This window comes from Pseudovibrio sp. SCP20 (genome assembly GCF_057774105.1).
Genome location: NZ_JBYMDH010000002.1, coordinates 573278 through 630221, shown reverse-complemented (window position 1 = coordinate 630221; position 56944 = coordinate 573278). Strand labels below are relative to the sequence as shown.

Genomic DNA, 56944 nt, shown 5'->3' with positions numbered 1-56944 from the left:
CATATTGATTATGCTCTCTGTTTATCTGGCAAGCACATCCTGATTTTTTTGGTTTGAAACGGTAGAAAATGGTCACCCTCAATAAGATCTATACAAAAACTGGCGATGACGGCACCACTGCTCTGGGCAGCGGCGAGCGCAGACAAAAGCATGACCTGCGCATCGAAGCCTATGGAACCGTTGACGAAACCAACTCTATTGTCGGCATTGTTCGCCTGCATGCATCTAAAGAAATGCCCGTACTGGACGAACTGCTTGGCCGCATTCAGAACGACCTGTTCGATCTCGGCGCCGATCTGGCAACCCCGGATACCGGCGAAGACCTCGGATACGAGCCGCTGCGCATTACAGAAAATCAGGTCAGCGCTCTGGAAGACGCGATTGACCAGATGAATGTTGAGCTTACCCCATTGAAATCATTCGTCTTACCGGGTGGAACACCACTGGCGACGTACTTGCATCAGGCCAGAACAGTGTCTCGCCGTGCAGAGCGCCTCGTTGCCGCACTCTACCAAAAAGAGAAGGTCAACAAGCAAGCCCTGCAATACCTCAACCGCCTCTCTGACCTCTTCTTTGTTGCGTCTCGCTACGCAAATCTGAAGGGTGAAGGCGATGTTTTGTGGGTGGCAGGCAAAAACAGATAGCGATTTTTTGATTAAGAAATCGACCAAAGGTGCTTGACGAATAGGTAAACTATCAACACTTATGGACAACTATCTTCACCTTAAGGCCACTAGGCCTTATACATTGGTTGAAACCCAATACCTATTTACCCTAGGCGATCGTTGACAGCCCCAAAATAGCTCATTACGGTCGCCGCAATTGCAATGCAATATGCATTCCCTTTTGGCTCTGGTAGCCCGGCGGAAAGAGTGTCTGAACAACTAGGTTACGACGCAAACTCCCCTGTTTTTCTAGTGGAGGTTCTAGGAACATGAAAATTCTCGTGCCCGTAAAACGGGTCGTTGACTATAACGTAAAAGTTCGCGTGAAGGCGGACGGCTCTGGCGTTGAACTGGCAAACGTCAAAATGTCCATGAACCCATTCGACGAAATCGCCGTTGAAGAGGCACTCCGACTAAAAGAAGCCGGCAAAGCAACTGAGATCATTGTTGTTTCCATCGGCCCTAAGCAGGCAACTGAAACCATCCGCACCGGCCTCGCAATGGGCGCCGACCGCGGTATTCTGGTTCAGACCGACGACACCGTTGAGCCGCTTGCTGTTGCAAAAGTTCTCAAAGGCATCGTTGAGGAAGAAGAGCCAGGTCTCGTCATCCTTGGCAAGCAGGCCATCGATGATGACTGCAACCAGACTGGTCAGATGCTTGCTGCACTTCTGGGCTGGGCACAGGGCACCTTTGCATCCAAGGTTGACCTCGGCGACAACACTGTAGACGTCACCCGCGAAATCGATGGCGGCCTGCAGACTGTTAAGCTGAACATGCCAGCTATTGTTACCACCGATCTGCGTCTGAACGAGCCTCGCTACGCTTCTCTGCCAAACATCATGAAGGCAAAGAAGAAGCCAATTGCTGAGAAAACTCTCGCTGACTTCGGTGTAGACGCAACCCCTCGCCTTAAGGTTCTGAATACTGCTGAACCTGAAGCACGTAAGGCAGGTGTCAAAGTAGGTTCCGTTGAAGAGCTGGTCGACAAGCTCAAAAACGAAGCTGGCGTTCTCTAAGACAGGTCAAAGGAGTTAGTAATATGACCACGCTTCTTGTGGCTGAACATTCAAATTCTGCATTGAACGAAGCAACCGCTAAAGCGCTGACTGCAGCTGCTGAAATGGGCGGCGACGTTCACATCCTCGTTGCTGGTAAAGACTGTGGCGCAGCAGCTGAAGCTGCTTCCAAACTGTCCGGCGTCGCTAAAGTTCTCGTCGCTGACGATGCAGCTTACGAACACCAGCTTGCTGAACCAGTTGGTGATCTGATTGTTGCTCTCGCAGGTGATTACGACGCCATCGTTTCTGCTGCGACAACCAACGGTAAGAACACTCTGCCACGCGTTGCTGCAAAGCTCGACGTTATGCAGATCTCTGACATCATCGCTGTTGAATCTGCGGACACTTTCAAGCGTCCAATCTACGCAGGCAACGCAATCCAGACCGTACAATCTGCAGATGCAAAGAAGGTTCTGACTGTTCGTACAGCATCCTTCGCAGCAACTGCTGAAGGTGGTTCCGCACCAGTTGAAGCTGCCGCAGCTTCTGCTGATCCGGCAATCTCCTCCTTCGTTGGTGAAGAAATCGCTGCTTCCGATCGTCCTGAACTGGCTGGCGCTAAGATCATCATCTCCGGTGGTCGTGCTCTCGGTTCTGAAGAGAAATTCAACGAAGTCATCACCCCAGTTGCTGACAAGCTTGGCGCAGCAATCGGCGCATCCCGCGCTGCTGTTGATGCTGGCTATGCACCAAACGATTGGCAGGTTGGTCAGACTGGTAAGGTTGTGGCACCTGATCTTTACATTGCCTGTGGCATCTCCGGTGCAATTCAGCACCTTGCAGGTATGAAAGATTCCAAGATCATCGTCGCGATCAACAAAGACGAAGAAGCACCAATCTTCCAGGTTGCTGATTATGGACTGGTCGCAGACTTGTTCGAGGCTCTTCCTGAACTGGAAAAAGCCCTCTAATCATATTTGATTAGCTTTTCAGGAACCCCGGGATGTTAATATTTCATTCTGGGGTTCTTGCTGTTTGAAGCAAGACTTGCGATGTATGTTGTTACGAGAACGTCAAAGCACGTTTAGAGAGTGCTTGTAAGAATTTGGATCTGACAATGGTGGTCGAAGTAAAGAAAGTCGGTGTAATTGGCGCCGGTCAAATGGGCAATGGCATCGCACACGTTAGTGCTTTGGCTGGTTATGATGTAATCCTTCACGATATCGATCAGGATCGTATCGACAATGGTCTTGCCAGCATCAACGGCAATATGGCCCGTCAGATCTCTAAGGGTACCATCACCGAAGAAGAGCGTGACCTTGCTCTTACCCGCATCAAAACCTCTGAAGATGTCTCCGCTCTCGGCGATGCAGACCTCGTGGTTGAAGCGGTGAGCGAGAACGAACAGATCAAGCGCAAGGTTTACCAGAGCGTTTGTCCGGTTCTGAAACCAGATGCTATCCTTGGTTCAAACACCTCTTCCATTTCCATCACACGTCTTGCATCCGCAACAGACCGTCCGGAAAAGTTCATCGGCATTCACTTCATGAACCCGGTTCCAGTGATGGAACTCGTCGAACTCGTGCGTGGTATTGCAACTAGCGATGAAACCTTTGAAATTTCCAAGGGCTATACCCTTGGCCTGAACAAGACCATTGCGGTTTCAGAAGACTTCCCAGCATTCATGGTGAACCGTATTCTGCTGCCAATGATCAACGAAGCAATCTACACCCTCTATGAAGGTGTTGGCTCTGTTGAAGCAATCGACACTGCAATGCGTCTGGGTGCAAATCACCCAATGGGTCCACTTCAGCTGGCTGACTTTATTGGCCTCGACACCTGCCTCTCCATCATGCAGGTGCTCTACGAAGGCCTGGCAGACACCAAATACCGCCCATGCCCGCTTCTGGTGAAGTACGTTGAGGCTGGTTGGCTCGGTCGCAAAACCCAGCGTGGTTTCTACGACTACCGCGGTGAAGTGCCGGTCCCAACCCGCTAAGAGCACACAACAGAAACACAAAAGCCCGCCAAATGAGCGGGCTTTTTTATTAGGTCAAATCAGTCGTTTATTTAAACGTACCGCTGAACCCACCAATAGAAAGTGGATTGTCCATCATCGCAGTCTGGTCCGGCGTATCTGCAGCCACACCACCGGTGAAGGCATCAAACATCTTCTTCACAAAGCCTTCAGACAAGCCCTTGGTGATGAACACAAGACGCGTCCTCTGATCCGCATCAGGCCACTCAGCAAGCCGTGCTGGCGGATGAAACACGTGCTGCACCCCATGGATCACCAGAGGCTGCTCCGGATGCTCTACGGTCTTTATAATCCCCTTAACGCGCAACAACTTAGGGCCATGCGCCGAACGAAGCAGATCCAGAAACATCTCCAGCGCCGCGTTCGAAACAGCACGATCCGTTTCCAGCGTAAACGCACGCACATCCTTACCATGGCGGTTCGGATCATGATGGTGGTCATGATCGTGCCCGTCACCATGATGATGGTGATGACCGTGAGAGCTATGCTCTTCCTTATAAGCCTCTTCTTTCAACCACTTCTGCACATCAGGGATCTTGGTCTCAGGATTGTAAAGACCACAATTGATGAGGGCTGCTGCAGTCGCAGATCCGTCTTGCGCATTCAGCACAGTTGCACCCGGATTCAGATGCTTCAGCTCTGCCATCAGCCCGTCAGACGGCTCTTCCAAATCAGTCTTAGTCAGAACAATACGATCCGCAACAGCAACCTGCTTCACCGCCTCTTCGTGAGAGTGAATGGTATCAAGACCATTGACCGAATCCACAAGCGTCACCACTCCATCAAGGCGATATCGCATAACGAGATAAGGATGTAGCATCACAGTATGAAGCACGGGTGCAGGATCAGCCAGACCGGTGGTTTCAATAATCACACGGTCGATCTTTTTCATCCGGCCATTATCAATACGGCGCAAGATATCTTCCAGCGTGTTGATCAGATCACCACGAATAGTGCAGCACAAACAACCGGATGAGAGCTCGATAATGCCATCATCAATGGTGTCGACCAGCAGATGATCCAGTCCAATCTCACCAAACTCATTAATGATAACAGCAGTATTCTCCAGAACTGGCTCTTTGAGAATGCGGTTAAGAAGCGTTGTTTTGCCTGCTCCCAAAAAACCGGTAATGACGCTCATCGGGATTGGTGTTGGCGGACTCCGCCTCTCTTGGGTACTAGCCATAATTCTGCACTGCCTGTAGCTACGGTTACTGCGTTTTACCGAAGACAGGCGTATTAGCATAGAGCCCACCCGGGCTGCCAAACAAATCTCGTTTAGAGCTGGACTTTAATGGCTGCAGCGAAGCCCCCTTACCCACTGGCACATTGAGAACAGGCTGTTGAATACCGCCAATTGGCTGTCTCTCCAAACTCCCCCTTGATCCTGGCTTTGGTGTCGGCATCGGCACTGCATTGCCCATTTTCTTAAGCGCAACAACAGGATGCTCATTACCAACACGAACGGTCACCGGTTCATAGGACTTCAGCTGAGGCCCCAAGATCTCTTCAAAAACCAAACCCCAGTTCACCTTCTTTTTGGAAAGGCGAATGGATTTTCCTTTCGGACTCGCGCTGCCAGCGTCCGCATAAGCCATCATGCTTGCAGAACCACGATTACTGCCAAATCGATCCACCAACTGCTGAGCCGTCGGTTTGGCGTTACGCTTGCAGTACCTATCTTTAGGCGGGACCTGTTTGCCGCTCCCCCTGAAGACTCCAATGTTCGTTCCAACGGTCTTCTTAAAACCGGCATCAATCAGCTTCTTGGCAAAAGCAGACCGTTCCAGACTGGAAGCAGCCCCTAAAACAATCGCAATAACAGTCCTGCCATTCCGCGTGGCCGAGGTCGCAACATTGAAGCCGGAGTTACAGATATAGCCGGTTTTCATACCGTTCGCGCCAGCTGTACGCAGCAGAAAATCTCTGTTCCCAGACCGAAACGTTCTGCGACCAAAGCGAATTCCTGGATGGCTCATGTAAGAGCGATACTGCGGAAACTTGTTCCAAAGCTCTCGCGCAAGAATAGCCATATCTCGCGCAGTGGTAACCTGACGATTGTCCGGCAAGCCATGCGGATTCACAAAGTTGGTGTGCGACATGCCCATACGGCGCGCATTAGCATTCATCATGGTAATGAAGTTTTCTTCAGTCCCCCCAACCCGCTCAGCCACAGCGACGGCAATATCATTGGCAGACTTCACGAGGATCATCTTCAACGCATTATCAAGCGTGATTGTAGTCCCTACTTTAAAGCCCATCTTACTCGGCGGCTGATTGAGTGCATTTTGAGAGACCATCACCATATCGCTCATCGCCATATCCCCTCGGGAGATATGCTGAAAAGCCACATAAGCGGTCATCATTTTGGTGAGAGAAGCAGGATACCAGCGATCAAAAGCAGCATTATGATCAAGCACTTGACCATTATCAGCATCCATCAGCAACCAGGCAGCGATATCAGCACGAGCCGTTGAGAGCAATGAGCCCAGAGCTACCGCGAAAACAGCAAAAAATCGAACCTTCTGCGCAATCCAATAAACTGAAAAATTCACGATATTGTCGCTCCACGCCTACCATTATCTGCAGCAAGCACCCTTTGCATCGCTGACGCCAATAGCTTCGTTGTCAGTTTAATTCCATGAACAGCCCAAGCTATCGATGGGCAACACCGTAACGGTAAACAATAAAAACTATGTCACCAGACACCGGGAATAGAATTAGGTGTCTCTCCTGAAATATTGGGGGTGACATTATCAGCTAAAGACCGCCATTTCCAAACATTTCAGAGGAGTTTCTTCTGATGGTTATTTTATAAAATCAGGCTATCAAAGAGACACTGTAGCAATCACCCCTTCAGTTGTGAGGGGTAACTTATGCAGAGCGCAAGGAAAGCCATAACTTTCAGCCTAACTGTCAATCAACTATCCAGATTAACTGCTTCTCCGTTCAAATCATCCGCTCTTATCCTCAAGTCTCAAACAACAAGGCTTCCCTTTTCGTCAAAGCCCGCCGATGATCAGGGAAATGAGGAGGATTTCATGTACAAAGTTATCGGACACCCGCAATCAAGAACCATGCGGGTTTTGTGGCTCTTGGAGGAGCTGGATCTGCCTTACGAGGTCGTTCCAAGTAAACCGCACCATGAAAATGTTTATGCCGTAAATCCTTCAGGCAAAATTCCTGCCCTGATCGTCGGCGATGAAATCATTTACGATTCAACCGCCATTTGCACATATCTGGCAGACAAGCATGCAAACCTCTCCTTCCCAGCTGGAACTCTGGAACGCGCTCAGCAAGACAGTTTCACAAACTTTGCACTGGATGAGATGGATTCAATCCTCTGGATGGCTGCAAAACACTCATTCATTCACCCAGAAGATCAGCGTGTTCCCGACATCAAACCAGCCTGTCGTTTCGAATGGGCAAGGTCGATGAAATACCTGGAAGCACGCCTGAATGGAAACACATGGGCGATGAGAGATACCTTCACCATTGCCGACATCATCATTGGACATTGCGCATTCTGGGCCAAAGTTTCCAAATTCGAGTGGCCTGAAGGCGCAGTAAGCGACTATTTTTCAAGAGTTTTGGCCCGACCCGCTCTGGCAAAAGCCAACGAAAAGGCACTAGCTCAACTCTGATGATCGTAAAACAGAGGGTGGAGCTCACCACCCTCTCCCAAAGCATTCAAAGGCTAATTCATTTCACCTGCCCTTGATGCCTCCCAATATTTTCAATACATTTCCCAGATAAGAAATACTAAATCATGTGCACACCATATCTTATACAGGGTGTATTGATATGATTGAAGGAATTTACTTACCGGGTGTGCTTGCCGCTGGAATCGCCTCATATATTTTCGGTTCTATTTGGTACTATGTACTTTCATACTCATGGATGAAAGCTGTCGGCATCTCTGAAGAAGACGTTCAGATGTCGCCGTCTACCTACGTCGTCACATTTCTCTGCGAAATGATCATGGCCTTCGTACTGGCCGGAATTCTCGTTTATTCAGGATCTGTCACCATCATCAGCGGCATCACTGCAGCCATCGTGATTTGGGGCGGGTTTGTTCTGACTGGCCTTATCGTCAATCACAAGTTTCAACGCGCTTCATGGATGCTGACCTTTATTGACGCTGGCCATTGGCTTGGCGTTCTCATGGTTCAAGGCGCTGTTTACGCTCTGATTTCCGGATAAAACAACACTTCGACCAATCGCCTATTGCTGAATTTTCGTAGGTCAAACGAACCTAGAGAGAACGGGACCTACGAAAGTTCGAAGCATAAACGCTAGACGCCCCAACGGCAGCTGCCCATAATACGCCACAGGAGTTGGGTATGTGATTACCCGTGGAGGAAATGGGGAGATTGACCATGACTGGTGATGTGTATCCAGTACCGGCTGAGATTGCCGAAAACGCCCTGCTCAACAACGAGCAGTACTTGGAGATGTACAACAAGTCCGTTGAAGACCCCGACGGATTCTGGGGAGAACACGGAAAGCGGATTGATTGGATCAAGCCCTACAAAACCGTCAAAAACACCTCCTACGACTATCACAATGTTTCCATCAAATGGTTTGAAGACGGCACGCTGAACGTAGCAGCAAACTGTATTGACCGTCATCTGGCAGAACGCGGCGATCAGCCTGCAATCATCTGGGAGGGTGATGAGCCGGATCAAAGCAAAACCATCACCTATAAGCAGCTTTCTGAAGCCGTAAACCGCTTCGCAAACGTCTTGCTGGCCAATGGCGTCAAAAAAGGTGATCGCGTCACCGTCTACATGCCAATGATCCCTGAAGCAGCCTACGCAATGCTCGCCTGTGCCCGTATCGGCGCCGTGCATTCCGTTGTGTTTGGCGGCTTCTCACCAGACAGCCTCGCAGGCCGTATTGAAGACTGTTCCTCTCGCTTCGTGATCACCGCAGATGAAGGCGTTCGCGGTGGCAGAACCGTGCCGCTTAAAGAAAACACCGACCGCGCGATCGAGAAATGCGGCAACGTCGACAAAGTGTTCGTCGTGAAACGCACCGGTGGCAACATCAACATGACTGAAGGCCGTGACCTTTGGTACCACGATGAGATCGAGAAAGTCTCCGCAGACTGCCCACCAGCAGAAATGAATGCTGAAGACCCACTCTTCATCCTCTATACTTCTGGCTCCACAGGTCAGCCAAAAGGCGTCATGCATACCTCAGGCGGTTACCTTGTCTACGCATCCATGACACATCAGTACGTCTTCGACTATCATCCAGGCGAAGTCTACTGGTGTACAGCGGACGTCGGCTGGGTCACAGGCCACAGCTACATCCTCTACGGCCCACTCGCAAACGGCGCCACAACGCTGATGTTTGAAGGTGTGCCAACCTACCCAACCGCAGGACGCTTCTGGGAAGTTTGTGACAAGCATAACGTCAACATCTTCTACACTGCCCCAACTGCCATTCGCGCACTGATGGGTGCAGGCGATGAGCACGTCACCAATACATCCCGCAAATCACTCCGCATTCTTGGCTCCGTCGGTGAACCAATCAATCCGGAAGCATGGATGTGGTACCACAACGTGGTTGGCGAACAGCGCTGCCCAATCGTGGACACATGGTGGCAGACAGAAACCGGCGGCATCCTGATCACGCCACTGCCGGGCGCAACAGATCTCAAACCAGGCTCTGCAACCCGCCCATTCTTTGGCATCCAGCCTGCAATCGTTGATGCAGAAGGCAACTTCCAGGAAGGCGCCACTGAGGGCAACCTCGTCATCACAGACAGCTGGCCGGGCCAGATGCGCACGGTTTACGGAGACCACGAGCGCTTCGTGCAGACCTACTTCGCAACCTATAAAGGCCTGTACTTCACTGGTGATGGCTGCCGCCGTGACGAAGACGGTTATTACTGGATCACAGGCCGCGTGGATGACGTAATCAACGTTTCCGGCCACCGCATGGGCACAGCAGAAGTTGAAAGCGCTCTCGTCGCCCACCCAGACGTCTCAGAAGCAGCTGTAGTGGGTTACCCACACGACGTGAAGGGTCAGGGCATCTATGCTTATGTAACCCTCATGGAAGGCCTTGAACCTTCTGAAGAACTGAAGAAGAAACTGGTGAAGCATGTGCGCGCCGAGATCGGACCAATTGCATCCCCTGACCTCATTCAGTTCGCCCCTGGCCTGCCGAAGACCCGCAGCGGCAAAATCATGCGCCGCATCCTCCGCAAAATCGCAGAGGACAGCTTCGAAAACCTCGGCGACACCTCAACCCTCGCCGATCCAACCGTAGTAGGCGACCTAATCGACAACCGCCAAAACCGGGCTGAAACGGTATAGGTTAGATTAGTCAAATGATGAACTGAAGACACAAAACCCCGCCGATTTGGCGGGGTTTTTCGTTGCTGATGAGCATTAAATTTACTGAGACAAATAAATACTTTTAATATCGTTCGCGATACTGGAAAACGCCTGAATTAGAGCAGATTGATTGGTTGCATGGTAAAATGTCTCAGAATTAGATGCACATTCCTCCATGATTTTCTTACCTTTGTAATCGCTCCCAAAGAATACAGTATAAATCACGATATCTTCTTTTTTCATATTCTTACATAAGTTGGAAGCAGTCTTAAAAGGTACACCACTCAAACTTGAGCTGTAATCATACTCCCATTTAACTTTACTTGCTATTTTCTTATGATCATCGGCATCTAACTTGCCGCTATCCATAGGATCTTGCGAGTTCTGCACATCACTTTTGTTTTTGATTAACTTCTTATGTTCTGCATCTGCCTTGGAGTAATCAGCAGCATAGTATGCATTAAAAGAACCATCAGTCATCAAAACAGCATACTTTCTGACGCCGTTATTGTCATAAAAGTCCGGCTTGCTTTCAGTAGGCCAGAAACCTCTCCACTCGGGAGATAAAGTATACCATCCCCACGCAATGCCTATTTGACCGGCAGTTGCACTACTCGCTCTAAGCGCATTGATCGAACTCTCAATTTTCGTTCGGTCATTTGTCAAAGGAACCATTTGAGCATTAGGGCACCAGCTATAATTGGTCCCAATATAGTCGACACGCTCATCATCATCTTCGTCTTCGTAATCGTGGTTTTCACCGCTATAAGCTAGATCACGCACACGAGCATGAACACAACCGTACTGACTTTTTTCGAACGTTGCTTTTCTTGCCAAAGTTTTATCAAGCTTTACGCCCACATTGTAAGGCACATACGATATTCGAACCCGACTTTGTAATCGCGTATTGTCGTCTGGCAATAACGTATTCAGCATATCCTTGGAAGCAGTTTTAAGACTTCCTATAGAACCTGACATTGACCCAGTAACATCAACAACGACAGCTACTTCAACCTTTGTTTTTGGGAAGCGAGCCGTAGAACTACTGGTGACTGTTAACTCACCAAAATCGCCAGATTCAGAGTTCAATAGCTTTAGAACGGGCAAGAAGCTTGTTTTCACTGTTGCTGTTGCCGTTGCAGCTACTGTATCTCCTTTAGGATCATATGTAACAACCGGCTTGGTATGTACTACATCGCCACCAACTGAGTTTTTAAGGTTCTCTTCAAAGTACTGATCAATCAGACTATCAACTGTATTCGAACTCAGTTCTGTAGTTGAAAGTTTGTTTGCCACTGCAAGAACAGCTGCATCCAAAGCCTGGTTAACTGCCCTTCGGGTGTTGAACCCCAAACCAAAGTCAATTGCCATTCCAGCAAAAACGATAAGCAGCACCATGAGAAATGCTACAAGCACTGCAACCACTCCATCTTCGGAACGATTGAACTTCTTGAATAGATCGGAGAATTGCTTGAAGTAACCCATCGTGATGCCCACCATCGACGCCCATGTAATTATGCCTAGCATAATCTAAGGGAGGTATCGCGGGTATTAATCACTCAACTTTATCGAAAGTTTTGAGGCAGATGGCTAACAAAACATTAACCGCAATCACGGCTCCAGTTCGCTGTCCCAGTAAAGGAAATCCAGCCAGCTTTCGTGGAGGTAGTTTGGCGGGAAGAGGCGACCGTTGTTATGCAAGTCGTGAACGCGTGGGATGAACGGCATTTGCATGGGACGCATGTTCATTTCCTGCCAGGATTTATTTGCTTTTCGCAAGTTACAGGGCGAACAAGCTGTTATGACGTTACCCCATGTCGTCAGCCCCCCTTTACTACGCGGAATAAGGTGATCAAACGTCAGATCTCTCTCAGAACCGCAATACTGGCACTGAAACTTATCTCTCAGGAACACGTTAAACCGCGTAAAGGCCGGGTTTCTCTCAGTTTCAACAAATGACTTGAGTGCCACAACACTTGGAAGCTGGAACTCGAAGCTTGGGCTGCGGACAACCTGATCATACTCTGAAACGATATTCACCCGATCCAAAAACACAGCCTTCACCGCCTCCTGCCATCCCCAGAGTGACAGGGGATAGTAAGAGAGAGGTCGATAATCTGCATTCAATACAAGCGCCGGGAAAGCGCCTTCTGAAACGACTGCGTTCACAACATTCTCCGGAGTTTCGTCTGGCTTAGAGTACCAAACGGAAATCATCTTGAGATGCTGTGATATTGTAGGCCCCAAATGACAGCTATGTGAAGTCTGACACTGCCTCTTACCCTAAGGAAATCAAAACACGGCACCTAGCCGCTCAGACAGATCATAACCAAATCAGCGTCTTAGCTCGGCAAACTCCATCAGGCTGCAACCGATCCTGCAAATAAAAAAAGCGGGAATAGTCGCCTACTCCCGCTTCTCTTTGAATTCTTAGCAGTGATTACTTCCAGTCACGCACATCAACAAAGTGACCTGCGATCGCCGCTGCGGCAGCCATGCCTGGAGAAACGAGGTGCGTACGGCCCTTGAAGCCCTGACGGCCTTCGAAGTTACGGTTGGATGTAGAAGCACAACGCTCACCCGGCTTCAGCTTGTCAGCATTCATCGCCAGACACATGGAGCAGCCCGGCTCACGCCATTCAAAGCCTGCGTCCTTGAAGATCTCATCCAGACCTTCCGCTTCCGCCTGCGCTTTCACCAGACCGGAACCCGGAACAATCATTGCGCTCACGGTGTCAGCAACCTTCTTGCCCTTAACAACCGCTGCTGCTTCGCGCAGGTCTTCGATGCGGCCATTGGTACAGGAGCCAACAAACACACGATCAATCTTGATATCGGTGATCTTCTGACCCGCTTCAACGCCCATGTACTCAAGAGCACGCTCTTTGGAAGCACGACGGGTTTCGTCTTCAATGTCAGCTGGGTTAGGAACAACACCAGTCACTGAAGCAACGTCTTCAGGAGAAGAACCCCAAGTCACGATTGGAGGCAGGTTCGCTGCATCCAGAACGATTTCCTTATCGAACTCAGCATTCTCATCAGTGAACAGAGTTTCCCAGTAAGAAACAGCCTGCTCCCATGCAGCGCCTTTTGGAGACTTCGGACGCCCCTTCAGGTACTCGTAGGTCTTCTCGTCCGGAGCAATCAGACCAGCGCGTGCGCCAGCTTCGATAGACATGTTACAAACGGTCATACGACCTTCCATGGAAAGGCCACGGATTGCTTCACCAGCATATTCGATGACGTAGCCAGTACCACCAGCTGTGCCCAGTTCACCGATGATCGCCAGAACGATATCCTTCGCGGTAACACCTTCAGGCAGCTGACCATTTACGGTCACACGCAGGTTTTTCGCCTTCTTCTGGATCAGCGTCTGAGTTGCCAGAACGTGCTCCACCTCAGAAGTACCGATACCGTGTGCCAGAGAACCGAATGCACCGTGTGTAGACGTATGACTGTCACCACAAACGATGGTCATGCCTGGCAGTGTAAAGCCCTGCTCCGGGCCAACGATGTGCACAACGCCCTGACGTTGGTCGAGCTCGGAGTAGTACTCAACGCCAAACTCAGCAGCATTGTCTGCCAGCGTCTGAACCTGCAGCGCGCTCTCAGGATCATCAATGCCCTTGGAACGGTCAGTGGTTGGAACATTGTGGTCAACAACAGCCAGCGTACGCTTAGGGTGACGAACCTGACGGCCAGCCATGCGCAAGCCTTCAAACGCCTGCGGGCTTGTAACTTCGTGTACCAGGTGGCGGTCAATGTAAAGCAGGCAAGTTCCGTCTTCTTGCGTGCTGACCACGTGGTGGTCCCAGATCTTATCATAAAGAGTTTTGGCCTGCGACATTGCGCTTGTCTCCTGGAAACGACTAATCCTTGTTTTTCTCGCAGTTCTGATCGCACCTACCAAGCGCTCAAGATCCGAGAAAACAGGATCATTCACTTTTTACCTGCAGCTCTCTGCGGCCGCATAAATCTTGAAAATGCAAAGGCGTCACAACAGAAGCCCCCGCTATACTGGCTCTATTAATCCTCTCAGATCGCCAAAATATCAAGCTTCTTTGCCTTGAGATTCTCTCAAGACCAGGAGGTAATCATAGCAAATTGAAGGCCTTCAAAGGGTCCGCTACATCGCCGCAATACATTGCGATTTAAGCATATATTTCTATGAGCAAAAGTTCAGGTGGGCACATAAATCGAATGGGAAGTCCGGAACATCCCAAACCGCTACTCACAATGAGAGTGCTTCCATTTTCCTCAAAAGCGCCCTTCGCGTACTTCCGGTCCAGACGCGATGGTATTGTCAAAGCACCAATAAACGGCAAGCGAACCTGCCCCCCATGCGTATGGCCGCTCAATGTCAAATCTACGGATTTCTTAGCTTCAAGGAAGATATCCGGCTCATGAGCCAGCAAAAACCTCGGGGCCATGTCATCTTCAACCTGACTTAAGGCCACCTCAAGATCATCACGTCGGCCTTTGCCATGCAGCTGGCAGGCTTCTCCATACTGATCATCCAGTCCGATAATCCAGACATGGGAGTTCCCACGTGTCGACACGCGCTGTGCCTTATTCTCAAGAACAGTCACACCGGAGGCTTCCAGCGCCTCTCTGGCTTCTTCACCACCTTCCAGCCAATCATGATTGCCCAGCACACCAAACACGCCCAGAGGGGCCTTTAAATGCTCCATAGGCTGTGCCCAGTCAGTAGCTGCAGCCAACGGTTTTGCAAAAGGAGGGTGCATAGCGGTGTGAAAATCACCCAAAAGCGTAATGAGATCAGGCTCCAGACTGTTCGCACGCTCAACGATGCGCTTAATTCGCTCTGGCCGCATCCATGGCCAGCAGGCATGTAGGTCAGTCAGCACAACAACCCGCAGAGGTTTCTGGCCAAGAGCATCAGGAGAGACAACAACTTTATGCCGCGAGATTTTGGGAGGGAGCCAAGGTTCAACGAAAACGGCATAGATACCGAGTAACACGACGAAAAGGATGATGAGTGCAATCACCATTCTGTTTCAAATCCCCTGCTCAGCCATCAACCAAAACCAGCTTAACTCATGTAGATTAATTGTATTCTGACAGGCACCTCGCCTGCCTCCCCAAAAACTACGTGAAGTTCTCTGCAGGCAGTTGGTGGAAGACTATTAGAAACACCAATAGCACCACATGGCATCCCATGCAGTGGTGGAGCTGGAGTTCCCGAGTTAATCGGGATGAGCAAGGCGGCAGGCAATACCTGCGCTACTTATTGAAACTAATTCTTCGGCATTAGCTACTCGCCTTGCCCGGACGTTTTTGCAGGAGGCTAAAGCCAAGCTCCAAAAGACACTTGGAAGCGTTGCAGCTGTTGGAAAGCCTCAACGCTCAGTGTTGGCGCCCGTTGGTTTGGCCGGACATCCGCTATCCCTCAACACTGTTGGCGAAAGGGGAACCTCCACGGACCCGCCTGAAGATGCGTTAAGTCTTCAGATAGCCCCGCCCTGCCCACACCGTACCAACGGACGCTCCGGCAGCTGCCCGAATGTGCAGGCATGGCTTAAGTATGGGCATGGTTTCGAGCGACGGGGATAAGTTTTTTGCGACCCGCCACCATTGCCCTCTGTGTCATCCCGGCCATCGAGCCGGGATCCATACCCCCTAGCCTTGCTAATTAACTGAGGCCTCAGCCAATCACTGGTATTGGGGTTATGGATCCCGGGTCTACGCAGCGCTTCGCCCGGGATGACACCGCAAGCGACTGAACCCAAGACCAATCAAACAACAAAACCCAAGAGCAACAGAGCAAAAAGATCCAGCCCAAAACGCAAAAAACCCCGCCGATTTCTCAGCGGGGTTTTTGAAACCAGTAAGGTCCGAGAGTAAATCTTACTCTTCAGCACCTTTAGCTTCAGCAGCCTTTTCAGCAGCTTTTGCAGCTTTTGCTTCAGCAGCAGCAGCACGAGCTTCTTCGTTAAGGCGCTTTGCGCGTACGTTGGTTGCTTCAACGATACGTGCGGATTTACCGCGACGCTCACGCAGATAGTAAAGCTTCGCACGACGGACTTTACCGCGACGTACAACTTCCACACCTTCAACCATTGGGCTGTAGATTGGGAATACACGCTCTACACCTTCGCCGTAAGAGATCTTACGAACGGTGAAGCTTTCGTTGATGCCGCCGCCGGAGCGTGCGATGCAAACGCCTTCATAAGCCTGCACACGAGTACGAGTACCTTCAGTAACGCGTACGAGAACACGTACGGTGTCACCTGGAGAGAACTCAGGAAGCGTACGCTTCTCTTCGATGCGCGCCATTTCTTCGGCGTTGAGCTGCTCAATGATATTCATGGCAGTTTCTTCCATTATACAATTGGTCAGAGCGTCCCTAATGGTCCAGCCACCGGTACGTATTCACCAAACCTTGGCATTATGCCGGGAAGTGAAGTGGAACTAAGACCCTAACGGTAAACGTCAGACAGAATCCACTCCAGTCGGCGCGGGTTTAGCCGATTTTTCTATGTTTGTCATGAAAAAAGTGTAGAAAACAGCCTATCCACGGCTATTTTTTAAGTATTCCTGCCAGAGGTCTGGGCGACGTTCTTCAGTAATCTTTTCAGAGATCTCCAAACGCCACTGATCAATCAGTTTATGATTGCCGCTTTTAAGAACAGCAGGAATCTCTCGGCCCTCAAAATCTACCGGGCGCGTGTAATGCGGATGTTCCAATAAGCCATTCTCAAAGCTTTCGGTTTCACCGCTCTCTTTATTGCCCATCACACCTGGGATCAGGCGCACAATACTGTCCAGAACCACATGTGCAGCAACTTCACCGCCAGAAAGGATGTAGTCGCCAATGGAAACTTCTTCGAGCTGACGGCCTTCAATCACACGCTCGTCCACACCCTCAAAGCGACCGCAGACGATAATGACACCCGGTCCATCAGCCAACTCTCGCGCTTTTGCCTGAGTAAACGGCTTGCCACGTGGGCTCATGAGCAGACGTGGACGGGTATCACCCTCTTCCGTCACATCATCTATCGCTTTGCCAAGAATATCTGGACGCAGAACCATGCCGGCTCCGCCGCCTGCCGGTGTATCATCAACGGAGCGATGTTTATCGGTGGCATAGTCACGAATGTTCTTCGCATCCAGAGACCAATCCCCACGCTCCATCGCACGCCCGGACATGCTCATACCCAGATTTCCCGGAAACATCTCAGGGTACAACGTCAAAATGGATGCACGAAAGCTCATGGTGGTCCTGTTTTATTGGTTGTCTCGACACGTTTGCATTAACGCAAGTCTGCTCTGAAAAAAAGCTCGTCAATAAAAATGACTTCAAAAACAACCAATCCAACTCCGACCACAAATGAAATAACGGTCAATTTACGTAACCACTTAAGACGTAATCGAAATATATCATCAGATGGTGCTTTGATGAGGCGATAGATTGCAAACCCAAATAGTATAAACGCCGCCCAAATTGCAACGGATTTGAGAAACTCAAAGATAGCAATCAATACCCACCTCAGCACTCACAACCTAAGCTGCGTACTCCCCAATCAGAAATACTACACCTACCCCAGCTGCAATAATCGCTAATGCATAGACCCAAAAACGAAAGGCCGAGCGGAGAGAAAACATCAACTCTTCCCTGCTCTTAGCTGCAAAAAGGCGAATAAAAAACACGCCACTCATAAGTAAGAAAAAGGCCGCGACGAAGAACCCAAGCGTGATCAATAGATTAAGCATTACCTGACCTAAACTACATGAGTATACGGTCAATGATGCTAAGGCGCAGGCATTAGGTCAACTGGGTAAAAAAGAGACTTAGCTCTTTGCTTGCAGATCTTGTTCTGAACCGTCTTCCGGCTCTTTCTCACCTTCCTCGTAAAAGCCTTCTGGAGCATGAACTTCCACGAAGCCTTCTTCAAGGTTGATGACAGGAACAACTGCTTTGGTGAACGGGAACAGAAGAGATTTGCCACTCTTAGGTGCGATTTCGATGAGATCGCCAGCACCAAAGTCCAGAAGAGCCAGAACTGTACCAATCTGCTCTTTGTTCTCATCAAGTGCCTTCAGGCCGATAAGGTCAGAGTGGTAGAATTCATCCTCATCTTCCGTTTCAGGAAGACGCTCGCGAGGAATGTAAAGCTTCAACCCATTCAGAGCTTCAGCTTCGTTGCGGTCATTCACGCCTTCAAACTTGGTCACCACCACGTTTTTCTGCACGCGTGCCCGCTTCACTTTAAATTTGCGACTGCCGTCTTCGCTTTCCAGCTTGCCGTAATCGCCAAAAGAAAGCGGGTCATCACCAAATGGTTTGACCCGCACTTCTCCACGTATGCCGTGAGCAGCCCCGATCTGAGCCATTAGAATGCGGTCTTCAGGCTTGTTTGCCATAGCCGGCGTCTCCTTATCAGATCGGGTATGCTTATCTTATTCGGAAGCTTCTGCTGCTTCTGCCGCTGCTTCTTCAGCTGCTGCTTTTGCTTCAGCTTCTGCAGCAAGTTTCTCGTCAAGACGCTCCTGAGCTTTCTTGCCGAGTTTTGCTTTGTTAGGGTTGTTGCGTGGCTCACGCTTCAGCAGGCCAGCAGCGTCCAGGAAGCGGTGTACGCGGTCGGTTGGCTTCGCGCCGTGACCGAGCCAGTGCTTGATGCGCTCTTCGTTCAGCTCAACGCGGTTTTCAGCGTCTTTTGGCAGCATTGGGTTGTAGCGACCTACAACTTCAATGAAACGGCCGTCACGTGGGGAACGAACGTCTGCGATAACGATGCGGTAGAAAGGACGCTTTTTAGCACCACCGCGTGCCAGGCGAATTTTTGTAGCCATTGTTTAGTTACTCCTAGGTATTCAGTCTGTGCTGTGTTCAGCAGCAATAGCTTCATGATGCCGAATGACTTCCTTCACGATGAAGTTCAGGAACTTTTCAGCAAAGTCAGGATCAAGATTGGCTTCTGCCGCTAAGCGACGCAGACGCTCAATCTGAAGTTTTTCACGGGCCGGGTCAGCCGGTGGAAGACCATGGGTCGCTTTCAGCTCCCCAACAGCCTGTGTGCAGCGAAACCGTTCAGCCAACATGTGCACCAGAGCAGCGTCAATGTTGTCGATGCTGGAACGAAGTCCACCAAGGATCACCTTGGCTTCTTCTGTCTTATCGATCTCACTCAATTACTTTTTCCCCTTGCCAAGCCCTGGCAAACCAGGCGCTCCACCAAGACCGGGCAATTTAGGGCCGCCAGTACCTGGCAATCCCCCGGGAAGCCCACCACCCGGTAATCCTTTAGGCAATTCCATGCCACCTGGCAGCTGACCAGACTTAGCCATCTGCTCCAGCGCTTTAGGGTCAATGTTCGGCATTCCGCCGCCCATGCCTGGCATGCCGCCACCCATGGCGCCCATCATCTTGCCAAGCATACCCTTGCCTTTGCCCTTACCCATGGCCTTCATCATGTCGGCCATCTGGCGGTGCATTTTCAAAAGCTTATTAACTTCAGCAACCTGTACACCAGAACCTGCAGCAATACGCTTCTTGCGGCTTGCTTTCAGCAGATCCGGCTTCGCGCGTTCCTGCGCAGTCATGGAAGAGATGATCGCCATCTGGCGCTTGAACATGTTCTCATCAAGGTTGGCCGCAGCAAGCTGCTTCTTCATTTTGCCAACACCGGGAAGCATGCCCATCATGCCGGACATTCCGCCCATCTTTTCCATCTGCTTCAGCTGTTCAGAAAGATCGTTCAGGTCAAAGTGACCCTTCTGCATCTTCCGAGCCATCTCTGCGGCTTTTTCCGCATCAATCGCTTCAGCAGCCTTTTCAACGAGGGAGACAATGTCACCCATGCCGAGGATGCGATCAGCAATACGCTTTGGATGGAAGTCTTCAAGCGCGTCAGATTTTTCACCGGTACCAATCAGCTTGATCGGCTTGCCGGTCACAGCACGCATGGAAAGAGCCGCACCACCGCGACCATCACCATCCATACGGGTCAGCATGATACCTGTGATGGAGCAACGTTCATCAAAGCTCTTCGCCAGATTAACAGCGTCCTGACCAGTCAGAGCATCGGCAACAAGCAGAACTTCATGCGGGTTGGAAACAGCTTTAATCTGCTCCATCTCCACCATGAGAGGCTCATCAATGTGGCCGCGACCTGCGGTATCGAGCATGACAACGTCATAGCCGCCCAGCTTCGCTGCGTTCAGCGCGCGCTTGGCGATATCAACTGGCTGCTGCCCTTCAATGATAGGAAGTGTGTCGATTTCGTTCTGTTCACCCAGAACTTTCAGCTGCTCCTGCGCTGCCGGACGGCGCGTATCAAGAGAAGCCATCAAAACTTTGCGTTTGTCACGCTGTGTCAGACGACGTGCAATCTTGCCGGTTGCAGTGGTTTTACCTGCACCCTGCAGACCAACCATCATGATACAGACCGGAGCCGGGGCATTCAGGTCAATTGGATGAGATTCCTCACCCAGCATCTCCACCAGCTGGTCATGAACGATCTTGACGACCATCTGACCCGGCTTAATGGACTTAACAACCTCTGCACCAACAGCGCGATGCTTCACCTTATCGGTGAAAGAACGCACGATCGGCAACGCCACATCAGCCTCGATGAGCGCGCGGCGGACTTCGCGCAGCGCTTCACTAACATCGGATTCAGAAAGCGCACCACGTTTTGTGAGCTTATCTAGAATACCGCCTAGGCGATCTGACAGATTATCGAACATGTCGTTCCTTTAAAATCTCGTTTCGGCACAAGCACCTAAAGAAAACTCCTCGGTGCTGTACACTCGTTCCTCAATGAATTTGGTGTCACCGCAGTCAATTTGCCATGCCAAACCAAGTGCACATAGCAAAAAATCACCCGAGGGCGCATCGCGCTGTCGGGTGTTGACCTCTGGGATCTCTTTATACCTTTTCGGGTCCCAGTCAGTGGCTCCAGAATTCAAATCGAAGGAGTTAACTCGGGTATCTACGAGAAAGCAGGTGCCGAGTCAAGCAAAACTGCCATTTCCTAGAGATTGTATAAGCTTGGATAAAAAGGAAAACTGACAGACACACTCCGTTTCCGGTCAGGCTGGCACTCAATCAGCGAAAAAAGAGGCGATGTAACGATGCTGTTCCGAAATAAGTATCTGTTTTTGTTGTCTCTTATCATCCTGATCGCCGGGTTTCTGGTCTACTGGGCCAACACCTACATTTCTCCCTCCATAACCTTCAATCCAAGCGACATTGGTGAAGACCCGGAAGCCTACATCGCGCGGGTGGAAAGCCGGTTTAAAGATATTAAGCCGGGTCTGGAGAAGCAAATCATCTGGCAGAACCCGGATACCAAAGCAAAAACGGACTATGCCGTCGTCTACATTCACGGCTTCTCAGCCAGCAAAGACGAAATCAGACCTGTCCCGGATCTGGTCGCCAGCTCCATTCAGGCCAACCTTTACTACACACGCCTGCCCGGCCACGCTCGCACCCCGGCAGCAATGGGAGAGCCCGGAGTTGATGACTACTTCAATGCGCTGGCAGAAGCTCTGGCAATCGCAAAGGCCATTGGCAACAAAGTCATCATCATCAGCACCTCCTTTGGCGGCACATTATCCGCCTGGACAGATCTGACAGACCACGCTCTTAAGGAAGACATTGAAGCCATCGTGCTGGTCTCTCCGGTCTTTGAGCTGGCAGCGGCTGGAACCTCCCTGCTCACATATCCACTCGCAGAGTTCTATACGCCCATCATTGTGGGCAAGTACCGAGTTGCTGATCCCAATGCCAACTTTGAAGAAATCTACGCATGGACCAACGCCTACCCATCAACCGCCCTGCTTCCGCTGGCTGAAACAGTCAAACTGGTTGGCAGCCTGGATGCTGCAAACGCAACCATTCCCACTATGTTCATCTACGATATTCGCGATGAAACCTCATATGAGAAAGCCACAGCCAGATTCTTTGATAACTGGGGCGCCCCAAAGCATCGCCTTCTCATCACAGAATCTTCGGGCAACCATCATGTCATCGCAGGTGACATCACCAATCCCGAAAACAACCTGCTGGTTTCCAACGGTATCATCGAATGGCTGGGCTCTCTGGGCGTGCCAACCATCTACTCGCAGTAACACCTTCAAAGTGCTCTGATTTGATATTTCAACCCAAGCTGGAATATGCTGGTGCCGTTAAGGAACAAAGGCACCCCATATGCTATTTCGTTATTTTATTTTTGTAGTGCTGATTTTGCTTGTAGGTGGCACAATTGCCTTCATGGTAGGCCCAAGAGAACCACGCGATACAGAGATCACCTTCAAGCCCGAAATTATGGGTGACGATCTCGAACTGTATCTGTCAGACAACGAAGCCAAATTTCAGGATATCCGCGCTGACACCGCCAAAGAAATCATCTGGTTCAATGGCGAGAAGAACAGCAAAACGCCGCTTTCAATCATTTACATCCATGGCTTTTCCGCCAGCAAACACGAGATCCGCCCGGTTCCAGATCGTGTTGCCAATGAGATGGGTGCCAATCTCTTCTACACCCGCCTGACCGGACATGGACGCTCCGGCGATGCAATGGCAGAAGCCACATTGAACGACTGGATCAATGATCTGGCAGAGGCTATTGAGATTGGACGCCGCATTGGCGAAAAGACAATCATCATGTCCACCTCAACAGGTGGCTCACTGGCAGCATGGCTGGCTATGCAGGACCATCCGCTGAAAGAGGACATCGCCGCGATGGTGTTCGTCTCGCCAAACTTCGGCGTCAAAGCAGCCGGCGGCTTCCTGCTCGATATGCCCTATGCGCGGCACTATGTGCCTTTGATCATTGGTAAAACCCGTTCATCCTCCAAAGCGCCTTCCAAGGAAGAGCAGATGGGCTGGACCATCAGCTATCCAAGCGTAGCCCTGCTGCCAATGGCAACCGCAATCTCTGTTCTGCAAGAGCAAGACCCAGCAAAGGCCAGCGTCCCTGCTCTGTTCATCTACAGTGAGAAAGATGAGACCATCGACGCAGCGCTGACCAATGTCGCCTATGACAAATGGGGCGCCCCAAAACAGCGCCTCCTCATCGAAAGCTCAGGGGATGACAACAACCACGTCATCGCAGGCGATATCATCAGCCCGCAAAACAACGACCTCGTGGTCTCAACCACAGTCCAGTGGCTGAGCGACCAACTGCTCTAAGCCAAAAAGCAAAACGGGCGAGAAATCCCTCGCCCGTTCCAAAACTCAAAACTCTCAGAAAAACTTACTGCGAATAGTCGCGCGCACCAAACACGGCGGAGCCAACACGCACATGCGTTGCGCCATGCTGTACGGCGATTGGATAATCCGAGGACATGCCCATAGAGAGCTTCTCAAGGCCGTTTCGCTTTGCGATTTTCTCAAGCAACGCGAAATGCATGCCTGGCGCTTCATCAACAGGTGGAATGCACATCAGGCCTTCAATCTCCAGCCCATACTCATCACGGCATTTCGCGATAAACGCATCCGCTTCCTTTGGAGGAATGCCAGCCTTCTGGTCTTCTTCCCCGGTATTAACCTGAATGAACAGCTTTGGCGTCTTGCCTTGCTTATCCATCTCAGCTTTCAGCGCTTTAGCGATTTTATCGCGATCCACAGTATGGATCACGTCAAAGGTCTGAATAGCTTCTTTGGCCTTGTTGGATTGCAGCGGGCCAATCAGATGCAGCTCAACACCTTCAAACTCTTCACGAAGTCCTGGCCATTTGCCCATAGCTTCCTGCACACGGTTTTCACCAAACACGCGCTGTCCAGCTTCCAGAACCGGCTTAATCGCTGAAGCTTCAAAGGTTTTTGAAACTGCAATCAAAGTCACAGAACCATTCGGACGCTCAGCATCCTTCTCTGCTTTCCCGATGTTTTCCTTGACCTCTTTAAGGCGAAGTGTAGCAGCGTCGCTCATTCCTAACTCCAGCGAAAAATCCATATTCGAGACATGAAATGCGCTCCCTAAGGTCCAAAAGCAAGAGTAGTTGCACTTCATTGAGAAATTTCTGACAAATCTTCTCGGTTTTTCCTCTGTCTACCGCTTGACCAAACTGGCAATTTCTGGTGACAGTCCGAGCAAACCTAATTTGCTTGTTCAAGGCAAAAATCAAACACACGGCGGAATAAATGGCTACGGATAGGTATAATGCACGCGCTACGGAAGCGCGCTGGCAAAAAGTATGGGACGAAAAGAAGATCTTCGAGACGGACAACGATGATCCGCGCGAGAAGTACTACGTACTAGAGATGTTCCCTTACCCATCCGGTCGTCTACACATGGGGCACGTCCGCAACTATTCCATGGGTGACGTGGTTGCACGTTTCAAACGCGCACGCGGCTTCAACGTTCTGCACCCAATGGGCTGGGATGCATTCGGCATGCCTGCGGAAAACGCAGCGGCTGAAAAGAAGGTGCACCCAAAGGGCTGGACTTACGACAACATCGCAGCAATGCGCGGTCAGCTGAAGACAATTGGTCTGTCTTTTGACTGGAGCCGCGAATTCGCAACCTGCGATGAAAGTTACTACGCACAGCAGCAGGCACTGTTCCTGGACTTCCTGGAAGCTGGCTTGGTTTACCGCAAAAACGCGAAGGTAAACTGGGATCCGGTCGACATGACCGTTCTGGCAAACGAACAGGTGATCGACGGCAAAGGCTGGCGCTCTGGCGCAGTTGTTGAGCAGAAAGACCTGACCCAGTGGTTCTTCAAGATCTCTGATCATTCTGAAGAGCTGTTGGAAGCAATCGACACACTGACCGAATGGCCTGAAAAAGTTCGTCTTATGCAGAAGAACTGGATCGGCAAATCAGTCGGCCTGAAGGTCAACTTCGAGTTTACCGAAACCGCTCCAACCGGCGACGAAACTCTGGAGATCTTCACCACCCGTCCGGATACGCTGTATGGCGCGTCCTTCATGGGCCTGTCTCCAGATCATCCGATCACGCAGAAACTGGCTGAAGACAACGCAGAACTGCAGGAGTTCATTGCTGAATGTCGCCGTATCGGCACCACAGCTGAAGCAATTGAAACCGCAGAAAAGCTTGGCTTCGACACTGGCCTGCGCGTCAAGCACCCGCTGGACTCATCTTGGGAACTGCCAGTTTACGTGGCAAACTTCATCCTGATGGACTACGGCACAGGCGCGATCTTCGCATGTCCTGCACACGATCAGCGCGATCTGGACTTTGCTCATAAGTACAAGCTGCCAGTGAAAGCAGTTGTGCTGCCAACAGGCGAAGATGCAGCAACATTTGAAGTTGGTACCGAAGCTTACACCGGTGAAGGTTCCATCTTTAACTCCGACTTCATGAACGGCATGTCCATCGAAGATGCGAAGAATGCTGTTTCTGACAAGCTGGAAGCGCAGGAAGTTAAAGGCAAGCAACAAGCTCACCGCGAGACCAACTACCGTCTGCGCGACTGGGGTATTTCCCGTCAGCGTTACTGGGGTTGTCCGATCCCTGTCATCCACTGTGATGACTGTGGTGTTCAGCCTGCGCCAAAAGAAAGCCTGCCAATCGTTCTGCCGGAAGATGTCACCTTCGACCGTCCGGGCAACCCGCTGGATCGTCACCCAACATGGCGTGATGTGAAATGCCCATGTTGTGGCAAGGACGCTCAGCGTGAAACCGATACCATGGACACCTTCGTGGATTCCTCCTGGTACTTTGCACGCTTTACCGATCCGAAAAACAGCAACCCGACCGATCCAAAGGTAGCTTCCGAATGGCTGCCAGTAGATCAGTACATCGGTGGTATTGAGCACGCGATCCTGCACCTGCTCTACTCCCGCTTCTTTGCTCGTGCCATGCAGATCACCAAGCATCTGGACGTGAAAGAGCCATTCAAAGGCCTCTTCACACAGGGCATGGTGAACCACGAGACCTACAAAGACGCAGATGGCAAATGGGTCACTCCAGCTGAGATCAACATCATCAGCACCGAAGGCGACAGAAAAGCCGTTCACGCAGAAACCGGCGCTCCAGTCACCATCGGTTCCATCGAAAAGATGTCCAAGTCGAAGAAGAACGTTGTTGACCCAACCGACATCATCGACACCTACGGCGCTGACACCGCACGTCTCTTCGTGCTCTCCGACAGCCCGCCAGAGCGTGACATCATCTGGACTGAAGATGGCGTAATCGGTGCATGGCGTCACGTACAGCGCGTATGGCGTATCATCGGTGAAGTCGCTGAGAAGACTGACGCAAACACTGCCCGTCCTGCTGAGTTCAGCGACGAAGCAGTTGCTCTGCGCCGCGTCTCTCACAAAACTCTGGCTGCGATCACCAAGGACTTTGACGGCCTCGGCTTCAACCGCGCTGTTGCTCGTCTTTATGAGTTCACCAACGCCATCAGCAAGGCGCTTCAGGCAGACCTGTCCAAGCCGGACATGGCTTTTGCTCTGCGCGAAGCAGCTGGCTTCATTCTGCAGCTCATGGAACCAATTACACCTCACCTTTCTGAGGAATGCTGGTCCATGCTCGGCAACGAAGGACTGGTATCCACATCAAACTGGCCAGTTCTGGAAGAAGATCTGCTGGTAGAAAACACCATTACGCTTCCGATTCAAATCAACGGCAAGAAAAAAGGTGAGCTTTCTGTAGCAAGAGACTCTTCCAAAGAGCAGGTAGAAGAAGCTACTCTGGCTCATGAGGCTGTTCAGAAGGCTCTGGATGGCAAGGCCCCACGTAAAATCATCGTGGTACCTCAGAGGATTGTAAATGTCGTTGTTTGATCGCCCTGCTAAATCAGGTCGCCCTTCCCGCCGGGTTCTACTCGGCGGGGCAACAATTGTTGCAGGCGCCCTTCTCCTTTCTGGCTGCCAGTTCCGCCCGCTTTACGGGGTAAGCCCAACGCTGACAGGCGATGGCACGGAACAGACACAGACCGTCCAGGCGCAGATGGCGGCAGTTTCTCTGAACTTTCCTTCCTATGGAGATTCAGGATCCATCAAGCGCATCAACCAGGTTCTGCGTAATCAGCTGATTTTCGCATTCACCCGTGGTGGTGACGCATTGCCTCCCAAGTACCGCCTGGAAATCCTGACAGACAGACGCCGCGCTGAGGTGGGTGTTGAGCAGCTGGCTGACGTGCCAACCGCATACAACATCACCATCAACACCAGCTTCGTTCTCTCTGACATACAGAGCGATCGCACGCTCTACACTGGACGCTCTTTTGCCTCTGCATCCTTTGACTTCTCCAGTCAGCGCTTTGCAAACCTGAGAGCGGAAAGAGACGCTGAAGACCGCGCTGCAAAGGTTGTCGCTGCAGACATCAACACCCGCATCGCAAGCTTCTTCGCAACGCATCCAGTAGAGCCTGTAGAATAGGACCACTATGGTAGCCCTCAAAGCTGCTGAAATTGACCGGTACATCGCCAACCCGCCAGACTCTGTAAACCTCATCCTTGTTTATGGACCAGACACCGGGTTGGTGAACGAGCGGGCTCAAGCCCTCATCTCAAAAGCAGCAGCTGAGAATGATGATCCATTCTCGCAAGTTAAACTCGACGCTGCTGACATCGCTGCAGATCCCAGTCGCCTTGTAGACGAAGCCCTCACCATTCCTCTCTTTGGTGGCCGGCGGACAATCTGGGTGCGTGAAAACGGCACCAAGAGCGTGCTTCCTGCAGTCGAACCTCTTCTGAAAAACAACGACTTTACGGCCTTCATCGTCATCGAAGCCGGAGACCTGAAGAAGACCTCAGGCCTGCGCAAAAAGATCGAAGCCAGCAAAACCGCTGTAGCGATCCCCTGCTTCGCTGACACTGCGCGCGATGTAGATCGTCTGATTGATGAAGAAACCCTCTCTGCGGGCCTGCAAATCAGCAAGGAAGCGCGTATGGCGCTTCACACTTTGTTGGGTGCAGACCGCATTGCCAGCCGCGGTGAGCTCAAAAAGCTCTGCCTCTACGCGATGAATGACAATCGCATTGAGGTGCACCATGTCGAAGAGATCATCGGTGATGCCTCCGCATTCGCCATGGATGAGCTGATCGACGCGGCAGCTTTGGGTGACACCGTCACACTGGACCATGGCCTGGAGCGCCTGTCAGCCTCAGGAATGGACGTCGGCGTCATTGCCTCTCAAGCCCTCAGACATTTCCAAATGCTGCACCTGTGCCGCTTAAAAGCCAATCAACGCATTGCTGTAGAAGATGTTATCGGTGGCATCCGCCCACCAATCTTCTGGAAGCGCCGGTCAAAGATTGTCCGGCAGGTCGAAATCTGGAATGAGGATTTCCTTGAACGCGCGCTGATCCGTCTCAATGACGCGGTCAAAGAAGCACGCTTTAATGCCAACCTCTCAACTGCAATCGTCTCACACACGCTGCTGGCAATTGCTCAGGTTGCAAAGGCCTCAAACCGACGCCGCTAAACACCGGGAAGGTGGAAGGCCACCTTCCTCTCAAGAACAACAATATTCGCACCAAGCGAAATCGCAGGCTAAAACGTCATGCTCAAATCATACGTGCTATGGGTCGCCCTGAAGTTCACCCAGCATGAACTCTGGGCCATCAACTTCGCCCTTCTCCGCCCTCAGCTTTCCCTCTTTGGAGCAGCCTCTCTGTGGGTCTGGATCTTCCCGCCTCTGATCAGCCTCGGGCTTGTGCTCGGCTATATGATGGAGAACTTCCCGACCGCAGGTTCTGCCGTGAACCTTGTTATCGGCCTCCCAAGTCTCCTCATTCTCGCCTATTGGGTGTTCCGCTGGTACTTCATCTGCCTCGCTCTGATGTTCGGCCGCCGTACCATGGCAGAAAAGAAGAGAGCACAAGTCAGCGCACGGATCCAGAAACTGCTGTCAGCCTAAGTCAGGTTCCTGCTGTTTGTAGTTTGTTTCTCTTCCGAATCTAATTCAGTTTCATATCCGAATCCAAAAAGGCCGCGCCTCAGTTAAGAGACGCGGCCTTTTGTTAATTCTACAGCGTATTCCCGAAAAGTGGTTCCGGTTTTCGGACGAGAATACGCTATAAATGTTAGATCAGTTAGTTCTGAATGCCCAGCAAGCGACAGACTTCATCAAGCTGCTCAACGTTCTTGTACTTGATCTTAAGCTCACCAGTGCCCTTTTCGGTCTTGTGAGCGATAGCCACCTTAAGACCCAAACCGTCCGTCAGACGCTTCTCCAGAGCCCGTGTATCCGCATCCTTTTCAGGCTTCGGAGCAGCTTCCTTCTTCTGGAACAGATCCGGGTTCTGAGCCAGACGCTCTGCATCACGAACAGTGAGCCCCTTCTCCACGATAAGCTCAGCCAAAGCAGCTGGATCTTCTGCTGTGATCAACGCACGCGCATGACCAGCGGTGAGAAGGCCTTCCGCCAGATAATCCTTCACGGAGTTTGGCAACTTCAGCAGGCGTAGAGTATTCGCCACATGGCTACGGCTCTTGCCGATAACCTTGGAAAGCTCAACCTGACTATAAGAGAACTCTTCAATCAGCTGATCATAACCCAGCGCTTCTTCGATCGGGTTCAGGTCTGCACGCTGAACGTTTTCGATGATCGCGAGCTCAAGCGCTTCCTGATCAGTCACCTCACGGATAACAACAGGCGCCTCATGGAGACCAGCTTTCTGTGCTGCGCGCCAACGACGTTCACCAGCAATAATCTCAAAATGACCTGGCTTGTTCGGACGAGGACGCACCAGAATTGGCTGCACAATCCCCTTCTCACGAACGGATTCGGTCAGGTTATTGAGATCATCTTCTACAAATGATTTCCGAGGGTTACGTGGGTTTGGCTGCAGGTACTCAATCGGCACCTTGCGCACATCACGGTTACGTTCTGGTGTGGAGACAACTGGCTCTGAGTTTACGTCACCCAACAGCGTTGCAAGGCCGCGCCCTAGTCGCTTATTGGTTCGCCCTGCTTCCTCAGTTTTCGCCATTTCAATTCCACCTATTCACATTCTTGGAGCGTCGGAGTCGGCAGCCCCTTCCCGCACGGTTGCGGGTCAAATAACAAAACTCTTGTCTTTAAGAAGCGACAGCCAGATCAGGCAGCCGCCATCCGCATGTCACGCTCACGCTGAATAATTTCGGAAGCGAGTCGTAAATAAGCCTGCGAACCGGAACACTTCAAATCATAAAGCAAAGCTGGCTTACCATAAGATGGAGCCTCAGAAACGCGAACGTTCCGTGGGATCACAGTTTCATAAACCGCATCACCCATGGTTTCACGCACGTCCTGCACAACCTGACTGGAGAGGTTGTTACGGCTGTCATACATGGTCAGCACAATACCGTGGATGCTCAGCTCTGGGTTCAGCGACTGCTTCACCTGTTCAACGGTGCTCAGCAGCTGGCTGAGACCTTCCAGAGCAAAGAACTCGCACTGCAACGGCACCAAAATGCTGTGAGATGCAGCCAAGGCATTGATAGTTAACAGGTTTAGAGATGGCGGACAGTCCACCAACACGTAGGAATACCCCTGCGCTCTACCCATTTCAGCAGCCTGTGCCATTCCAGAAATCGCGTTGCGAAGACGGAATGTACGATCAGGTGCGGATGAAATCTCCAGCTCTACCCCAAGCAAATCCATCGTTGATGGAGCGATCCATAAGCGCGGAACAGCTGTTTCAAGAACAGTCTGCTCAAGCGTGGAATCTCCGCTCAAAACATCATAGGTGGAATACTCGCGATCGACACGATCAATACCAAGACCCGTCGAGGCATTGCCTTGCGGATCAAGGTCAATAATCAGGACACGCTCGCCAATAGCGGCAAGTGCGGTGCCAAGATTAATGGCTGTTGTCGTTTTGCCTACGCCACCCTTCTGGTTAGCGATAGTCAAGACGCGAGGAGATTGCGGCAGTAAGCTCATCCGACAGCACCCTAGTTAGCGGTTTTCGGGTCAATTTTCGTAAGGACCAAAACGCGACTTAGCGGATCTACTAGACTTACTTTTTCTACCAGATCAATTGACCAGTCGGCAGATGCTTCTTCAATTTCGCGGCGAAAATCTTGGCCTTTGTGGAAAACAGCCGTCGCTCCACGCTGCACAAATTGCGAAGAAAACCCGCAAAGAACCTGCAAAGAAGCCAAAGCACGAGCTGAAACGCCCTCAATTGGAGCCTCCCAGCCTTTCGTAACGGCTTCGATTCTACCCGCATGAACTTTGACGTTACAGCCTGCTTCACGCGCTACAGTGCGAAGGAACGCAGCCTTGCGCTGGTTACTCTCAACCATATGCACGATGCCATCATCCCCTTCCTGCTTCAGCAGCATAGCTGTCACAAGACCTGGGAAACCTGCACCACTTCCGAAGTCAATCCAGGAGCGTGCATCCGGCAAACTGCGCTGAATCTGAATAGAATCGGCCACATGACGCATCCAGATGTCGTTCATGGTGGAAGGCGCGATCAGATTCTGTGCTGGCTGCCACTTGCGAACAAGGTCTACATAGATACTTAGACGCTCAAACGTTTCACGTGAAACATCCTCATACATACGCATGACAGGTGTAATCTGGCTGTAATCAGCCCTTTTTTCGAATGACATACTAAACAGCACCAGCAATGTTTTTGCCTGAGCGGCGAATATACGCAAGCAGCAAAGTCAGCGCAGCCGGAGTAATTCCGTCCATGCGCGAAGCCTGCCCGATGGTTGAAGGACGCACAGCTTCAAGCTTCTGGCGTACTTCGTTGGAAAGTCCGGTCAAAGCCGCATAGTCAATCCATTCAGGAATAACCAGGTCCTCGTCCCGTTTCAGAGCCTCAATGTCAGCTGCCTGCCGTTCCAGATAAACCGCGTACATCGCGTCAATGGAAACCTGCTCGGCAACCTTGAGATCAAGATCCTTCAGCTCATCAAAGATCCCCATAAGGTCTTTGAGAGTGATGTTTGGATATGCCAGCAAATCAAAGGCAGAGCGCTTCACGCCATCCTGATTTATCGGCAAACCCTTCTTACGACCCTCGTTGGGTGTAATTTTGACGGACTGCATCAAATCCTTTGTTTTCCGCAGCTTTTCCATCTTCGTTTCGAAAGCGACTCGACGCGTATCGCCAATACATCCCCACTCAATACCAAGCGGTGTGAGGCGCTGGTCCGCATTGTCTGCACGTAGTGTGAGACGATACTCCGCGCGGGATGTGAACATGCGATACGGCTCAGAAACGCCCCGTGTAATGAGGTCATCCACCATCACACCGATGTACCCGTCAGCACGTCCAACAATTACCGGTGCGCCATCCTGAGCGGTTCTGGCAGCGTTAAGACCAGCAAGCAGACCTTGTGCGCCAGCCTCTTCATAACCCGTGGTACCGTTGATTTGACCCGCGAGGTAAAGGCCCTTCTGCTTCTTCACCTCAAGCGTGTTGGTCAGCTCAGTCGGATCAATGTGGTCATACTCAATTGCATAAGCCGGTTTGAAGTACTCAACCTTCTCCAGACCCGGAATGGTCCGCAGGAACTCGATCTGAACATCTTCCGGCAGAGAGGTCGAAATCCCGTTTGGATAGACCGTCGGATCATCCAGTCCTTCCGGCTCAAGGAAGACCTGGTGGCCATCACGATCACCAAAGCGAACGATCTTGTCTTCAATGGACGGACAATACCGAGGACCCCTGCCCTTGATCTCACCGGAGTACATCGCTGAGCGCTTGATGTTGTCGCGAATGATTTTGTGCGTCTCAGGTGTGGTCCGCGTGATGTAGCACGGCACCTGACGGATCTGAATTTCGTCAGTCAGTGTGGAGAATGGAATAGGCTCTTCATCACCTGGTTGCTCTTGCAGAATGTCCCAGTTGATCGTGCGACCATCCAGACGAGCTGGTGTACCGGTCTTCAAACGACCGAGGCGCAGACCAATCTCTTCCAGAGACACTGACAGTCCAAGCGCAGGAGCTTCCCCGTCACGACCTGCTGGAATCTGCTCGTCACCAATATGGATCAGACCACGTAGGAATGTGCCAGTCGTGATAACAACAGCCTTAGCAGAAACCTCACGGCCATCACCAAGCACAACACCTTTCAGGATGTCGCCCTCACGGATCAGCTTGTCAGCCTCACCTTCAACCACTTCCAGATTTGCAATTGCCTTGATCTCAGCCTGCATCGCTTCGCGGTAGAGCTTGCGGTCTGCCTGAGAACGAGGCCCCTGCACAGCTGGCCCTTTACGACGGTTGAGCATGCGGAACTGGATACCAGAGGCATCAGCAACGCGGCCCATCAGCCCGTCCAGCGCATCGATCTCACGCACCAGATGCCCCTTCCCCAAACCACCGATGGCCGGGTTACAAGACATCACACCAATGGTGTCGAAGCGATGCGTAATGAGCGCGGTATGAGCACCCATGCGCGCAGCCGCAGCTGCAGCTTCACAGCCTGCATGGCCGCCGCCAATTACGACAACGTCAAACTCAAGATCAAAATTATCAGACATTTCGGTCCTGCATTTCGCCCATCCAAATACAGAGAAAGCACAAGCTACACTCTCTGTGAGCCTCTGGACCATATGAAGGCCGCAGATAAAACTTGGGGGAATTAGAAGGGCAACTACCTATTTTCTTGGAGACTTGATACAACAGGTCACGCGCTGGGTCAAAGAAAACAGCGCAGTGAGTCGCCAATGCCGCAGCATTAGTTATCCACGGGACTCACGTATTTTTCCCCACTGACTCACGATTCCCAATAAATGTTTCACGTGAAACATGGGCATTCTACATCTTTTATTTACCTACGCAGAAGTCGCGGAAGATGACATCCAGCAAGTCCTCAACGTCGATTCGACCTGTGATACGGCCCAGCTGATCCGCCGCCCGGCGCAGGTCCTCTCCTCTCAGCTCAATCGGAAAACCTTCTGCCTGAATACCCCGATCCAGATCTTCCACGCACTGAGTGAGATGAGAACGATGACGTTCACGGGTGATAAGCGGGTTTTCGATCAGTCCGATATTTCGTTCCGCAAACGACTCGAGGCTTGATAACAGTGTGTTCATGCCACCCTCTTCACGAACAGAGACATTGATCTCTTCTGTCGTTTCGAAGTAGTCATGATCAGCAATCGGACCCAGATCACTCTTGGTGTTAAGACGCCAGATCTCTGCACCACTCTTAAGCAAGCTCTCCGGCAACTCCTCTGCCTCCACATTCGGAGCATGGGTCCAGAGAATGAGATCAGCCTTTTCAGCATGAACGAGAGCACGGCGAATACCCTCTTTCTCGATCATGCCGGCACTCTCACGAATACCCGCGGTATCAATCAGCGTGACCGGATAACCACCAAGATCCAGATGCACCTCCAGCACATCACGAGTGGTGCCAGCCTCAGGTGTAACGATCGCCACATCACGCTGAGCCAGCTTATTCATCAAACTGGACTTGCCAGCATTAGGTGGTCCAAGCAGAACAACCTGCAAACCAGAACGCAGACGCTCCCCTCTCCGCGCATCGGAAAGGTGGGCAACAATCTGGTCACGAAGCTTTGCCAGCTCCACCCAGATTTCATCAGCTACAGAATCTGGAATATCGTCTTCATCAGAAAAATCGAGTTCAGCCTCAATCATCGCACGGCTGCGGATCAGCGTTTCGCGCCACTGCGAGTAGAGGTCACCAAGCGCCCCATCCATCTGACGCTGAGCCTGCCGACGCTGCGCATCGGTCTCTGCATCAATCAGATCAGCGAGGCCTTCAACCTCAGTCAGGTCGAGTTTGTTATTATGAAATGCCCGGCGTGTGAACTCACCCTGCTCTGCTGGACGTGTCTTTTCAAAAGTAGAAAGAGCTCTCAGCACCGCCGCCACAACAGCACGGCCACCATGGCAATGCAGTTCAACAGTGTCCTCACCGGTGAAACTGCCCGGTCCTTCGAACCACAAAATCAACGCATGATCGAGAACAGAACCATCTACAGGGTCCCATAATTTCTTAAGGCATGATTCACGTGAAACAGGGAATTTGCCCTTAATTAGCTTTCTCAGGATTGGCCCGGACTGAGGACCTGATAAACGGATAACAGCAACACCTGAAGGAAGTGCGCCGCTAGAAACTGCATAGATGGTTTCCTGTTGTGTATTCATTCCACGTCCGGTTCTTAATTCGCTATGTTATCACGCAGAGACTGCGTTAAACCTACCCTATTCGCCAAGCAATACCTTGAACTCAGGATCACCTCTTTATGAGCAGAAATCGCTTAACGAACGCTTCAAGCCCTTACCTTCTTCAACACCAAAACAACCCTGTCCACTGGTGGGAATGGAGCAAGGAAGCACTGGAAGAAGCAAAAAAAACAAACAAGCCAATTCTGCTGTCTGTTGGCTACTCCGCTTGCCATTGGTGCCATGTGATGGCTCATGAAAGTTTTGAGGATGAAGCAACAGCCGCTCTCATGAATGAGCATTTCGTCAACATCAAGGTAGACCGCGAAGAACGCCCTGACATCGACCAAATCTATATGCAGGCTCTTCATATGCTTGGTCAACAGGGTGGTTGGCCGCTGACCATGTTCCTCACTCCGGAAGGTGATCCATTCTGGGGTGGCACCTATTTCCCGAAAGAAGCACGACACGGCTCTCCTGCTTTCAAGGATATTCTGACTGCCATCTCCCAAAGCTTCATCGCTGATCGGGACACCATTGAAGAGAACCGACAGGCCATCAGTCAGGCTCTCAACAAGCCACCATCTGAGGCCTCCCCTCTTTCAAGCTTCCTGATCACAGCTGCTGGCAAGCAACTCTTCAACATGCAGGACGATGTTGAAGGCGGCATGAAGGGTGCACCAAAGTTCCCTCAAGCGTCTGTTCAGGAGCTCATCTTCAGAACCTCCAAAGCGCAGAAGAACACCTTCATGCGTGACCAGTTTTTGAAAACCACAGCAGCCATTTCTCAAGGCGGCATCTACGATCATGTGGGAGGTGGCCTGGCTCGTTACGCAGTCGACTCTATTTGGCTGGTCCCGCATTTTGAAAAGATGCTCTACGACAACGCACAGTTCATCGAACACCTGAGCTGGGCTTATCAGGAAACAGGCGACGAACTGTTTCATATCCGAATCCAAGAAGTGGTCGATTGGCTTGAGCGCGACATGAAGCTACCTGAAGGTGGCTTTGCCTCTTCCATGGATGCAGACAGCGAAGGCGTCGAAGGCAAGTACTATGTCTGGAACTATGACGAACTGAAGAGCCTCCTCCCGGCAGAACACTTCGATCTGTTCATCACCACCTATGACGTCACACCCGATGGCAACTGGGAAGACAAGGTCATCCTCAACCGACGCCACTCCCCTGCTCTGCTCAACGCTGCTGAAGAGGAAGCTCTGGCAGTCTGCAGAACGATCCTGCTTGAACACAGAGCAACACGCGTTCCACCTCACAAAGACGACAAGGTGCTGGCCGACTGGAACGCCATGCTCATCTGTGCGCTGGTAAAAGCAAGTGCTCTTGTTTCACGTGAATCTATGCGCACTTGTGCCAAGGACGCTTTTGCCTTCATCACAGAGCACATGTTCGTGGATGGAAAGCTCAGCCACTCCTGGCGGCAAGGCCAGCGACTGGAAGTCGGCTTCGCCTCTGACTACGCATGGGCCGCAAGAGCAGCGCTCGCCTTGTACAGATCGGAACCGAATCCTTCCGAGAAGCAGAGCTATCTGAAGCAGGCCGAAGAACTCCTGAGCATCTTGAAGAAGCGCTTTGCTCACTCCAATGGCGGCTTCTACATGACAGACAAGGATGCTGACGATCTCATCCTTCGTCCGTACCACGCTTATGATGAGGCAACGCCAAACTACAATGCAGTGGCCGCGCTCGCCTTCTCAGAGCATTGGATCCTGACAGGTGATGCATCTTCCCGTGATGTTGCCGATGGAACTTTGAACGCATTTGCGGCGGATGTTCCAAACAACATCTTCGGTACTGCCTCTCTGCTCACAGCACTTGATGCGCGTACCCGCTTCAAGAAAGCACTTGTTGTTCTGGGAACCGGTTCGGACTCGAATCCAATGATGCAAGCCCTACACTCACAAGCTGACCCTGCCCTCTATGTGGATGTCATCCCAGCAGGTTCATCCAAGCCTGTCGAGTTGGAAAACTCGTCCTGGAACACTGATGAAACAACCGTCTTCATCTGCTCTGAAAAAGGATGCTCTCTTCCAGCAACAACACCTGAACAGGTGAAGGATCAGATTTAATCTGCAGATAAGTTAAACGCTGACTCACAGTTTCACGTGAGTCAGCGTTGCTATTTAGACTTCTGAAAGTATGGGTGATTCACGTGAAACATCACAGATTTCACAGGAAGCCTGTTCAAGCTTTCCCATCACTCCAGCTCTTGGATACGCTTTCAAAACGATCCTTGTTCAAACGATAGAGCACATGCCGTAGCAAAGGGTGTCCCTCCTCCAGCATCGGATGATCAAAATCGTCAGCTGGGTTCCTCTCCATACCCAGACGCTGCATCAGCTTTTGTGACCGCCAGTTTGTCTCTGTGGTGAAGGCAACAATCTCATCAGCCTCAAGAGTTTCGAACCCGAATCCAAGCCAGATCTTTGCAGCTTCCTGCGCAACGCCCTTTCCCCATGCATCAGGGATCAGTCGCCAGCCCATCTCAACACATGGATCAAACGGAAGCGGCTTTGGATAGGTTGGGATGTTCAACCCGCAAAAACCGAGAAACCGTCCTGATGCTCGGTCTTCGACAACCGGACACGCGAACCCCAACTCATCCTGCTTAGCCATCAACCGCTCATGCATATGGGCACTCTCATCGCGAGACATCACATCCGGGAAAAATTCCATCACACGTGGATCAGAGTTCATCTCGATCAATCCGTCCAGATCCTGCTCTTCCCACTTCCGTAACACAAGTCGCTCAGTCTCAATGCGTGGGCACTTATCAATTAATGTCTCAACCATTTTCACATTCCAAATACATCTTCTTTGAAAGCCGATACAAAACATGTCGGCATAACGGATGCTCAACAGGCACACCCGGAAAATCAAAATCCTCGGCTGGATCATAACCCATGCCAAGCTTCTCCATCACACGCCGTGACTTGTGATTTTGAACAACAGTGAATGCCACAACTTCATCTAGCTGAAGAGTTTCGAACCCGAATCCAAGCCAGAAGTTTGCCGCTTCAACTGCAATCCCCTTCCCCCATGTCTCCGGGATCAGCTGCCAGCCAATCTCGACACAAGGATCACATGGCAACGGTCCACCATAAGCAGGGATGGCTAAACCGCAGTAGCCGAGGAAGGCACCAGTCTGTTTATCCTCAACAACCGGAAAACAAAACCCATCTTCTTCCTGCCGTTGAAGGGCACGCTTTAAAGCACTCTCACTTTCTTCAGCACTAGGCCTTTTACGAAAGAACTCCATGACTCTCGGATCAGTGTTCAGCTTGATCAACCCATCCAGATCACTTATTTCCCATTTGCGAAGAACAAGGCGCTCTGTCTCAACACGCGGACATTTATTTATTAATGTCTCAACCATGTGCCTGCTCCCAGAATTGATCTTGTGAAAGGCGATACAACATATGCGGCTTTAATGGATGCCCGTCCTCAATCAGCGGGTGATCAAAGTCCCCTGAAGCATCACGCAACATGCCCAGCCTCTGCATAACTTTTTCAGAGCGCCAGTTGATGCGGGACGTGAAGCTTACAATTTCATTGAGCCGGAGAGTTTCGAATCCGAATCTAAGCCAGATCCTTGCCGCTTCCTGAGCAACTCCCCTCCCCCATGCATCAGGTATCAAACGCCACCCAATCTCCACACAGGGGTCAAATGGCAGCGGTTCTGGATAGGTTGGCACCCCAAGCCCACACAACCCCAGAAACCTCCCAGTGGCCTTCTCTTCAACCACAGGCGTGCCAAAGCCAAACTTTTCCTGCTTGAATAAGAGGCGCTCAAACATCCGCTCACTATCCTGCTTGGACATCACTGCAGGAAAGAACTCCATGACCTTAGGATCTGCGTTCATCTCCACGAGACCATCCAAATCTCGCGGCTCCCACTTCCGCAACACCAAACGCTCCGTCTCGATGCGAGGAGATTTATCAATGACATCTTCAATCATGCCCCTGCCCCAAGTACCGTTGCCCTGTCATTTTGTAGAGCACTTGCCTTTTGAGCCTATGCCCATCCTCAAGCATAGGATGTTCAAACTCTCCAACGCGCTCCATCCCAAGACGCTGCATTACCTTCTCAGAGCGATGGTTCTGTATGGGAGTGAAGCTGACAATCTCATTGAGCTGAAGAGTTTCGAGTCCGAATCCAAGCCACGTTTGTGCGGCTTCTGTCGCGATCCCTTTTCCCCACGCACTGTGCAGAAGCCGCCAACCAATTTCAACGCAAGGACCAAATGAGAGATGATCCTGGTACCCGGGGACCTTCAATCCGCAATATCCCAGAAAGCGTTCACTCCCCTTTTCAGAGATAACCGAAAAGCAAAACCCATCCCGTTGCTGCGCATCCATATAACGCGCCAGCATACTCTCACTCTCAGCATAAGACAGAACCGACGGGTAAAACTCCATCACCCGCGGATCAGCATTCATCTCAGCCAAACCATCCAGATCGCGCTCTTCCCACTTCCGCAAAACAAGTCGCTCTGTTGTAATGCGCGGAGAACAGTCAATCTCGCCCTCAACCATTGGCTTGCGTCAGAAACTGTTCTGCAGAAATCCGATAAAGCGCATGCCGGCACAAGGGATCATCAACGGGCACATTGGGAAAATCGAAGTCCTCAGCAGGATCATGCGTCATGCCAAGCTTCTCCATCACCCGCCGCGACTTATGATTTTGCACAACAACAATGGCGCCGATTTCATCAAGCTGAAGTGTTTCGAATCCGAATCCAAGCCAGAACCTAGCCGCTTCAACAGCAATGCCCTTTCCCCACGCCTCAGGGATAAGACGCCAGCCAATCTCAACACAAGGCTCACATGGAAGAGGATCACTGTAGCCTGGAACATTCAGACCACAGAACCCAAGGAAGGCACCGGTCTCTTTATCTTCCACCACGGGAAAGCAAAACCCATGCTTCTCTTGCTGCTGAATACTAATCTCAAGATACCGACGAGCTTCCTCTGGAGAATGCAGCGACGGGAAAAACTCCATCACCCTCGGATCCCCATTCATACGGATCACCCCATCCAGATCCCGCTCCTCCCACTTCCGCAGAACAAGCCTCTCAGTCTCAACCCGCGGGCATTTATCCAGCAGCACCTCTTCCATTATTCCCTCCCCTCATTTCGCAATCGAATCCAATCAATAAAAACGCAGCTTCAAAACAAAAAAGCCCCGCTCACCGAATTGGCGAGCGGGGCCGATAAATTCGGTTTCCAATAAACTTATGTGTTCATGGAGTCGAAGAAATCATCGTTGGACTTTGTCTGACGCAGCTTGTCGAGCAGGAACTCAACGGCATCAACAGTACCCATCTGGCTGAGAATACGACGCAGAACGAAAGTCTTCTTGAGCTTATCAGCAGGAACAAGAAGTTCTTCCTTACGAGTACCGGAGCGCTGAATATCAACTGCTGGGAACACGCGCTTATCAGAGATCTTACGATCCAGGATAATTTCGGAGTTACCAGTACCTTTAAATTCTTCGAAGATAACCTCATCCATACGGCTGCCGGTATCGATCAGAGCCGTTGCGATGATGGTCAGAGAGCCACCCTCTTCAATGTTACGGGCAGCACCGAAGAAGCGCTTAGGACGCTGCAGGGCGTTTGCATCAACACCACCAGTCAGAACCTTACCGGAGGAAGGCACAACAGTGTTGTAAGCGCGGCCAAGACGCGTAATGGAGTCCAGAAGGATCACAACATCACGACCATGTTCGGTCAGACGTTTTGCCTTCTCAATCACCATTTCAGCAACCTGAACGTGACGCGAAGCTGGCTCATCAAAGGTGGAAGACACAACTTCACCATTCACGGTGCGCTGCATATCCGTCACCTCTTCCGGGCGTTCGTCGATCAGAAGAACGATCAGGTAACACTCTGGGTGATTGGTAGTAATGGAGTTCGCGATATTCTGCAGGAATACTGTCTTACCGGTACGAGGCGGCGCAGTAATCAGTGCGCGCTGACCTTTACCAAGCGGCGCAACCAGATCAATGATGCGAGCAGAGATATCTTTTGATGTGTTGTTTTCAATCTCAAGATTGAAACGTTCATCAGGGTAAAGCGGTGTGAGGTTGTCAAAATGAACTTTGTGACGCGCCTTTTCAGGGTCTTCAAAGTTGATTTTGTTGACCTTCAGAAGGGCGAAGTAACGCTCACCTTCTTTAGGACTACGGATCTGACCTTCTACAGTATCACCGGTACGCAGAGAAAAGCGTCGGATCTGTGAAGGAGAAACGTAAATATCATCGGGACCCGGCAAGTAGTTTGCATCTGGTGAACGGAGGAATCCAAATCCATCTTGGAGGACCTCTACGACACCTTCGCCGATGATTTCAATATCTTGTTCTGCAAGTCTTTTAAGAATGGCAAACAGAAGCTCCTGTTTACGCATGGTGCTTGCATTTTCAACTTCATGCTCCTCAGCGAATGCAAGGAGTTCAGTTGGGGTTTTGGATTTAAGGTCTCTGAGTTTCATTTCCCGCATCAATAGGGATCGTCTTTACTAAGGGTTCTAGACTTGCTTTAGCTTATCAGGCTGAAGAACTTTCGAACTCTAAACGTTAGGGGGGAATTGCAGCTCACCTGGATTCGAATTTAATCGACCTTCGATAATCACCAGGAGATCAGTGATCACTCAAGCTGCATCGTGAAGTTGCGGGGACAATAACTAATCGAATTCAATTCGGCAAGTGCTTATTGCCCACTAATTCTCCTAATTTTTCAATATTAGTTTCCGAAAGTTCGGATCACCTAGGGTTTAAATATCACCAGGAACACAATTGCAACCATTAATAGTGTCGGAAATTCATTAATAATTCTAAAGTAGCGTTCACTATTCTTATTTTGATCCTGCGCAAACTTGGTGACATGACGCGAAAGCATCACGTGATATATCGTCATCAGTATTACGAGCGAAAACTTCAGCATAAACCAAAGATCAAAATACGCATCGAGCAGATAAACCAGCCACAATCCGAAAATCCATGTGGCCATCATGGAAGGGGCCATGATCGCTTTAAGCAACCGGCGCTCCATGATTTTGAAGGTCTCGCTCTTATCAGAACCGATTTCAGCGGTCGTGTGATAAACAAAAAGGCGCGGCAGGTAGAACAAACCCGCCATCCAGGCCACCACAGAAATAATGTGTAGGGACTTCGCCCAGGAATATGCATCTTCCATAATCCGCGCCTCTAATTCTTCAGTGCTGCTTACAGGCCTTTAACCCGCTTAACCATCTCAGCAACATGTTCTGGCGGAGTTTGCGGAACAACGCCATGACCAAGGTTAAAGATGTGCGGACCATTACCAAGAACTTCGAGAGCGTGATCTATTCCAGTTTCAAGCGCACGTCCACCGGCAACAAGACGCATTGGATCCATATTTCCCTGAACAGGCACAATTTTCTGGATCTCTTGAGCAACTTCAGCCGGAACAGTCCAGTCCAGACCAACCGCATCAACGCCAGTGCCTTCAACATAACGCTTCAAACGAGCAGCTGATGCTTTCGGGAAACCAATGATCTTTGCGTTCGGACGCTGAGCCTTCACGCCATCAACGATCTTGCGGGTCGGGCCAACAGACCACTGCTCAAATCCGATGTCATCCAGAACACCTGCCCAGGTGTCAAAGATCTGCAGCGCATCAGCACCGCCATCCAACTGAGCCACCAGATAAGTGATGGAAGCTTCAACGAGCTGATCAATGAAAGCAGTAAGCAGCGCAGGATCCTTATAGGAGCCGATACGAGCGGCAACTTGGTCCTGGGTGGTGTGACCTGCCACTGAGTAGCAAGCAACCGTCCACGGGGCTCCGCAGAAGCCCAGAAGGGTGGTTTCGGTCGGTAGCTCCGCTCTCAGGCGCTCGACTGTGGCGATAACAGGAGCCAAATGCTCCATCGTCCTAGCTTGATCAAGCTTTTCAACTTGTTCGATAGAAAGTGGTTCGAGAACTGGTCCTCGACCCTCCTCAAAATTTACAGGGTAGCCAAGCGCATCTGGAACAACGAAGATGTCAGAAAATAGGATGGCAGCATCAAAGCCATACCGGCGAATTGGTTGGAGAGTAACCTCTGTTGCAAGATCGGTGTTGTAACAGAAGTCCAGAAAGTTCGGAGCCTTTGCGCGCTCGGCTCTGTACTCAGGCAAATAGCGGCCTGCTTGACGCATCATCCAGATTGGTGGGCGTTCAAGTTTCTCGCCTGCCAAAACGCGCATTACCGCTCTTTCATGAGATTCCATAAATCGCCTCTTTTTCCCAAGCCTGCTTAAAAAGAATCCTCTTTAGAGGAAGTTTCTATTTCTATTAGTGAGTGAATAGCAGGGATCAATTTCGTTCCACAATTCCTAACTGAGAAAACCCAAATAGGAAAAGTCAAAGATCAAATTCAACCAAGACTCTCAACAGGAGTCGAAAACAAATTGTTTTTTCTAAAGATTCAATGGGTTACAATCTGGAAAATAACCACAGATCACAGTTTATCCCGTAAGCTGTGCTGTGAATCTTTTGCGTGGGCAATGTGCAATCCCGTTTATCCAAGTCGTTTCGAAATCAGTATTCTCAAAATATGGAATTGTTGACGGATTAGGGTCAACGGGCATTAATTTGGAAGCACAGTGAGATTTGGGCAGTTATCCCTGATCTCTCAGGAATGTTGAGGATGATACCTTGGGTAACCACTCTAACTATTTCCATTTACACATGGTTTCGGATTCAACGGGCGAAACTTTGATGACAATTGTGCGTGCTGCGACCGCGCAATATGAGAATATTCAGCCTATTGAGCACGTTTATCCGCTGATCCGACATGACAAACAGTTGAGTAGAGTCCTCGAAGAGATTGAATCTGCTCCCGGAATCGTACTCTACACACTTGTGGAACAATCCTATGCCCGCCGTTTGGAGCGCAAATGTCAGGATCTTGGCCTGCCATGTGTGAATGTTCTCAAACCCGTCTATCAGGTCTTCCATAGCTATCTGAACGTCACAGAAACGTGGCGCGTTGGCGGACAGCACGTGATGGATGAGGAATACTTCCAGCGTATGGAAGCTATGAACTACACCATGTTGCATGATGACGGCCAAATTGCTGGGGTTTTGGAAGAAGCAGACGTCATTCTCGTCGGTATCAGCCGAACCTCAAAGACACCCACATCCATCTATCTGGCAAACAGGGGCATCAAAGCGGCCAATATTCCGCTTATTCCCAACATGCGCCCTCCCCGCCAGCTTCTGAAAGCCAGAAAACCCCTTGTGGTTGGCCTGATGGCCACCGCAGAACGAATTCGGGATATCCGCCAGAACCGTATTCTTTCGCTCGATGCCAAAACAGATAACGACACCTACGTCGATCGCAAATCAATCGCCAAGGAGATTGCGATGTCGAAACGGTTGTGCGCTGAAAATGGCTGGCCTCTGATCGATGTAACCCGCCGTTCTATTGAAGAAACGGCCGCAGAGATCATGGATTTGCTCCGAAAGCATAAAAATGAGCAAAAAGAGACAGAAGAATATTGAGAAGCATCGCGCTTTATCCCAATAAACAGCACAAGAAATCCTCAGATTGAGAAAGCAGAGTATGACTCGACTGGTATTAGCGAGCGGAAGTAAAATTCGCGCGACTCTCTTGGAAAATGCAGGCCTGATCTTCGATCGTATCCCGGCTAACGTTGATGAGCGTCAGATTGAAGAGCCATTGCTTTCCACTGGTGTGGATCCAGAGATTATTGCAGCCAAATTGTCCGTTGCGAAAGCGAAAGAAGTTTCTGCACGAAATCACGGTGCTTACGTAGTCGGAGCAGATCAGATCCTGGCTTTTGAAGGGAAACGCCTTGTTAAGCCGGAAGATCTTAAAGCGGCTCGCAAACAATTGGAAAGCTTTTCCGGCAAAAGCCACGCCCTCCACTCTGCAGCCTGTGTGGTGAAAGACGGCGAAGTTGTCTGGGAAGGCATTTCAACAGCGATCCTGCATGTACGTGAGCTCTCCGCTGATTTTCTGGATTGGTACATCGAGCAGACCGGAACCGAAATCCTCTCCAGCGTTGGTGCTTATCAGCTGGAAGCAGAAGGCGTTCAGCTCTTTGAAAAGATTGAAGGCGACTACTTCACAGTGCTCGGCCTCCCTCTCCTCAGCCTCCTTTCCTTCCTTCGTGACATCGAGGTGCTGAAGAAATGAGGAACGCGGCAGTCACAGGCCACCCAATCGGTCACTCCAAATCTCCTTTGATCCATGGCTACTGGCTTAAACAGCATGGTATTGAGGGCAGCTATATCGCACAGGATGTTCCTCCTGAGACTGCCGAAGGCTTCTATGGCTCTTTGGCTGAGCACGGCTTTGTTGGCTGCAACGTGACTATTCCCAACAAGGAACATGCCTACAACTCCGCTGAAAAACTTGATGACGCAGCCAAAATGATTGGCGCGGTCAACACACTTTGGCTGGATGAAGCAGGCGTTCTCAACGGTTCAAACACCGATGGGCTTGGGTTCTTAGGCAATCTCGACCAGATGCTGCCAAACTGGGATAATAATGGGAACAAAGCCATTGTTTTAGGGGCTGGTGGTGCTTCCCGGGCGATTATTTGGGCGCTGCTCTCCAGAGGATACACAGAAGTGTATATTGCCAACAGAACTTTGGAAAAAGCTCAGAAACTAGCCGATCATTTTGGTCCAAATACCATCGCAATCGCGTGGGATACTCTGGGGGAAAAGCTTGGAGAAGCAGATCTTCTGGTGAACACGACCTCACTTGGTATGACTGGACAGCCAGAATTAAATGTTGATCTTGATAACCTGTCGAAATCAGCAGTTGTGACGGATATAGTTTACTCTCCGTTACAAACAAAACTGCTTCGGGACTCTGCGGAACGTGGAAACCCGACTGTAGATGGTCTGGGTATGTTGCTTCATCAGGCAGTACCGGGATTTGAAAAATGGTTCGGAGTTCGCCCGGAAGTCACCGATGAACTTCGTGAGATCATACTGAAAGAAATGGGACTTGCCTGAATGGTTATTCTCGGTCTGACCGGCTCAATTGGAATGGGGAAATCAACCACCTCAAAGCTCTTCGCAGAGGCAGGAGCAGCTGTTTACGATGCAGACGCCGCCGTCCATGCACTTTACGCCGGTAAAGCCGTAGAGCCTGTCGGCAAGGCTTTTCCAGGCACTGTGAAAGATGGCCGGATCGACCGGGAAGCCCTTGGCAAGATCGTTCTGAACGACAAAGCCAAAATGATGCTCCTCGAAAGCCTCATCCACCCGCTCGTTCAGGAAGTTGAAACCGCGTTTCTGGAGCAAGCCAAAAAAGATCGCCGTAAGGTCGTCGTTCTCGATGTCCCTCTGCTGTTCGAAGTCGGTAAGCACAAGACCGTTGATGCTGTTGTCGTGGTTTCTGCACCACATGATGTGCAGCGCAAGCGTGTTCTTGAAAGAGCAGGCATGACAGAAGAGAAATTTGAGGCTATCAACGCGAAACAACTTAACGACGCAGAAAAACGCAAAAGAGCGCACTTTATTGTCGACACTGGCCGAGGCATCGAACCAGCCCGTCGCGCGGTGGGTGCTATCATGCGAGCTGTGTCCTCCATCGCTTCTAGAACGGTGTAATTATGCGCGAAATCTCCTTCGATACGGAAACCACAGGCCTGAATCCGCTTGATGGTGACAGGCTGGTTGAAATCGGTGGAGTGGAGCTCATCAACTTTATCCCGACAGGCCGCACCTGCCACCTCTACGTCAATCCGCAGCGTGACATGCCGGAAGAAGCCTTCCGCATCCACGGTCTTTCCGCTGAGTTCCTCTCAGACAAGCCTGTTTTTGCTGATGTTGCGGATGAATTTCTTGATTTTGTTGGCGATGCCCGTCTCGTCATTCACAACGCACCGTTCGATATGGGCTTCATCAACATGGAGCTTGCTCGCTGTAATAAGCCAAAGATTTCAAACACTCAGGTGCTGGATACGCTCAAACTGGCACGGCGCAAGTTCCCAACCGGCTCCGTATCCCTCGATGCACTCTGTTCCCGATACGGCATAGATAACTCCAAGCGTGTCTACCACGGCGCGTTGCTCGATGCCGAACTGCTGGCTGAAGTTTATCTGGAGATGAACGGCGGTAAGCAGAAAAACCTCGGCTTGATGCCTGATGACGAGGCAATCGACCTCGACAACATCGGCGATGATCAGCCAAAACAGCGCATTGCCGCCAAACAGCGCCCTATTCCGCTCTCCCCTGCCCTGTCAGAGGAAGAGATCGAAGCCCACGCCAAGTTCATCGCAGGCATGAAAACCGACCCTGCATGGAACAAGTATCTGAAGTAAGGCACAAACAAAAAGCGCTCCAGAAATCTGAAGCGCTTCAATCTCTTATCAGAGCATAGATGGCAGAACGCGATCCGGTGGTCGGTGCCCGTCCATGAAGGCTTTGATATTGATGATAACCTTCTCACCCATATCGATACGCCCCTCAATGGTCGCAGACCCCATGTGAGGCAGTACGACCACTTTGTCGGAAGCAACCAGTTTCGGATTGATCGCTGGTTCATGCTCAAACACATCCAGCGCAGCACCTGCAAGCTCACCCGCTTCGATCTGACGGATCAACGCATTCTCATCAACAATCTCACCACGAGCAGTGTTCACGATATACGCATCCGGCTTCATCAGCTTCAGACGACGTGCAGAAAGCAGGTGGTAAGTGCCCGGTGTATGCGGACAATGGATGGAAACAACATCCATACGTGCAAGCATCTGATCGAGGCTCTCCCAGAAAGTGGCCTCCAGCTGCTCTTCAAGCTCCAGTGGCTCGCGAATTCGGTTGTGGTAATGGATAGACATACCAAACGCTTTCGCGCGTCTGGCGACCGCCTGACCGATCCTGCCCATACCAATGATACCGAGGCGCTTACCCCAGATCCGGCGACCAAGCATCCAGGTCGGAGACCAACCATCCCATTCTTTGTTCTCGATCTTCTTCATGCCTTCAGAAAGGCGACGAGGAACAGCAAGAATAAGCGCCATGGTCATGTCTGCGGTGTCTTCGGTCATCACACCAGCAGTGTTGGTCACAGCAATGCCGCGGTTATTTGCGGAGATCACGTCGATATTGTCGACGCCATTGCCGAAGTTAGCGATCATTTTCAGATTAGGGCCAGCCTGAGCCAAAACCGAAGCGTCAATGCGATCTGTAACGGTGGGGACGAGTACATCAGCAATTTTGACGGCTTCTACGAGCTCAGCTTGGGTAAATGGCTTGTCATGCTCATTTAGGCGTGTGTCGAAAAGCTCGCGCATGCGGGTTTCAACAACATCCGGCAGCTTCCGCGTCACAACCACAATAGGCTTCTTTTTTGGCATCGTCCCCGCCTTCTGTCAAAAATTTGAAGTTTTTTAACCCTGCCTTATTCACCATATGAGTCAATGACTCAAAGGTCTTAGAGGCTGTCAAAGTTTCATTACCAAATGTTCCGGTGAAAACAAGACTTGTCAAACACGTCTACATCTAATAGCAGCCACTATCGGAAATCGCGAGATCTAAGGTATGATACTTGTGTCTCGATTTTAGTGAAAATTACGGATTAGCCTACGGGAAGTTTTGGTATCGCTATGAAAAATAAAAGTTTTCGTGCTCTTGGTGCCCTTGCAGCTGCTTTTCTATTATTCCTCTTTGTTTCCCCATCCGTAATTACTGCTCAGGCGCAGTCTGCGGGTTCTGGCGTGTCTGGTCTTCCAGTTCCACGTTTCGTGAGCCTCAAATCAGACCGTGTAAACGTCCGCAACGGCCCAAGCAGAAAACACGACATTGGTTGGACTTTTGTTCGCAGCAGGCTGCCGGTTGAAGTCGTTCAGGAATACGACGACTGGCGCCGCATTCGCGATTGGGAAGGCAAAGAAGGCTGGGTGTTCAAAACCCTCCTCACCGGTTACCGCTCTGCGCTGGTAACACCATGGCTGGTAAATACCGTGGAAACTACCCCTCTTCGCAAGCGCCCTGGCCCAAATGAAGAGATCGTTGCGTTCCTTGAACCGCTTGTGCTGGCAGGTGTTGTTGAATGCACTGACGGCTACTGCCGCATCTCCGGTAAGGAATTCGAAGGTTGGGTTGATCAAAGCAGATTGTTCGGTGTCTACAAAAACGAAACGATCAATAATTGATCTCGCCAGCTAAGCTAATCAAAGAAAAAGCCTCTGAGTTTCCTCAGAGGTTTTTTTGATATCTATTTGACTAACCAGGAGATGCTTAGACCGTCTCTTTTTCCCGATTCATCTTTTCAGCTGTCTTCAGCTCTTCCAAACGTGGCATGGAAACGATGTTGTAACCGGAATCCACAAAGTGCACTTCACCAGTCACCCCACCAGACATCTCTGAAAGCAGATAAAGGGCGGAACCACCAAGCTGCTTGCTCGTGACTGTTTGCTTCAGCGGAGAGTTATTCTGCTGGAAGTTAAACATCAAACGAGCATCCGAAACGCCGGCACCAGCAAGCGTACGAACCGGCCCTGCAGAAATCGCGTTCACGCGAATGCCCTGATCACCAAAGTCCATCGCCAGATAGCGCACAGAAGCCTCCAGAGCCGCTTTAGCAACGCCCATGACGTTGTAATTCGGCATAACACTGGTTGCGCCACCATAGGTCAGCGTCAGCATGGAGCCACCGTTTGGCATCAACTCAGCTGCACGCTTTGCAATCTCTGTAAATGAGAAACAGGAGATCTGCATGGTGCGGGCAAAGTTATCGCGGGAAGTATCGGCATAACGTCCTCGCAGCTCAGATTTGTCTGAGAACGCGATTGCGTGCACAAGGAAATCAATGGTCCCCCATTTTTCCTTGAGCTGAGCGAAGACGTTATCCACGCTATCAATGTCTTCCACATCACATGGAACAAGCAGATCGCAACCAATACTGTCGGCCAGCGGCTTTACGCGTCGGGCAAAGGCATCACCTTGATAGGTGAAGGCCATTTCAGCACCTTGTTCTGCAAGAGCTTTGGCAATGCTCCAGGCAATGCTGTGGTCATTGGCAACGCCCATAATCAGACCACGCTTGCCTTGCATAAGCTTGCTCATAGAAAACTCCTGTAATCGAAATCAAAGGAGCTGAGCAAGCCCAGCACCTCAAACTTAGTCTTTGTAGCGCTTAAACACGACAGTTGCGTTGGTACCGCCAAAGCCAAAGCCGTTAGACAGAACGCAGTTTAGCTCTGCATTATCTACGCGCTCTCTTACGATTGGCATATCCTCAAAATCCGGATCCAATTCTTCAATATGCGCAGAAGCAGCAATGAAATTGCCTTCCATCATAAGTAGAGAATAGATCGCTTCATGGACGCCAGCAGCACCCAGTGAGTGACCAGAAAGCGCTTTAGTCGCAGAAATTGGCGGAACCTTGTCACCGAATACGGCGCGGATTGCTTCGATTTCTTTGATGTCACCAACAGGTGTGGAAGTTGCGTGTGGGTTGATGTAGTCAACGTCACAATCAACGTCCTTCAACGCAATCTTCATGCAGCGCGCTGCGCCTTCACCGCTTGGTGCAACCATGTCGTGACCGTCAGAGGTCTGGCCGTAACCTACGATTTCTGCATAGATTTTTGCGCCACGTGCTTTTGCATGCTCAAGTTCTTCAAGAACCAGAACACCGCCGCCACCAGCAATAACAAAGCCATCACGGTTCTTGTCGTATGGACGAGAAGCCGTAGAAGGAGTGTCGTTGTATTTGGAAGACATTGCGCCCATCGCGTCGAACAGGTTGGAGAGTGTCCAATCCAGTTCTTCACCACCGCCAGCAAAAACCACGTCCTGTTTACCCCATTGGATCAGCTCGAAAGCATTACCAATACAGATATTGGTCGTAGCACAAGCTGCGGAAATGGAGTAGTTGACGCCGTGAATCTTGAACGGAGTTGCAAGTGTCGCGGAGTTCGTGGAGCTCATAGCTTTCGGAACTGCGGTTGGCCCGATACGACGTGGACCTTTTTCACGAGTGATATCCGCAGCTTCAACGATCGCTTTGGTCGAAGGACCACCAGAGCCCATGATCAGGCCAGTGCGTTCATTGGTGACCAGATTTTCGGAAAGACCCGCATCCTCAATCGCCTGCTCCATGGCCATGTAGTTCCATGCAGCGCCTGCGCCCATAAAACGAGCAGTACGGCGACCAAGTGCTTCTAAAGGATCCAGGTTAGGGGCACCGTGAACCTGACAGCGGAAGCCGAGCTTCTCATAGTCTTCAGCAGCAACAATGCCTGATTTACCTTCGTAAAGGCTTTGCTTGACCTCTTCAGCATTGTTGCCAAGAGGAGAAACAATACCCATACCAGTAACAACCACACGCCTCATCTAAGGTCTCCCGTGGGCTAAGCGGTCCAAACGGACCAAATTCCAAAAAAGGGTTCGTCATTCCGCATGACAAACCCTCGCATAATTTGATTACTTATTTTGCTTCGTCTTGAAACAGACCAACGCGCAGGTCTTTCGCAACAAAGATAGTCTCACCGTCAGCTTTCACCCAGCCATCAGCGATTGCCAGTTTCAGGCGGGAGCGCATAACGCGCTTCATATCAACGCCAAATTCCAGCATTTTTACGTCAGGAGTAACCTGACCTGTGAACTTTACTTCACCGGTAGAAAGTGCACGACCACGACCAGGCTCGCCCAACCAGCCAAGGTAGAAGCCAGTCATCTGCCACAGAGCATCCAAGCCGAGACAGCCAGGCATTACAGGATCACCCTGGAAGTGACATTCAAAGAACCAGAGATCTGGATTAATGTCGAATTCTGAACGGATTACACCCTTGCCGTGCTCTCCACCTTCCTCGGAAATCTCAGTGATGCGATCAAACATCAGCATAGGAGGAAGTGGCAGCTGTGCATTGCCTTGGCCAAACAGCTCACCGCGACCACAGGCCAGCAGAGCTTCTTTATCGTAGCTTGAACGCTTCTCGTGCATTCTATTCCCGCATAATTTGTCGTTTGTGTTAGGCCAGAAAACGTAGGGTTCACCTTACCTAAACGTAACGATGGTTCTAAGTATTAACTGTTCGGGCCTTCCTAACACACGAACCCGAAGATCGAAAGAGCGATGTATGTGAGTTTGCGTGTGCTCAATGTACGCAGTTGTGTTAAACTTATACTATTCTTATTATTGTTATAAGCAGTCCGGTTATTCCTGCTTGTTTTTAGCTTGATGTATCAAGGGTTATGTTCCCTTATATTGAGAGTGCTTGGGTGCAGGTCAATAGGTTGCTTTTAATCTAATGCTGGTAGAATTGGTGCGTAGGTGTTAAAACATCAGCACCCTAAAGAACTAAAGTAGGAAAAAATGAGCTCGCAGATTGCTAACGATCATCAAGATGTAACAGGGATGCTAAGAGACGCAGGTCTGCGCCCTACACGTCAGCGCGTTGCTCTGGCTGAGCTTCTTTATTCTCAGGGTAATCGCCACATTTCGGCGGAAGTCCTTCACGAAGAAGCTATCCTCGCAAACGTGCCTGTTTCCCTGGCAACAGTTTACAACACGCTTCATCAGTTCACCGAAGTTGGTTTGCTGCGCGAAGTTGCTGTTGAAGGAACAAAGACTTACTTCGACACCAACACCTCTGAGCACCATCACTTCTTCCTGGAAGATGAAAACCGTGTGATTGATATTCCGGACAGTGGCCTGACATTGGACAACTTGCCAGTACCACCAGAAGGAATGGAAATTTCCCGCGTGGAAGTTGTTGTTCGCCTCCGTAAAAAGCAGACGCACTAAGCGCTTCTGCTTTTAATCAGGCAGCATTTTTCAAAATTTTCTCTTTGCTCTTGCAAAGATCATAGATGATGCAGCGGTCACAAGCCGGTTTGCGCGCCTTACAGATGTAACGGCCGTGCAAAATGAGCCAGTGATGCGCATGCTGCATGAAGTCCTGCGGTATCACCTTCTCGAGTTTTTTCTCGACATCCAGCGGTGTTTTGCCGGGGGCAAGACCGAGCCTGTTCGCAATTCTGAAAAGATGTGTATCAACCGCGATTGTTGGCTGCCCAAAAGCAATATTCAGCACAACATTTGCGGTTTTCCGGCCAACGCCCGGTAATGCTTCCAGCTCTTCGCGTGTCTGAGGAACCTGCCCACCATGCTGCTCAATCAGCATTTGTGAGAGCAGGAACGTGTTCTTCGCCTTGTTCTTATAAAGCCCAATAGTCCGGATTTCCTCGCGGATCTTGTCCTCACCAAGTGCAACCATCTTTTCAGGCGTATCTGCAATCTGGAACAGATGCTTTGTTGCCTTGTTCACGCCAGCATCAGTTGCCTGAGCCGATAGTACAACGGCCACCAACAGTGTGAACTCATTGGAATGGTTGAGCTCTCCTTCCGGTTCCGGGTTGTCTTTTTCGAATGTCGCAAAGATCTCGTAAATCTCGGCTTTAGAATACCTTGATCGGGAAATCGGCTTTTTGCGTGTACTGGAAGAAGATGCAACCTTCTTTGTTTTGGTGGCGTCAACCATAGGACTCTCGAAGGAAATAAGTGACTTTGCGTAGGCTCTGAAAGCTCTATACTCTGAAGAGATAAAGAGTAGCAATGAAACAGAGTGCGAAATAGCACCAATGCCCCATGATCTTCAAAAGCGGGAGCCTTATCCCCCTTTCTTTCAGGCTGTTCTAACCCCGCACCGCTCACTATCCCGCCGAGGCGTGAACATCGTTCTCTGGTGCGCAGGCTTGATTGCGGCCTTTTACTCGATTGTTCTGGTCCTCATGGGCCTCTGGCCCGCTCCAATTCTGCTATCCCTACCCATCTTATTCCTCTGGTTGGCCTTCCGACACAACTTCGCAACCGCTGAAACCTACGAAGAAATCAGCGTGTCTCCGCTGGAAGTCAGGCTTAAGCACGTCACTTACAAAGGCGAAGTGCAAGAGTACGTGCTCAACCCGTTTCACATGAAACTCCATATCGAGCGAGATGATGATGTTGGCGTAACGCGCATTTTGGTTCGCTCCGACCAGCTATTCCTCATCGTTGGCTCATTCCTGAATCCAGATGACAGAACCAGTTTCGCCGCCGCGTTCTCACAAGCTCTCCATTCCGCACGACACCGGGGCTTCGATAACGCTTAAAGCAAAGACATGCTCGCGTTTCGGGTGGCTCTTCCGCTAAGGATCATCTAGATTTCACGCAATCAGAATGAAATCTTTTGCGTATTGCCGAAAAGCGGACACTGGTTTTCGGATAAGATGCGCGAAGAAAAGCTTAAGAGCCGAGACCTAAGATGTTTAAAGCAGCAAATCTCGCAGATGGTGCGTTTGTAGAAGACAGTTCTGCTCTTGAAGACTACCGCGTCGTTCAAAAAACCCTTCAGGGCATCTCGGAAAACTGGAGAGAACAGCCATCTTTGGAAGAACTCGCACATAGTGTTGGCCTGCAACCAATCCAGCTCCAGCGTGTGTTCTCAAGATGGGCCGGCATCACTCCAAAACAGTTTCTGCAGGCAATCACCATCGACCATGCCCGTGGTCTCCTGCAAGATTCAGCAAGTATTCTCGAAGCCTCTCTTGAAGTTGGCCTTTCTGGCCCAGCACGCCTCCACGATCTATTCGTCACCCATGAAGCCATGACACCCGGTGATTATAAGCGCCGTGGAGCTGGGGTGAAGATCAGTTGGGGTTTTCACCCCTGCCCGTTTGGCCTCGTACTCCTGATGGTCACTGAGCGCGGTCTGGCAGGCCTTGCATTTGCAGATGCCGGTGAAGAGGCAAAAGCTCTTTCAGATATGTGTGAGCGTTGGCCCGCAGCTGAGTTTGAGGAAAACCAGCAGCTCACCGCACCTTATGTTTCGCGCATCTTTGAGCCGAATAAATGGAAGGAAGATCAACCACTTCGTGTTGTCTTCATCGGAACGGACTTTGAAATCCGTGTCTGGCAAACGCTCCTGAAAATCCCGATGGGCAAAGCCACCACCTACTCAGAGATTGCCAGCAACCTCGGCAATCCAAAGGCCTCTCGTGCAGTGGGCACTGCTGTCGGCAAGAACCCGCTGTCCTTCGTCGTCCCGTGCCACCGTGTACTCGGTGCGAAGGGGAATATGTGCGGCTATCACTGGGGCATCACCCGCAAGCGTGCCATTCTTGGCTGGGAAGCCGGTGTCTCTGGTGTTCTTGATGGACTAGCCGCAACTGGCTGATCGTTTCATATCCGATTCAAACGGCACAAACAAAAAAGGCGAGCACTTGGCTCGCCTTTTCTTATGAAATCATAAGAGCTTACAAGTCAAAGCCGAGGAGTTTACCGACGGTGAAGACGTCCTTATCACCGCGACCACAAAGGTTCATAACGATGATCTGGTCTTTGTCCATCTGCGGCGCCATCTTGATAACCTGAGCCAGCGCATGGCTTGGCTCCAGAGCCGGAATGATGCCTTCAACACGGGTCAGCATCTGGAATGCATCCAGAGCTTCTGTGTCAGTCGCAGGAACGTAGTTCACACGGCCAGTATCTTTCAGCCAGGAGTGCTCAGGGCCAATGCCCGGGTAGTCCAGACCAGCAGAAACAGAGTGCCCTTCAAGGATCTGACCGTCATCATCCTGCAACAGATAAGTGCGGTTGCCATGCAGAACGCCCGGCTTACCCGCGTTCAAAGAGGCGCAGTGCTCCTCACCTTCCAGACCTTTACCGCCTGCTTCAACGCCGTAAATTTCAACGGAAGGGTCATCAAGGAACGGATGGAACAGGCCAATCGCGTTGGAACCACCACCAACAGCCGCGACAAGTGCATCAGGAAGTTTGCCTTCGACTTCCATCAGCTGCTTTTTGGTCTCTTCACCAATCACAGACTGGAAGTCACGAACCATTTCTGGATATGGATGCGGGCCAGCAGCTGTGCCGATCAGATAATACGTGTCTTCCACGTTGGTTACCCAATCACGCAGCGCTTCGTTCATCGCATCTTTCAGTGTACCTGCACCTGCTGTGACGGGAACAATTTCAGCACCCAGAAGCTTCATGCGGAATACGTTTGGCTTCTGACGCTCAACGTCAGTTGCGCCCATGTAAACCACGCAAGGCAGACCAAAACGTGCGCAAACTGTTGCAGTTGCCACACCATGCTGACCGGCACCGGTCTCAGCAATAATGCGGGTTTTGCCCATGCGCTTAGCCAGCAGGATCTGACCGATACAGTTGTTGATCTTGTGCGACCCGGTGTGGTTCAGTTCATCACGCTTAAAGTAGATCTTCGCGCCGCCCAGCTCTTCAGTCAGGCGTTCAGCAAAATACAGCGCAGATGGGCGACCGGTATAATGGGTGTTCAGGTTCTTCAGCTCTGCCGCATATGCCGGATCAGCCTTAGCGTCGTTGTAAGCCTTTTCCAGATCCAGGATCAAAGGCATGAGCGTTTCAGCGACGAAACGCCCCCCAAAATCACCAAAGTGGCCGCGATCATCCGGACCGGAACGCAATGTGTTGGCTTGCTGGTTCATTAACTCTTCCCAAATTCACTCGGCAACGCTGCGCACTTCACGCACAAAAGCCTCAATCAACTCGATGTCTTTAACGCCCTTCTCGCGTTCTACGCCGGAAGACACATCGACATCACTTACACCGGAGACAGCCAAGGCTTCACGGACGTTTTCAGGGCTTAGGCCACCAGAAAGCATGATAGGCTTTCCAAGTTCTAGGCCTTGTAGCAGTTTCCAATCAAAGCTGACACCATTTCCTCCCGGAATTTCGGAATTTTTTGGTGGCTTTGCATCAAGCAGAAATCTGTCTACCTGCGAAATATAGGGCTTAAGTGCCTCAACGTCTTCTGCGGTGGAGATGCCGAAGGCCTTCATGACGGGAACGCCAAAGGT

General features: G+C 50.8%; 57 protein-coding genes (2 of these 57 cut by a window edge). 24 read left to right on the top strand and 33 right to left on the bottom strand.

Annotated elements, in window-relative coordinates; translation table 11 throughout:
- The 5 genes from AC3CB2_RS11330 to AC3CB2_RS11310 form a co-directional block, all read left to right on the top strand.
- A protein-coding gene (locus tag AC3CB2_RS11330; protein ID WP_014283219.1) for a twin transmembrane helix small protein crosses the window boundary here: on the top strand, positions 1-43 show its 3' portion. It extends 152 nt beyond the left edge of the window; 43 of the gene's 195 nt are visible here — the last part of the coding sequence; its start codon lies beyond the left edge, outside the window; the stop codon is at positions 41-43.
- A gap of 25 nt (positions 44-68) precedes the next feature.
- The gene (locus AC3CB2_RS11325) at positions 69-644 is read left to right on the top strand and encodes a cob(I)yrinic acid a,c-diamide adenosyltransferase (protein ID WP_014283220.1); all 576 of its coding nucleotides are present in this window, start codon (positions 69-71) and stop codon (positions 642-644) included.
- Positions 645-934: 290 nt separating this feature from the next.
- Entirely contained in the window at positions 935-1684 is a 750-nt protein-coding gene (locus AC3CB2_RS11320) for an electron transfer flavoprotein subunit beta/FixA family protein (protein ID WP_008550195.1), read from the top strand.
- A gap of 23 nt (positions 1685-1707) precedes the next feature.
- Entirely contained in the window at positions 1708-2637 is a 930-nt protein-coding gene (locus AC3CB2_RS11315; RefSeq protein ID WP_008550538.1) for an electron transfer flavoprotein subunit alpha/FixB family protein, read from the top strand.
- Positions 2638-2783: 146 nt separating this feature from the next.
- Complete coding sequence (locus tag AC3CB2_RS11310) at positions 2784-3665, top strand: 3-hydroxybutyryl-CoA dehydrogenase (RefSeq protein ID WP_037037379.1); 882 nt, start codon at positions 2784-2786, stop codon at positions 3663-3665.
- A 67-nt stretch (positions 3666-3732) separates the two neighbouring features.
- On the opposite strand, the gene AC3CB2_RS11305 is transcribed toward AC3CB2_RS11310, so the two are convergent.
- Positions 3733-4890, bottom strand: a complete 1158-nt coding sequence (locus tag AC3CB2_RS11305; RefSeq protein WP_488389880.1) for a CobW family GTP-binding protein — start codon at positions 4888-4890, stop codon at positions 3733-3735.
- Positions 4891-4915: 25 nt separating this feature from the next.
- On the bottom strand, positions 4916-6259 hold the full coding sequence (locus tag AC3CB2_RS11300) for a D-alanyl-D-alanine carboxypeptidase family protein (protein ID WP_352932167.1): 1344 nt from the start codon (positions 6257-6259) through the stop codon (positions 4916-4918).
- Between the two features lie 486 nt (positions 6260-6745).
- Here AC3CB2_RS11300 and AC3CB2_RS11295 point away from each other — a divergent pair, with 486 nt between their 5' ends.
- The 3 genes from AC3CB2_RS11295 to acs all read left to right on the top strand — a co-directional run bounded on the left by AC3CB2_RS11295 (position 6746) and on the right by acs (position 10033).
- Positions 6746-7348: a glutathione S-transferase family protein gene (locus tag AC3CB2_RS11295; protein ID WP_352932169.1), complete on the top strand. Its 603-nt coding sequence runs from the start codon at positions 6746-6748 to the stop codon at positions 7346-7348.
- 160 nt (positions 7349-7508) lie between these two features.
- Positions 7509-7907, top strand: a complete 399-nt coding sequence (locus AC3CB2_RS11290) for a DUF1761 domain-containing protein (RefSeq protein ID WP_083416806.1) — start codon at positions 7509-7511, stop codon at positions 7905-7907.
- 176 nt (positions 7908-8083) lie between these two features.
- On the top strand, positions 8084-10033 hold the full coding sequence (gene acs / locus AC3CB2_RS11285; RefSeq protein ID WP_352932171.1) for an acetate--CoA ligase: 1950 nt from the start codon (positions 8084-8086) through the stop codon (positions 10031-10033).
- 81 nt (positions 10034-10114) lie between these two features.
- On the opposite strand, the gene AC3CB2_RS11280 is transcribed toward acs, so the two are convergent.
- The 10 genes from AC3CB2_RS11280 to ffh form a co-directional block, all read right to left on the bottom strand.
- A complete protein-coding gene (locus AC3CB2_RS11280; protein ID WP_352932173.1) occupies positions 10115-11539 on the bottom strand; it encodes a TadE/TadG family type IV pilus assembly protein in 1425 nt (474 codons plus the stop codon).
- A 126-nt stretch (positions 11540-11665) separates the two neighbouring features.
- Positions 11666-12271, bottom strand: a complete 606-nt coding sequence (locus tag AC3CB2_RS11275) for an HNH endonuclease (protein ID WP_352932175.1) — start codon at positions 12269-12271, stop codon at positions 11666-11668.
- 223 nt (positions 12272-12494) lie between these two features.
- Positions 12495-13901 (bottom strand): 3-isopropylmalate dehydratase large subunit, encoded by a 1407-nt coding sequence (leuC, locus tag AC3CB2_RS11270; RefSeq protein ID WP_054785125.1) that lies wholly within the window; start codon positions 13899-13901, stop codon positions 12495-12497.
- A 304-nt stretch (positions 13902-14205) separates the two neighbouring features.
- Complete coding sequence (locus AC3CB2_RS11265; protein ID WP_352932177.1) at positions 14206-15066, bottom strand: metallophosphoesterase; 861 nt, start codon at positions 15064-15066, stop codon at positions 14206-14208.
- Positions 15067-15922: 856 nt separating this feature from the next.
- Positions 15923-16384 carry a 50S ribosomal protein L19 gene (gene rplS / locus AC3CB2_RS11260; protein ID WP_041767793.1) on the bottom strand — a complete coding sequence of 154 codons (462 nt, stop codon included), beginning with the start codon at positions 16382-16384 and terminating at the stop codon, positions 15923-15925.
- A 201-nt stretch (positions 16385-16585) separates the two neighbouring features.
- The gene (gene trmD, locus AC3CB2_RS11255) at positions 16586-17290 is read right to left on the bottom strand and encodes a tRNA (guanosine(37)-N1)-methyltransferase TrmD (RefSeq protein WP_054785123.1); all 705 of its coding nucleotides are present in this window, start codon (positions 17288-17290) and stop codon (positions 16586-16588) included.
- A 576-nt stretch (positions 17291-17866) separates the two neighbouring features.
- Positions 17867-18439, bottom strand: coding sequence for a ribosome maturation factor RimM (rimM, locus tag AC3CB2_RS11250; protein ID WP_352932179.1), 573 nt, complete (start codon positions 18437-18439; stop codon positions 17867-17869).
- A 36-nt stretch (positions 18440-18475) separates the two neighbouring features.
- Complete coding sequence (gene rpsP, locus AC3CB2_RS11245) at positions 18476-18868, bottom strand: 30S ribosomal protein S16 (protein ID WP_008550428.1); 393 nt, start codon at positions 18866-18868, stop codon at positions 18476-18478.
- Between the two features lie 21 nt (positions 18869-18889).
- Entirely contained in the window at positions 18890-19207 is a 318-nt protein-coding gene (locus AC3CB2_RS11240) for a chorismate mutase (protein WP_014283236.1), read from the bottom strand.
- Positions 19208-20764: a signal recognition particle protein gene (gene ffh, locus AC3CB2_RS11235; protein WP_352932181.1), complete on the bottom strand. Its 1557-nt coding sequence runs from the start codon at positions 20762-20764 to the stop codon at positions 19208-19210. It lies immediately after the preceding gene.
- Positions 20765-21151: 387 nt separating this feature from the next.
- Between ffh and AC3CB2_RS11230 the strand changes: the two genes are divergently transcribed.
- Both AC3CB2_RS11230 and AC3CB2_RS11225 read left to right on the top strand, forming a co-directional pair.
- On the top strand, positions 21152-22150 hold the full coding sequence (locus AC3CB2_RS11230; RefSeq protein ID WP_352932183.1) for an alpha/beta hydrolase: 999 nt from the start codon (positions 21152-21154) through the stop codon (positions 22148-22150).
- A gap of 79 nt (positions 22151-22229) precedes the next feature.
- A complete protein-coding gene (locus AC3CB2_RS11225) occupies positions 22230-23213 on the top strand; it encodes an alpha/beta hydrolase (protein WP_008550461.1) in 984 nt (327 codons plus the stop codon).
- A gap of 64 nt (positions 23214-23277) precedes the next feature.
- Here AC3CB2_RS11225 and AC3CB2_RS11220 read toward each other — a convergent pair whose 3' ends face one another.
- Entirely contained in the window at positions 23278-23955 is a 678-nt protein-coding gene (locus tag AC3CB2_RS11220) for a YggS family pyridoxal phosphate-dependent enzyme (RefSeq protein WP_352932185.1), read from the bottom strand.
- A gap of 212 nt (positions 23956-24167) precedes the next feature.
- Between AC3CB2_RS11220 and leuS the strand changes: the two genes are divergently transcribed.
- The 4 genes from leuS (at position 24168) to AC3CB2_RS11200 (ending at position 28861) form a co-directional block, all read left to right on the top strand.
- A complete protein-coding gene (gene leuS / locus AC3CB2_RS11215) occupies positions 24168-26780 on the top strand; it encodes a leucine--tRNA ligase (protein ID WP_352932188.1) in 2613 nt (870 codons plus the stop codon).
- A complete protein-coding gene (lptE, locus tag AC3CB2_RS11210) occupies positions 26767-27378 on the top strand; it encodes an LPS assembly lipoprotein LptE (RefSeq protein WP_352932191.1) in 612 nt (203 codons plus the stop codon). Before leuS ends, lptE begins: the two co-directional genes overlap by 14 nt.
- A 7-nt stretch (positions 27379-27385) precedes the next feature.
- Entirely contained in the window at positions 27386-28426 is a 1041-nt protein-coding gene (holA, locus tag AC3CB2_RS11205; protein WP_014283243.1) for a DNA polymerase III subunit delta, read from the top strand.
- Between the two features lie 78 nt (positions 28427-28504).
- A complete protein-coding gene (locus AC3CB2_RS11200) occupies positions 28505-28861 on the top strand; it encodes a hypothetical protein (RefSeq protein ID WP_352932194.1) in 357 nt (118 codons plus the stop codon).
- A gap of 175 nt (positions 28862-29036) precedes the next feature.
- Here the strand turns inward: AC3CB2_RS11200 and AC3CB2_RS11195 are convergent, their stop codons facing one another.
- The 5 genes from AC3CB2_RS11195 to mnmE all read right to left on the bottom strand — a co-directional run bounded on the left by AC3CB2_RS11195 (position 29037) and on the right by mnmE (position 35069).
- On the bottom strand, positions 29037-29936 hold the full coding sequence (locus AC3CB2_RS11195) for a ParB/RepB/Spo0J family partition protein (protein ID WP_008550316.1): 900 nt from the start codon (positions 29934-29936) through the stop codon (positions 29037-29039).
- A 107-nt stretch (positions 29937-30043) separates the two neighbouring features.
- On the bottom strand, positions 30044-30871 hold the full coding sequence (locus AC3CB2_RS11190) for a ParA family protein (protein ID WP_008550276.1): 828 nt from the start codon (positions 30869-30871) through the stop codon (positions 30044-30046).
- An 11-nt stretch (positions 30872-30882) separates the two neighbouring features.
- Entirely contained in the window at positions 30883-31548 is a 666-nt protein-coding gene (rsmG, locus tag AC3CB2_RS11185; protein WP_247643127.1) for a 16S rRNA (guanine(527)-N(7))-methyltransferase RsmG, read from the bottom strand.
- A gap of 1 nt (position 31549) precedes the next feature.
- Positions 31550-33433, bottom strand: a complete 1884-nt coding sequence (gene mnmG, locus AC3CB2_RS11180; protein WP_352932197.1) for a tRNA uridine-5-carboxymethylaminomethyl(34) synthesis enzyme MnmG — start codon at positions 33431-33433, stop codon at positions 31550-31552.
- Between the two features lie 286 nt (positions 33434-33719).
- The gene (gene mnmE, locus AC3CB2_RS11175) at positions 33720-35069 is read right to left on the bottom strand and encodes a tRNA uridine-5-carboxymethylaminomethyl(34) synthesis GTPase MnmE (protein ID WP_352932200.1); all 1350 of its coding nucleotides are present in this window, start codon (positions 35067-35069) and stop codon (positions 33720-33722) included.
- Between the two features lie 98 nt (positions 35070-35167).
- On the opposite strand from mnmE, the gene AC3CB2_RS11170 reads away from it, so the two are divergent.
- On the top strand, positions 35168-37174 hold the full coding sequence (locus AC3CB2_RS11170) for a thioredoxin domain-containing protein (RefSeq protein WP_352932202.1): 2007 nt from the start codon (positions 35168-35170) through the stop codon (positions 37172-37174).
- Positions 37175-37289: 115 nt separating this feature from the next.
- Here AC3CB2_RS11170 and AC3CB2_RS11165 read toward each other — a convergent pair whose 3' ends face one another.
- The 8 genes from AC3CB2_RS11165 to hemE all read right to left on the bottom strand — a co-directional run bounded on the left by AC3CB2_RS11165 (position 37290) and on the right by hemE (position 43359).
- Positions 37290-37898 (bottom strand): GNAT family N-acetyltransferase, encoded by a 609-nt coding sequence (locus tag AC3CB2_RS11165; RefSeq protein WP_352932204.1) that lies wholly within the window; start codon positions 37896-37898, stop codon positions 37290-37292.
- Positions 37891-38481, bottom strand: coding sequence for a GNAT family N-acetyltransferase (locus AC3CB2_RS11160; RefSeq protein ID WP_352932205.1), 591 nt, complete (start codon positions 38479-38481; stop codon positions 37891-37893). The genes AC3CB2_RS11165 and AC3CB2_RS11160 overlap by 8 nt, the downstream gene beginning before the upstream one ends.
- Positions 38474-39064 carry a GNAT family N-acetyltransferase gene (locus AC3CB2_RS11155; protein ID WP_352932208.1) on the bottom strand — a complete coding sequence of 197 codons (591 nt, stop codon included), beginning with the start codon at positions 39062-39064 and terminating at the stop codon, positions 38474-38476. The genes AC3CB2_RS11160 and AC3CB2_RS11155 overlap by 8 nt, the downstream gene beginning before the upstream one ends.
- A complete protein-coding gene (locus tag AC3CB2_RS11150) occupies positions 39057-39641 on the bottom strand; it encodes a GNAT family N-acetyltransferase (protein WP_352932210.1) in 585 nt (194 codons plus the stop codon). Before AC3CB2_RS11150 ends, AC3CB2_RS11155 begins: the two co-directional genes overlap by 8 nt.
- Entirely contained in the window at positions 39634-40224 is a 591-nt protein-coding gene (locus AC3CB2_RS11145) for a GNAT family N-acetyltransferase (RefSeq protein ID WP_352932212.1), read from the bottom strand. The genes AC3CB2_RS11150 and AC3CB2_RS11145 overlap by 8 nt, the downstream gene beginning before the upstream one ends.
- Before the next feature lie 116 nt (positions 40225-40340).
- Positions 40341-41606, bottom strand: coding sequence for a transcription termination factor Rho (rho, locus tag AC3CB2_RS11140; RefSeq protein ID WP_014283257.1), 1266 nt, complete (start codon positions 41604-41606; stop codon positions 40341-40343).
- A gap of 266 nt (positions 41607-41872) precedes the next feature.
- Positions 41873-42301: a protoporphyrinogen oxidase HemJ gene (hemJ, locus tag AC3CB2_RS11135; protein WP_352932214.1), complete on the bottom strand. Its 429-nt coding sequence runs from the start codon at positions 42299-42301 to the stop codon at positions 41873-41875.
- Between the two features lie 29 nt (positions 42302-42330).
- Positions 42331-43359 (bottom strand): uroporphyrinogen decarboxylase, encoded by a 1029-nt coding sequence (hemE, locus tag AC3CB2_RS11130; RefSeq protein ID WP_041767802.1) that lies wholly within the window; start codon positions 43357-43359, stop codon positions 42331-42333.
- 427 nt (positions 43360-43786) lie between these two features.
- Between hemE and AC3CB2_RS11125 the strand changes: the two genes are divergently transcribed.
- From AC3CB2_RS11125 to dnaQ, 5 genes are all read left to right on the top strand, one after another.
- Positions 43787-44635: a pyruvate, water dikinase regulatory protein gene (locus AC3CB2_RS11125; RefSeq protein ID WP_075698400.1), complete on the top strand. Its 849-nt coding sequence runs from the start codon at positions 43787-43789 to the stop codon at positions 44633-44635.
- Between the two features lie 61 nt (positions 44636-44696).
- Positions 44697-45293 (top strand): Maf family protein, encoded by a 597-nt coding sequence (locus AC3CB2_RS11120; RefSeq protein ID WP_352932216.1) that lies wholly within the window; start codon positions 44697-44699, stop codon positions 45291-45293.
- Complete coding sequence (locus AC3CB2_RS11115; protein WP_352932218.1) at positions 45290-46123, top strand: shikimate dehydrogenase; 834 nt, start codon at positions 45290-45292, stop codon at positions 46121-46123. Before AC3CB2_RS11120 ends, AC3CB2_RS11115 begins: the two co-directional genes overlap by 4 nt.
- Positions 46124-46723 carry a dephospho-CoA kinase gene (gene coaE, locus AC3CB2_RS11110; protein WP_014283261.1) on the top strand — a complete coding sequence of 200 codons (600 nt, stop codon included), beginning with the start codon at positions 46124-46126 and terminating at the stop codon, positions 46721-46723.
- A 2-nt stretch (positions 46724-46725) separates the two neighbouring features.
- The gene (gene dnaQ / locus AC3CB2_RS11105; protein WP_352932220.1) at positions 46726-47436 is read left to right on the top strand and encodes a DNA polymerase III subunit epsilon; all 711 of its coding nucleotides are present in this window, start codon (positions 46726-46728) and stop codon (positions 47434-47436) included.
- A 48-nt stretch (positions 47437-47484) separates the two neighbouring features.
- On the opposite strand, the gene AC3CB2_RS11100 is transcribed toward dnaQ, so the two are convergent.
- Complete coding sequence (locus AC3CB2_RS11100; protein WP_008550212.1) at positions 47485-48471, bottom strand: 2-hydroxyacid dehydrogenase; 987 nt, start codon at positions 48469-48471, stop codon at positions 47485-47487.
- A 249-nt stretch (positions 48472-48720) separates the two neighbouring features.
- Between AC3CB2_RS11100 and AC3CB2_RS11095 the strand changes: the two genes are divergently transcribed.
- On the top strand, positions 48721-49269 hold the full coding sequence (locus tag AC3CB2_RS11095) for an SH3 domain-containing protein (RefSeq protein ID WP_008550430.1): 549 nt from the start codon (positions 48721-48723) through the stop codon (positions 49267-49269).
- Positions 49270-49354: 85 nt separating this feature from the next.
- Here the strand turns inward: AC3CB2_RS11095 and fabI are convergent, their stop codons facing one another.
- From fabI to fabA, 3 genes are all read right to left on the bottom strand, one after another.
- Positions 49355-50182, bottom strand: a complete 828-nt coding sequence (gene fabI / locus AC3CB2_RS11090; RefSeq protein ID WP_008550674.1) for an enoyl-ACP reductase FabI — start codon at positions 50180-50182, stop codon at positions 49355-49357.
- A gap of 54 nt (positions 50183-50236) precedes the next feature.
- Positions 50237-51454, bottom strand: coding sequence for a beta-ketoacyl-ACP synthase I (fabB, locus tag AC3CB2_RS11085; RefSeq protein WP_352932223.1), 1218 nt, complete (start codon positions 51452-51454; stop codon positions 50237-50239).
- A gap of 94 nt (positions 51455-51548) precedes the next feature.
- Positions 51549-52064 carry a 3-hydroxyacyl-[acyl-carrier-protein] dehydratase FabA gene (fabA, locus tag AC3CB2_RS11080; protein ID WP_008550291.1) on the bottom strand — a complete coding sequence of 172 codons (516 nt, stop codon included), beginning with the start codon at positions 52062-52064 and terminating at the stop codon, positions 51549-51551.
- A gap of 372 nt (positions 52065-52436) precedes the next feature.
- Between fabA and irrA the strand changes: the two genes are divergently transcribed.
- On the top strand, positions 52437-52868 hold the full coding sequence (irrA, locus tag AC3CB2_RS11075) for an iron response transcriptional regulator IrrA (RefSeq protein ID WP_008550507.1): 432 nt from the start codon (positions 52437-52439) through the stop codon (positions 52866-52868).
- 16 nt (positions 52869-52884) lie between these two features.
- Here irrA and nth read toward each other — a convergent pair whose 3' ends face one another.
- On the bottom strand, positions 52885-53604 hold the full coding sequence (gene nth, locus AC3CB2_RS11070; RefSeq protein ID WP_014283264.1) for an endonuclease III: 720 nt from the start codon (positions 53602-53604) through the stop codon (positions 52885-52887).
- A gap of 100 nt (positions 53605-53704) precedes the next feature.
- Between nth and AC3CB2_RS11065 the strand changes: the two genes are divergently transcribed.
- Positions 53705-54214, top strand: a complete 510-nt coding sequence (locus AC3CB2_RS11065) for a DUF2244 domain-containing protein (RefSeq protein ID WP_352932226.1) — start codon at positions 53705-53707, stop codon at positions 54212-54214.
- A gap of 152 nt (positions 54215-54366) precedes the next feature.
- Entirely contained in the window at positions 54367-55278 is a 912-nt protein-coding gene (locus AC3CB2_RS11060) for a methylated-DNA--[protein]-cysteine S-methyltransferase (protein ID WP_014283266.1), read from the top strand.
- A gap of 79 nt (positions 55279-55357) precedes the next feature.
- Here AC3CB2_RS11060 and trpB read toward each other — a convergent pair whose 3' ends face one another.
- Positions 55358-56572: a tryptophan synthase subunit beta gene (gene trpB / locus AC3CB2_RS11055; RefSeq protein ID WP_352932228.1), complete on the bottom strand. Its 1215-nt coding sequence runs from the start codon at positions 56570-56572 to the stop codon at positions 55358-55360.
- A gap of 15 nt (positions 56573-56587) precedes the next feature.
- Positions 56588-56944, bottom strand: the end of a protein-coding gene (locus tag AC3CB2_RS11050; RefSeq protein ID WP_352932230.1) for a phosphoribosylanthranilate isomerase. 360 nt of this gene lie beyond the right edge of the window; the window shows 357 of its 717 coding nt (coding positions 361-717); the start codon falls outside the window, past its right edge — the gene reads right to left on this strand; it ends in the stop codon at positions 56588-56590.

Coding starts and splice junctions, on each gene's coding strand:
- AC3CB2_RS11325 (WP_014283220.1), top strand. CDS start 69: ATGGTCACCCTCAATAAGATCTATACAAAAACTGGCGATGACGGCACC.
- AC3CB2_RS11320 (WP_008550195.1), top strand. CDS start 935: ATGAAAATTCTCGTGCCCGTAAAACGGGTCGTTGACTATAACGTAAAA.
- AC3CB2_RS11315 (WP_008550538.1), top strand. CDS start 1,708: ATGACCACGCTTCTTGTGGCTGAACATTCAAATTCTGCATTGAACGAA.
- AC3CB2_RS11310 (WP_037037379.1), top strand. CDS start 2,784: ATGGTGGTCGAAGTAAAGAAAGTCGGTGTAATTGGCGCCGGTCAAATG.
- AC3CB2_RS11305 (WP_488389880.1), bottom strand. CDS start 4,890: ATGGCTAGTACCCAAGAGAGGCGGAGTCCGCCAACACCAATCCCGATG.
- AC3CB2_RS11295 (WP_352932169.1), top strand. CDS start 6,746: ATGTACAAAGTTATCGGACACCCGCAATCAAGAACCATGCGGGTTTTG.
- AC3CB2_RS11290 (WP_083416806.1), top strand. CDS start 7,509: ATGATTGAAGGAATTTACTTACCGGGTGTGCTTGCCGCTGGAATCGCC.
- acs (WP_352932171.1), top strand. CDS start 8,084: ATGACTGGTGATGTGTATCCAGTACCGGCTGAGATTGCCGAAAACGCC.
- AC3CB2_RS11280 (WP_352932173.1), bottom strand. CDS start 11,539: ATGGGTTACTTCAAGCAATTCTCCGATCTATTCAAGAAGTTCAATCGT.
- AC3CB2_RS11275 (WP_352932175.1), bottom strand. CDS start 12,271: ATGATTTCCGTTTGGTACTCTAAGCCAGACGAAACTCCGGAGAATGTT.
- leuC (WP_054785125.1), bottom strand. CDS start 13,901: ATGTCGCAGGCCAAAACTCTTTATGATAAGATCTGGGACCACCACGTG.
- AC3CB2_RS11265 (WP_352932177.1), bottom strand. CDS start 15,066: ATGGTGATTGCACTCATCATCCTTTTCGTCGTGTTACTCGGTATCTAT.
- rplS (WP_041767793.1), bottom strand. CDS start 16,384: ATGAATATCATTGAGCAGCTCAACGCCGAAGAAATGGCGCGCATCGAA.
- trmD (WP_054785123.1), bottom strand. CDS start 17,290: ATGAGCTTTCGTGCATCCATTTTGACGTTGTACCCTGAGATGTTTCCG.
- rimM (WP_352932179.1), bottom strand. CDS start 18,439: ATGGCAAACAAGCCTGAAGACCGCATTCTAATGGCTCAGATCGGGGCT.
- rpsP (WP_008550428.1), bottom strand. CDS start 18,868: ATGGCTACAAAAATTCGCCTGGCACGCGGTGGTGCTAAAAAGCGTCCT.
- ffh (WP_352932181.1), bottom strand. CDS start 20,764: ATGTTCGATAATCTGTCAGATCGCCTAGGCGGTATTCTAGATAAGCTC.
- AC3CB2_RS11230 (WP_352932183.1), top strand. CDS start 21,152: ATGCTGTTCCGAAATAAGTATCTGTTTTTGTTGTCTCTTATCATCCTG.
- AC3CB2_RS11225 (WP_008550461.1), top strand. CDS start 22,230: ATGCTATTTCGTTATTTTATTTTTGTAGTGCTGATTTTGCTTGTAGGT.
- AC3CB2_RS11220 (WP_352932185.1), bottom strand. CDS start 23,955: ATGAGCGACGCTGCTACACTTCGCCTTAAAGAGGTCAAGGAAAACATC.
- leuS (WP_352932188.1), top strand. CDS start 24,168: ATGGCTACGGATAGGTATAATGCACGCGCTACGGAAGCGCGCTGGCAA.
- lptE (WP_352932191.1), top strand. CDS start 26,767: ATGTCGTTGTTTGATCGCCCTGCTAAATCAGGTCGCCCTTCCCGCCGG.
- holA (WP_014283243.1), top strand. CDS start 27,386: ATGGTAGCCCTCAAAGCTGCTGAAATTGACCGGTACATCGCCAACCCG.
- AC3CB2_RS11200 (WP_352932194.1), top strand. CDS start 28,505: ATGCTCAAATCATACGTGCTATGGGTCGCCCTGAAGTTCACCCAGCAT.
- AC3CB2_RS11195 (WP_008550316.1), bottom strand. CDS start 29,936: ATGGCGAAAACTGAGGAAGCAGGGCGAACCAATAAGCGACTAGGGCGC.
- AC3CB2_RS11190 (WP_008550276.1), bottom strand. CDS start 30,871: ATGAGCTTACTGCCGCAATCTCCTCGCGTCTTGACTATCGCTAACCAG.
- rsmG (WP_247643127.1), bottom strand. CDS start 31,548: ATGTCATTCGAAAAAAGGGCTGATTACAGCCAGATTACACCTGTCATG.
- mnmG (WP_352932197.1), bottom strand. CDS start 33,433: ATGTCTGATAATTTTGATCTTGAGTTTGACGTTGTCGTAATTGGCGGC.
- mnmE (WP_352932200.1), bottom strand. CDS start 35,069: ATGAATACACAACAGGAAACCATCTATGCAGTTTCTAGCGGCGCACTT.
- AC3CB2_RS11170 (WP_352932202.1), top strand. CDS start 35,168: ATGAGCAGAAATCGCTTAACGAACGCTTCAAGCCCTTACCTTCTTCAA.
- AC3CB2_RS11165 (WP_352932204.1), bottom strand. CDS start 37,898: ATGGTTGAGACATTAATTGATAAGTGCCCACGCATTGAGACTGAGCGA.
- AC3CB2_RS11160 (WP_352932205.1), bottom strand. CDS start 38,481: ATGGTTGAGACATTAATAAATAAATGTCCGCGTGTTGAGACAGAGCGC.
- AC3CB2_RS11155 (WP_352932208.1), bottom strand. CDS start 39,064: ATGATTGAAGATGTCATTGATAAATCTCCTCGCATCGAGACGGAGCGT.
- AC3CB2_RS11150 (WP_352932210.1), bottom strand. CDS start 39,641: ATGGTTGAGGGCGAGATTGACTGTTCTCCGCGCATTACAACAGAGCGA.
- AC3CB2_RS11145 (WP_352932212.1), bottom strand. CDS start 40,224: ATGGAAGAGGTGCTGCTGGATAAATGCCCGCGGGTTGAGACTGAGAGG.
- rho (WP_014283257.1), bottom strand. CDS start 41,606: ATGCGGGAAATGAAACTCAGAGACCTTAAATCCAAAACCCCAACTGAA.
- hemJ (WP_352932214.1), bottom strand. CDS start 42,301: ATGGAAGATGCATATTCCTGGGCGAAGTCCCTACACATTATTTCTGTG.
- hemE (WP_041767802.1), bottom strand. CDS start 43,359: ATGGAATCTCATGAAAGAGCGGTAATGCGCGTTTTGGCAGGCGAGAAA.
- AC3CB2_RS11120 (WP_352932216.1), top strand. CDS start 44,697: ATGACTCGACTGGTATTAGCGAGCGGAAGTAAAATTCGCGCGACTCTC.
- AC3CB2_RS11115 (WP_352932218.1), top strand. CDS start 45,290: ATGAGGAACGCGGCAGTCACAGGCCACCCAATCGGTCACTCCAAATCT.
- coaE (WP_014283261.1), top strand. CDS start 46,124: ATGGTTATTCTCGGTCTGACCGGCTCAATTGGAATGGGGAAATCAACC.
- dnaQ (WP_352932220.1), top strand. CDS start 46,726: ATGCGCGAAATCTCCTTCGATACGGAAACCACAGGCCTGAATCCGCTT.
- AC3CB2_RS11100 (WP_008550212.1), bottom strand. CDS start 48,471: ATGCCAAAAAAGAAGCCTATTGTGGTTGTGACGCGGAAGCTGCCGGAT.
- AC3CB2_RS11095 (WP_008550430.1), top strand. CDS start 48,721: ATGAAAAATAAAAGTTTTCGTGCTCTTGGTGCCCTTGCAGCTGCTTTT.
- fabI (WP_008550674.1), bottom strand. CDS start 50,182: ATGAGCAAGCTTATGCAAGGCAAGCGTGGTCTGATTATGGGCGTTGCC.
- fabB (WP_352932223.1), bottom strand. CDS start 51,454: ATGAGGCGTGTGGTTGTTACTGGTATGGGTATTGTTTCTCCTCTTGGC.
- fabA (WP_008550291.1), bottom strand. CDS start 52,064: ATGCACGAGAAGCGTTCAAGCTACGATAAAGAAGCTCTGCTGGCCTGT.
- irrA (WP_008550507.1), top strand. CDS start 52,437: ATGAGCTCGCAGATTGCTAACGATCATCAAGATGTAACAGGGATGCTA.
- nth (WP_014283264.1), bottom strand. CDS start 53,604: ATGGTTGACGCCACCAAAACAAAGAAGGTTGCATCTTCTTCCAGTACA.
- AC3CB2_RS11065 (WP_352932226.1), top strand. CDS start 53,705: ATGCCCCATGATCTTCAAAAGCGGGAGCCTTATCCCCCTTTCTTTCAG.
- AC3CB2_RS11060 (WP_014283266.1), top strand. CDS start 54,367: ATGTTTAAAGCAGCAAATCTCGCAGATGGTGCGTTTGTAGAAGACAGT.
- trpB (WP_352932228.1), bottom strand. CDS start 56,572: ATGAACCAGCAAGCCAACACATTGCGTTCCGGTCCGGATGATCGCGGC.